This is a genomic window from Ensifer adhaerens, assembly GCF_002940685.1.
Classification (GTDB): domain Bacteria; phylum Pseudomonadota; class Alphaproteobacteria; order Rhizobiales; family Rhizobiaceae; genus Ensifer; species Ensifer adhaerens_E.
Genome location: NZ_PNFP01000007.1, coordinates 285,483 through 341,655 on the forward strand (window position 1 = coordinate 285,483; position 56,173 = coordinate 341,655).

General features: G+C 62.5%; 54 protein-coding genes (2 of these 54 only partly in view). 34 read left to right on the forward strand and 20 right to left on the reverse strand.

Features of this window, described 5'->3' with window-relative positions:
- On the reverse strand, positions 1-172 hold the 5' end (the start) of the coding sequence (locus tag C1A35_RS16150) for a response regulator transcription factor (RefSeq protein WP_104665302.1). Its footprint begins 503 nt before the window's first position; only the first 172 of its 675 coding nucleotides appear in the window; its start codon is at positions 170-172; its stop codon lies off the left edge, out of view.
- A gap of 272 nt (positions 173-444) precedes the next feature.
- Between C1A35_RS16150 and C1A35_RS16155 the strand changes: the two genes are divergently transcribed.
- From C1A35_RS16155 to C1A35_RS16170, 4 genes are all read left to right on the forward strand, one after another.
- On the forward strand, positions 445-2,157 hold the full coding sequence (locus C1A35_RS16155; RefSeq protein WP_104665303.1) for a phosphoethanolamine transferase: 1,713 nt from the start codon (positions 445-447) through the stop codon (positions 2,155-2,157).
- Positions 2,158-2,325: 168 nt separating this feature from the next.
- A complete protein-coding gene (locus tag C1A35_RS16160; RefSeq protein ID WP_104665304.1) occupies positions 2,326-2,697 on the forward strand; it encodes a hypothetical protein in 372 nt (123 codons plus the stop codon).
- A 202-nt stretch (positions 2,698-2,899) separates the two neighbouring features.
- Positions 2,900-3,571, forward strand: coding sequence for a metallophosphoesterase family protein (locus C1A35_RS16165; protein ID WP_104665305.1), 672 nt, complete (start codon positions 2,900-2,902; stop codon positions 3,569-3,571).
- Positions 3,572-3,684: 113 nt separating this feature from the next.
- Positions 3,685-4,359, forward strand: coding sequence for an HAD family hydrolase (locus C1A35_RS16170; protein WP_104665306.1), 675 nt, complete (start codon positions 3,685-3,687; stop codon positions 4,357-4,359).
- A gap of 59 nt (positions 4,360-4,418) precedes the next feature.
- On the opposite strand, the gene C1A35_RS16175 is transcribed toward C1A35_RS16170, so the two are convergent.
- Entirely contained in the window at positions 4,419-6,008 is a 1,590-nt protein-coding gene (locus C1A35_RS16175; protein ID WP_104665307.1) for an ABC transporter substrate-binding protein, read from the reverse strand.
- A gap of 166 nt (positions 6,009-6,174) precedes the next feature.
- Positions 6,175-6,861, reverse strand: coding sequence for a GntR family transcriptional regulator (locus tag C1A35_RS16180; RefSeq protein ID WP_234822880.1), 687 nt, complete (start codon positions 6,859-6,861; stop codon positions 6,175-6,177).
- Positions 6,862-7,101: 240 nt separating this feature from the next.
- Here C1A35_RS16180 and C1A35_RS16185 point away from each other — a divergent pair, with 240 nt between their 5' ends.
- The 4 genes from C1A35_RS16185 to C1A35_RS16200 all read left to right on the forward strand — a co-directional run bounded on the left by C1A35_RS16185 (position 7,102) and on the right by C1A35_RS16200 (position 11,995).
- Positions 7,102-8,133 carry an amino acid ABC transporter substrate-binding protein gene (locus C1A35_RS16185; RefSeq protein WP_104665309.1) on the forward strand — a complete coding sequence of 344 codons (1,032 nt, stop codon included), beginning with the start codon at positions 7,102-7,104 and terminating at the stop codon, positions 8,131-8,133.
- Positions 8,134-8,304: 171 nt separating this feature from the next.
- Positions 8,305-9,453 (forward strand): amino acid ABC transporter permease, encoded by a 1,149-nt coding sequence (locus C1A35_RS16190; RefSeq protein WP_104665310.1) that lies wholly within the window; start codon positions 8,305-8,307, stop codon positions 9,451-9,453.
- A 3-nt stretch (positions 9,454-9,456) separates the two neighbouring features.
- Positions 9,457-10,563, forward strand: a complete 1,107-nt coding sequence (locus tag C1A35_RS16195) for an amino acid ABC transporter permease (RefSeq protein WP_104665311.1) — start codon at positions 9,457-9,459, stop codon at positions 10,561-10,563.
- On the forward strand, positions 10,556-11,995 hold the full coding sequence (locus tag C1A35_RS16200; RefSeq protein ID WP_104665312.1) for an amidohydrolase family protein: 1,440 nt from the start codon (positions 10,556-10,558) through the stop codon (positions 11,993-11,995). The genes C1A35_RS16195 and C1A35_RS16200 overlap by 8 nt, the downstream gene beginning before the upstream one ends.
- A gap of 16 nt (positions 11,996-12,011) precedes the next feature.
- Here C1A35_RS16200 and C1A35_RS16205 read toward each other — a convergent pair whose 3' ends face one another.
- Both C1A35_RS16205 and C1A35_RS16210 read right to left on the reverse strand, forming a co-directional pair.
- On the reverse strand, positions 12,012-12,599 hold the full coding sequence (locus tag C1A35_RS16205) for a YqaA family protein (RefSeq protein WP_104665313.1): 588 nt from the start codon (positions 12,597-12,599) through the stop codon (positions 12,012-12,014).
- A 123-nt stretch (positions 12,600-12,722) separates the two neighbouring features.
- Positions 12,723-13,628 carry an AraC family transcriptional regulator gene (locus C1A35_RS16210; RefSeq protein WP_104665314.1) on the reverse strand — a complete coding sequence of 302 codons (906 nt, stop codon included), beginning with the start codon at positions 13,626-13,628 and terminating at the stop codon, positions 12,723-12,725.
- Positions 13,629-13,725: 97 nt separating this feature from the next.
- Here C1A35_RS16210 and C1A35_RS16215 point away from each other — a divergent pair, with 97 nt between their 5' ends.
- Positions 13,726-14,469 (forward strand): SDR family oxidoreductase, encoded by a 744-nt coding sequence (locus C1A35_RS16215; protein WP_104665315.1) that lies wholly within the window; start codon positions 13,726-13,728, stop codon positions 14,467-14,469.
- A gap of 29 nt (positions 14,470-14,498) precedes the next feature.
- On the opposite strand, the gene C1A35_RS16220 is transcribed toward C1A35_RS16215, so the two are convergent.
- From C1A35_RS16220 to C1A35_RS16230, 3 genes are all read right to left on the reverse strand, one after another.
- On the reverse strand, positions 14,499-15,308 hold the full coding sequence (locus C1A35_RS16220; RefSeq protein ID WP_104665316.1) for a phosphate/phosphite/phosphonate ABC transporter substrate-binding protein: 810 nt from the start codon (positions 15,306-15,308) through the stop codon (positions 14,499-14,501).
- 127 nt (positions 15,309-15,435) lie between these two features.
- On the reverse strand, positions 15,436-17,715 hold the full coding sequence (locus C1A35_RS16225) for a methyl-accepting chemotaxis protein (protein ID WP_104665317.1): 2,280 nt from the start codon (positions 17,713-17,715) through the stop codon (positions 15,436-15,438).
- 163 nt (positions 17,716-17,878) lie between these two features.
- Positions 17,879-18,526, reverse strand: coding sequence for a TetR/AcrR family transcriptional regulator (locus tag C1A35_RS16230; RefSeq protein ID WP_104665318.1), 648 nt, complete (start codon positions 18,524-18,526; stop codon positions 17,879-17,881).
- A gap of 133 nt (positions 18,527-18,659) precedes the next feature.
- On the opposite strand from C1A35_RS16230, the gene ligD reads away from it, so the two are divergent.
- The 6 genes from ligD (at position 18,660) to C1A35_RS16260 (ending at position 24,928) form a co-directional block, all read left to right on the forward strand.
- Entirely contained in the window at positions 18,660-21,140 is a 2,481-nt protein-coding gene (gene ligD / locus C1A35_RS16235; protein WP_104665319.1) for a DNA ligase D, read from the forward strand.
- A gap of 26 nt (positions 21,141-21,166) precedes the next feature.
- A complete protein-coding gene (ku, locus tag C1A35_RS16240; RefSeq protein ID WP_104665320.1) occupies positions 21,167-22,051 on the forward strand; it encodes a non-homologous end joining protein Ku in 885 nt (294 codons plus the stop codon).
- The gene (locus C1A35_RS16245; protein ID WP_104665321.1) at positions 22,051-23,136 is read left to right on the forward strand and encodes a tetratricopeptide repeat protein; all 1,086 of its coding nucleotides are present in this window, start codon (positions 22,051-22,053) and stop codon (positions 23,134-23,136) included. The genes ku and C1A35_RS16245 overlap by 1 nt, the downstream gene beginning before the upstream one ends.
- Before the next feature lies 1 nt (position 23,137).
- Positions 23,138-23,779: an alpha/beta hydrolase family protein gene (locus C1A35_RS16250; protein ID WP_104665322.1), complete on the forward strand. Its 642-nt coding sequence runs from the start codon at positions 23,138-23,140 to the stop codon at positions 23,777-23,779.
- 13 nt (positions 23,780-23,792) lie between these two features.
- Entirely contained in the window at positions 23,793-24,566 is a 774-nt protein-coding gene (xth, locus tag C1A35_RS16255; RefSeq protein ID WP_104665323.1) for an exodeoxyribonuclease III, read from the forward strand.
- Between the two features lie 155 nt (positions 24,567-24,721).
- Complete coding sequence (locus C1A35_RS16260) at positions 24,722-24,928, forward strand: TOBE domain-containing protein (protein WP_104665324.1); 207 nt, start codon at positions 24,722-24,724, stop codon at positions 24,926-24,928.
- A gap of 58 nt (positions 24,929-24,986) precedes the next feature.
- Here the strand turns inward: C1A35_RS16260 and tsaA are convergent, their stop codons facing one another.
- From tsaA to C1A35_RS16280, 4 genes are read right to left on the reverse strand one after another with little or no spacing between them, the layout of a single operon-like run.
- Positions 24,987-25,508 carry a tRNA (N6-threonylcarbamoyladenosine(37)-N6)-methyltransferase TrmO gene (gene tsaA / locus C1A35_RS16265; RefSeq protein WP_104665325.1) on the reverse strand — a complete coding sequence of 174 codons (522 nt, stop codon included), beginning with the start codon at positions 25,506-25,508 and terminating at the stop codon, positions 24,987-24,989.
- A gap of 12 nt (positions 25,509-25,520) precedes the next feature.
- Entirely contained in the window at positions 25,521-26,306 is a 786-nt protein-coding gene (locus tag C1A35_RS16270; protein WP_104665326.1) for an ABC transporter ATP-binding protein, read from the reverse strand.
- Complete coding sequence (locus C1A35_RS16275; RefSeq protein WP_104665381.1) at positions 26,303-27,307, reverse strand: FecCD family ABC transporter permease; 1,005 nt, start codon at positions 27,305-27,307, stop codon at positions 26,303-26,305. The genes C1A35_RS16270 and C1A35_RS16275 overlap by 4 nt, the downstream gene beginning before the upstream one ends.
- Positions 27,308-27,333: 26 nt before the next feature.
- Entirely contained in the window at positions 27,334-28,371 is a 1,038-nt protein-coding gene (locus tag C1A35_RS16280) for an iron ABC transporter substrate-binding protein (protein WP_104665327.1), read from the reverse strand.
- 228 nt (positions 28,372-28,599) lie between these two features.
- Between C1A35_RS16280 and C1A35_RS16285 the strand changes: the two genes are divergently transcribed.
- From C1A35_RS16285 to C1A35_RS16325, 10 genes are all read left to right on the forward strand, one after another.
- A complete protein-coding gene (locus tag C1A35_RS16285; protein WP_104665382.1) occupies positions 28,600-30,369 on the forward strand; it encodes a cytochrome c biogenesis protein DipZ in 1,770 nt (589 codons plus the stop codon).
- Between the two features lie 10 nt (positions 30,370-30,379).
- Positions 30,380-31,111, forward strand: a complete 732-nt coding sequence (gene msrA / locus C1A35_RS16290) for a peptide-methionine (S)-S-oxide reductase MsrA (RefSeq protein WP_104665328.1) — start codon at positions 30,380-30,382, stop codon at positions 31,109-31,111.
- A 213-nt stretch (positions 31,112-31,324) separates the two neighbouring features.
- Positions 31,325-31,555 (forward strand): hypothetical protein, encoded by a 231-nt coding sequence (locus tag C1A35_RS16295; RefSeq protein WP_104665329.1) that lies wholly within the window; start codon positions 31,325-31,327, stop codon positions 31,553-31,555.
- Between the two features lie 235 nt (positions 31,556-31,790).
- Positions 31,791-32,660 (forward strand): DUF6625 family protein, encoded by an 870-nt coding sequence (locus C1A35_RS35975; RefSeq protein WP_158665086.1) that lies wholly within the window; start codon positions 31,791-31,793, stop codon positions 32,658-32,660.
- A gap of 363 nt (positions 32,661-33,023) precedes the next feature.
- Complete coding sequence (locus tag C1A35_RS16300) at positions 33,024-33,824, forward strand: SDR family NAD(P)-dependent oxidoreductase (RefSeq protein WP_104665330.1); 801 nt, start codon at positions 33,024-33,026, stop codon at positions 33,822-33,824.
- Positions 33,825-33,909: 85 nt separating this feature from the next.
- Positions 33,910-35,256 carry an epoxide hydrolase family protein gene (locus C1A35_RS16305; protein WP_440271536.1) on the forward strand — a complete coding sequence of 449 codons (1,347 nt, stop codon included), beginning with the start codon at positions 33,910-33,912 and terminating at the stop codon, positions 35,254-35,256.
- A 53-nt stretch (positions 35,257-35,309) separates the two neighbouring features.
- A complete protein-coding gene (locus C1A35_RS16310) occupies positions 35,310-35,948 on the forward strand; it encodes a VOC family protein (protein WP_104665332.1) in 639 nt (212 codons plus the stop codon).
- A gap of 75 nt (positions 35,949-36,023) precedes the next feature.
- The gene (locus C1A35_RS16315) at positions 36,024-36,965 is read left to right on the forward strand and encodes a GlxA family transcriptional regulator (protein WP_104665333.1); all 942 of its coding nucleotides are present in this window, start codon (positions 36,024-36,026) and stop codon (positions 36,963-36,965) included.
- Positions 36,966-37,113: 148 nt separating this feature from the next.
- Positions 37,114-38,166: an alpha/beta fold hydrolase gene (locus tag C1A35_RS16320; protein ID WP_104665334.1), complete on the forward strand. Its 1,053-nt coding sequence runs from the start codon at positions 37,114-37,116 to the stop codon at positions 38,164-38,166.
- A 308-nt stretch (positions 38,167-38,474) separates the two neighbouring features.
- On the forward strand, positions 38,475-38,891 hold the full coding sequence (locus tag C1A35_RS16325) for an organic hydroperoxide resistance protein (RefSeq protein ID WP_104665335.1): 417 nt from the start codon (positions 38,475-38,477) through the stop codon (positions 38,889-38,891).
- Between the two features lie 197 nt (positions 38,892-39,088).
- Here the strand turns inward: C1A35_RS16325 and C1A35_RS16330 are convergent, their stop codons facing one another.
- The 4 genes from C1A35_RS16330 to C1A35_RS16345 all read right to left on the reverse strand — a co-directional run bounded on the left by C1A35_RS16330 (position 39,089) and on the right by C1A35_RS16345 (position 42,460).
- Positions 39,089-40,417, reverse strand: a complete 1,329-nt coding sequence (locus C1A35_RS16330; protein WP_104665336.1) for a sensor histidine kinase — start codon at positions 40,415-40,417, stop codon at positions 39,089-39,091.
- Positions 40,414-41,154 carry a response regulator gene (locus C1A35_RS16335; protein WP_104665337.1) on the reverse strand — a complete coding sequence of 247 codons (741 nt, stop codon included), beginning with the start codon at positions 41,152-41,154 and terminating at the stop codon, positions 40,414-40,416. Before C1A35_RS16335 ends, C1A35_RS16330 begins: the two co-directional genes overlap by 4 nt.
- Before the next feature lie 238 nt (positions 41,155-41,392).
- Entirely contained in the window at positions 41,393-41,632 is a 240-nt protein-coding gene (locus tag C1A35_RS16340; RefSeq protein WP_104665338.1) for a tautomerase family protein, read from the reverse strand.
- A gap of 114 nt (positions 41,633-41,746) precedes the next feature.
- Complete coding sequence (locus tag C1A35_RS16345) at positions 41,747-42,460, reverse strand: SDR family NAD(P)-dependent oxidoreductase (protein WP_104665339.1); 714 nt, start codon at positions 42,458-42,460, stop codon at positions 41,747-41,749.
- 583 nt (positions 42,461-43,043) lie between these two features.
- Here C1A35_RS16345 and C1A35_RS16350 point away from each other — a divergent pair.
- Together C1A35_RS16350 and C1A35_RS35980 are read left to right on the forward strand one after the other, a co-directional pair.
- A complete protein-coding gene (locus C1A35_RS16350) occupies positions 43,044-43,724 on the forward strand; it encodes a hypothetical protein (protein ID WP_158665087.1) in 681 nt (226 codons plus the stop codon).
- Between the two features lie 58 nt (positions 43,725-43,782).
- Positions 43,783-44,067 carry a hypothetical protein gene (locus C1A35_RS35980; RefSeq protein ID WP_158665088.1) on the forward strand — a complete coding sequence of 95 codons (285 nt, stop codon included), beginning with the start codon at positions 43,783-43,785 and terminating at the stop codon, positions 44,065-44,067.
- A 71-nt stretch (positions 44,068-44,138) separates the two neighbouring features.
- Here C1A35_RS35980 and C1A35_RS35985 read toward each other — a convergent pair whose 3' ends face one another.
- Positions 44,139-44,945, reverse strand: coding sequence for a hypothetical protein (locus tag C1A35_RS35985; protein ID WP_158665089.1), 807 nt, complete (start codon positions 44,943-44,945; stop codon positions 44,139-44,141).
- 514 nt (positions 44,946-45,459) lie between these two features.
- On the opposite strand from C1A35_RS35985, the gene C1A35_RS16355 reads away from it, so the two are divergent.
- The 4 genes from C1A35_RS16355 to C1A35_RS36725 all read left to right on the forward strand — a co-directional run bounded on the left by C1A35_RS16355 (position 45,460) and on the right by C1A35_RS36725 (position 50,873).
- A complete protein-coding gene (locus tag C1A35_RS16355) occupies positions 45,460-47,382 on the forward strand; it encodes a type I secretion system permease/ATPase (protein WP_234822881.1) in 1,923 nt (640 codons plus the stop codon).
- A gap of 20 nt (positions 47,383-47,402) precedes the next feature.
- The gene (locus tag C1A35_RS16360; protein WP_234822882.1) at positions 47,403-48,734 is read left to right on the forward strand and encodes an HlyD family type I secretion periplasmic adaptor subunit; all 1,332 of its coding nucleotides are present in this window, start codon (positions 47,403-47,405) and stop codon (positions 48,732-48,734) included.
- Between the two features lie 32 nt (positions 48,735-48,766).
- Positions 48,767-49,870, forward strand: coding sequence for a hypothetical protein (locus C1A35_RS16365; RefSeq protein ID WP_104665342.1), 1,104 nt, complete (start codon positions 48,767-48,769; stop codon positions 49,868-49,870).
- Positions 49,871-50,054: 184 nt separating this feature from the next.
- Positions 50,055-50,873 carry a response regulator transcription factor gene (locus C1A35_RS36725; RefSeq protein WP_234822883.1) on the forward strand — a complete coding sequence of 273 codons (819 nt, stop codon included), beginning with the start codon at positions 50,055-50,057 and terminating at the stop codon, positions 50,871-50,873.
- 219 nt (positions 50,874-51,092) lie between these two features.
- On the opposite strand, the gene C1A35_RS16375 is transcribed toward C1A35_RS36725, so the two are convergent.
- A complete protein-coding gene (locus C1A35_RS16375; protein WP_104665343.1) occupies positions 51,093-51,689 on the reverse strand; it encodes a TetR/AcrR family transcriptional regulator in 597 nt (198 codons plus the stop codon).
- Between the two features lie 96 nt (positions 51,690-51,785).
- Here C1A35_RS16375 and C1A35_RS16380 point away from each other — a divergent pair, with 96 nt between their 5' ends.
- The 3 genes from C1A35_RS16380 (at position 51,786) to C1A35_RS16390 (ending at position 54,685) form a co-directional block, all read left to right on the forward strand.
- Positions 51,786-52,841, forward strand: coding sequence for a sugar phosphate isomerase/epimerase family protein (locus tag C1A35_RS16380; protein WP_104665344.1), 1,056 nt, complete (start codon positions 51,786-51,788; stop codon positions 52,839-52,841).
- Positions 52,842-52,949: 108 nt separating this feature from the next.
- Entirely contained in the window at positions 52,950-53,744 is a 795-nt protein-coding gene (locus C1A35_RS16385) for an alpha/beta fold hydrolase (RefSeq protein ID WP_104665385.1), read from the forward strand.
- Positions 53,744-54,685 carry an alpha/beta hydrolase fold domain-containing protein gene (locus tag C1A35_RS16390; protein WP_104665345.1) on the forward strand — a complete coding sequence of 314 codons (942 nt, stop codon included), beginning with the start codon at positions 53,744-53,746 and terminating at the stop codon, positions 54,683-54,685. The genes C1A35_RS16385 and C1A35_RS16390 overlap by 1 nt, the downstream gene beginning before the upstream one ends.
- A gap of 107 nt (positions 54,686-54,792) precedes the next feature.
- Here C1A35_RS16390 and C1A35_RS35990 read toward each other — a convergent pair whose 3' ends face one another.
- Positions 54,793-55,008 (reverse strand): hypothetical protein, encoded by a 216-nt coding sequence (locus C1A35_RS35990; protein WP_158665090.1) that lies wholly within the window; start codon positions 55,006-55,008, stop codon positions 54,793-54,795.
- Positions 55,009-55,536: 528 nt separating this feature from the next.
- Positions 55,537-56,173, reverse strand: the 3' portion of a protein-coding gene (locus C1A35_RS16400; RefSeq protein WP_104665346.1) for a polysaccharide deacetylase family protein. It continues 233 nt past the right edge of the window; only the last 637 of its 870 coding nucleotides appear in the window; its start codon lies beyond the right edge, outside the window — the gene reads right to left on this strand; the stop codon is at positions 55,537-55,539.

Genomic DNA, 56,173 nt, shown 5'->3' on the forward strand with positions numbered 1-56,173 from the left:
CGCCATCGGGCAGTCCGAGATCGAGCAGCACCAGGTCGTGCTCGCGGGCCGCGATTGCCGTCTCGGCATCGGCCACGCTCGAAACCGCATCGAGGCGCCAGCCTGCATCCCGCATGGTTTCGCCGACCAGTTCAACCAGTCTCGGACTGTCTTCGACCAGGAGCAGGCGCATTGATTCGTCTCGAGAGTGCAGGGCCGCCGCCGACCATATGGGCTTTCGCGGAGGCTGCCAACTGCCAGCAGCGATACCTACCAGCGCGCGTATCGGCGGGACAATGAGCAATCTTGACGGGGTTTGGACAGCTTGTCCGTCGTATCTCGATTGCCGAGGGAGAGGGTGTGTCTGAACAGGCGGCCCGCAACACGGCCTCCAACTCGACTGAATGCCCGCGCCTGCAGCGCCCCTCCCAGGCGCTCGTGCAGTCGCCGTAGGAGACGACAGTTTTGACATTTTCAGGTCTTCGCCGCGCGGAAATCGGCAGTCTTGCGCTGAGCGCTCTCGTCAGTGCCTATCTGCTTGTCGTCACCAACAAGTCCTTCTGGACGCACACGGTCGCCTATTTCGACGATTCCGTCGTGGCGCTCCTGTCCTTCAGCGCGGCACTGTGCCTGCTGACCTTCGCCGGGCTGACGACCGCCTCCGTCAAATATGTGATGAAGCCGGTGATGATCTTCCTGATCATGGTGTCGGCCTCCGCCTCCTATTTCATCGATACCTTCGGTGTCATCATCGACAAGGACATGATCGGCAATGCCGCGGTTACGACGCAGGCCGAAGCCAGCCATCTGCTGACCGGCAGTCTGGCGATGCATCTCTTGCTTTACGGGGTGCTCCCGTCGCTGCTGGTGATCTGGTTCAAGGTCCGTTATCGGCGCTTTTTCGCCAATGCCGCGGTCAACCTGGCGGTGATCATTCCCTGCTTTCTCGTCAGCGGGGGGCTGGTCTACGCGAACTTTGCAAACATCGCCTACGTTATCCGCGAACACAGGGACCTGATGAAGCGCTTCAATCCGACGGGGCCGGTCTCCGCGGCGGTTCGCTACGCGTCCTCGACCTTCAAGGGGCGCAACATCGTCGTGCAGCCGCTCGGTACCGATGCCCGTCAGGGCTCGCGCATCGCGTCTGCCAGCAAGCCCGTGGTCGTCGTCGTGGTCGCGGGCGAGACCGCGCGGGCGATGAATTTCTCCCTGAACGGCTACGGGCGTGAAACCAATCCGGAGCTGAAGTCGCTCGATGTCGTCAATTACACCGACACCACCAGCTGCGGCACGGCAACGGCGACGTCGCTTCCATGCATGTTCTCCGTCTACCCGCGTAAAGAATACAGCGACTGGAAGGCGCGCTCCACGGAGAACCTGATGAACGTGCTGACGCGCGCCGGCGTTGCGACCACCTGGTGGGACAACAACACCGGCAGCAAGGGCATTGCCGATCTCATCAACTTTGCCAGCATGACTGACCAGAAGAACAGCCCGCTTTGCAAGAACGGGGAGTGCCTGGATGAAATCTTCCTCGGCGAGCTCGACAGGAAGCTCTCGACGACGAAGAGGAACAGCGTGATCGTCCTGCACCAGCTCGGCAGCCACGGGCCGTCCTACTACCTTCGCTATCCCGAGAAGTTCCGGCGTTTCACGCCCGATTGCCGGACGCCCGAACTGATGAAGTGTTCGGTCGAAGAAATCACCAACGCCTATGACAACACGATCCTCTACACCGATTACGTGTTGGCGAGCGTCGCCCGGTTGCTGGAGAAACATCAGGACCAGATCGCGGGTGCGATGATCTACATGTCAGATCACGGCGAGTCGCTCGGCGAAAACGGCATCTACCTGCACGGCGCGCCCTATTCCATCGCCCCGCGCGAGCAGACGCAGGTGCCGTTCATCGCCTGGTTCTCGAAGCCTTACCGGGTGGCAATGGGCGTCGACACGGCGTGCCTGGCCAAGGATACCGCGCAGCCCAAGTCCCACGACAACCTGTTTCACACCGTGCTCGGCATGATGAATGTCGAGACCAAGGTCTACAAGCCGGACCTTGACGCTTTTGCAAGCTGCACGAAGAAACAACCGGCAGGCGGGGCGTTCCAGGCGGCGGATACGGCAAAGGACTTGCCCGCAAACCCCCAGCGTTCCATCGGCTCACAGGGGGCCCTATAGACACGATTGCGCCGCGAAAGCGCGACCGCCCGTAAATTTGCAAACGGCCGGAACAAAACCCGGCCTCGATGCTTCCTTGAAGAGACGCCCGCGTTCGTCCCGGCCACGGGCGAGGCCGCCGAGGCGACCTCGATCTGCCGGGTAGCCCCCGAAGGAAGGAGAGCTTCGATGCGCATCGTCGGCTTGCAGGTTACCGCCGAGAAGGCCGGTCGCTCCGGGTTCACTGTCGAGTTCGTCGGCGACTGTGGCCAGGTGGTGACGGTGATGTGTCCCCAGGACGGGGCCGGATCCCTCAACCGGCTCAACGCGATCGAAAAAGCCAAGGAAATTCTGCAGGCGGCCATCGCGACCGACGAAACGGTAGCGGCGGCTGCCGGCGACGCAGGAGCGCGTCGCGGCACGTTGCCGAACGCGCGCCAGGCTCATGACCGCGACGCCATGGAGGAACAGCTCGACGAGGGGCTCGAAGATACCTTTCCGGCAAGCGACCCGGTGTCGATCGCCAGCTCGACCATCGCCAAGGGCAATTCGCGGCGCTGAAATCAGGACCACGTCAGCGATTGAACATTTCCCGCGACGCATTCTCGTGGCTGTCGGCATTCTCCATCGTCGCGCGCGTCCGCGCCGCCATCGGCGCATCTTGCATCCTTTCGGCAAAAGGCATGTTATAGCACCTTGATCCGGCGATGTTTTCGACCTGAAGCGGTCGGCGCCGGGCTGTCGGACTTTGGAGAATGAATGCATGGCCGCTCGGCATCTGACTTTCGCCGTCGGCGATATTCACGGCTGCCTCGATCAGCTGCGCGCGCTGTTGGCTGAAATCGAGGACTATGCGCCGACGGGGCGGGTGATCTTCCTGGGCGACCTGATCGACCGGGGGCTCGAGAGCCGCGCCGTCATGGAACTGATCATGGCCGGCCCGACCCGACCCGGCTGGACGTGGCTGACGCTCAAGGGCAACCACGAGCAGATGCTCTGGGGGGCGAGCAGTGGCGAAAGTGACGTCGAGTGGTGGCTCGTCAATGGCGGCCAGGAGACATTGATCTCCTATGGCGGCACGGTTCCCGGGCGGCATCTGAAATGGATCAGGGAACTGCCCACGATCCTGGTCGAGCGGTTTCGCATTTTCGTGCATGCCGGTGTTGACGATACCCTGCCACTGGAGCAGCAGGACGAGGGGATCTTTCTCTGGATCCGGCCGCCTGAAGACTATTCGGGCGATTACTGGGGCCGGCATCTTTGTCACGGGCACACCCCGAGCACCGCCAATCCGCGCACGGTCGGGAACCGCACCAATGTCGATTCCGGAGCTGTGTTCAGCGGCATCCTGTCCTGCGCCATCTTCGACGACGACCAGCCGGGCGGGCCGATCGACTTCCTGACAACGAGCAAGGCTGCCTGGCGCATCGAGTGATACGCGGCAGCGGTGGAGTAAATGGCATTGTGCGGCCGGCTGTCCGGTAGTAGGTGTGACTTCTCCGCTGGGCGAAGCCTTTGCCGCCCGTTTCATCACCTCAGGGGATTGCCTTGGACGCCGCGCCTTCATCCGTTTTCACGAAGAATTTTGCTGCCCTCCTGTTCGACATGGACGGCACGTTGTTGAACTCCATGGCCGTGGTCGAACGTGTGTGGGGCGCCTGGGCGGAGCGCAATGGTCTCGATCCGGTCGAGTTTATCAAGACCGTACATGGCGTGCGCGCCGTCGATACCATCCGCAATCTCGAGCTGCCGGACGTCGATCCGGAGAAGGAAGCCTACGACCTGGCGCTCGCAGAGATCGCCGATGTCGAGGGCATCGTCGAAATCCCCGGCGCGGTCGCCTTCCTGAATTCCCTGCCGCCGGAACGATGGGCGATCGTCACGTCCGCGCCGCTTGATCTGGCGGTGCGCCGTCTCGCCGCCGCCGGCATTCCGACGCCGCGGCTGATGATCACCGGCGAGGATGTTTCCGTCGGCAAACCCGATCCGCAGGGCTACCGGCTCGCGGCCGAGCGGCTTGGCGTGCGTGCGGAGGATTGCCTGGTCTTCGAAGACGCACCGGCCGGTATTCTTGCCGGGATTGCGGCTGGCGCCGATGTCGTCGTCGTCACCGGCGCGCATGCGGCTGCGGAGGGCACGCCGCACATGACCCTTGCCCGCTACCACGACATCGCGGCGGAGCGTGCCAGTGACGGCACGGTGTCGCTGCGCCGGACCGCTTGAAACGCGCGCGATGAGAAGAGGAGGCCGCTTGTCGGCCTCCCGTCATCCGCGTCGCTGCCTTACGCGTTGAGCCAGCATTTCGTCAGGGCGTGACCGTTCATCAGTTCGCCGTTCGGATCGTCGATCCAGCCGCCGACCTTGTCGTTCGTGGCGTCGATATAGTTGTTGAACATCGGCACGATGACGCCGCCCTCGTCGCGGAGAATCATCGCTGCCTGGCGGTAGAGTGCCTTGCGCTTGGCGTTGTCGAGCTCCCCCCGCGCGGCAAAGATCAGCTTGTCGAAGTCCTCGCGGAAGAAGCGGGTGTCGTTCCATTCGGCCTTAGAAAGATAGGCGATTGAATAGACCTGGTCCTGCGTCGGCCGCCCGGTCCAGTAGGACATGCTGAAGGGCTGCTTGTTCCAGACGTCCGACCAGTAGCCGTCACCCGGCTCGCGCTTCAGGTCGATGGTGATCCCGCATTTGGCGGCGCTCATCTGGAAGAGCTGCGCCGCATCGACAGCGCCGGGGAAGGCGACATCGGAGGTCCGAAGCAGAACTGAGCTGCTGTGCCCGGATTTCTTGTAGTGGAACTTTGCCTTGTCCGGATCGAAGACGCGCTGTTCGATATCGTTGTCGAACAGCGGATAGCCCTTGATCATTGGCGTGTCGTTGCCGACGGTGCCGTAGCCGGCAAGCACCTTTGCCACCATCTCCTCGCGGTCGACGGCATATTTCAGCGCCAGACGCAGGTCGTTGTTGTCGAAGGGCGCCGTGTTGCAATGGGCGATGAAGACATAGTGACCCTTGCCCGGCACATTGCGGATGACGACGCCGGGAAGGCGACTGATCAGGGCGACGATCTTGGGCTCGATGCGGTTGATCATGTGGATCTGGCCGCTCTGGAGGGCCGCTGTCCGAGCGGTCGAATCGTTGATGACAGCGATTTCGATCTGATCGGCATGGCCGCGCTCGGCCGAGCCCCAATAGCCCTCGTGCCGCTCGGCGATATGTTTGACGCCCGGTTCGTTGGAAACGACCTTGTAGGGGCCGGTGCCGATGCCCGCTGTCGGGTCGTCCTTCCCGCCGTTCGGCTGGATCATCAGGTGGTAATCGCTGACGATATAGGGCAGGTCGGCATTGGGCGCGCGCAGCGTGATGACCACGCTGTCGCCATCGACCTTGATCGTCTCGAAGTCCTGAACGAAGGGCAGAGCCGCAGACTTGGAGTCCGCGTCGCCATGACGCTCGAACGTCGCCACCACGTCGGCCGGGGTCAATTCCTTGCCATTGTGAAAGGTGACGTCCTTGCGGATCTTGAAGCGCCAGGTCTTGGCGTCCGGCGCTGCCTCATAGGCTTCGGCGAGCCGGTACTCGATCTCGCCGGTCGGCGATACCTCGACAAGCTGCTCGCCCCAGCAGCGCCCGAGCGTATAGGGAACCTGGCTCGCCCAGGTCGCCGGGTCCAGGCTGTTCGTCGATTCTCCGCCGACGAGGCCGGCTTTGAGTGTCCCGCCCTTGATCGGTCCTGCCGCGCGGGCCGCCTGGCCGAGCAGCAGGTTTGCCGAGGCGGCGGTAATGCCGAGTGCGGCGGCGCGTCCGAGAAACTCCCGTCGCGACAGCCGGCCCGCGGCAACCTGCTTGCTCATGAATTCCAGTTCAATTGGCATGTCTTACTCCCTCCCTTGCAAGACCCACCCGGCATGACCGGTATCGTTGCAGATATTGGAGGCAGATGCCGCGCATGGATTCTTGTGGCGCGACAGTTGGTGCCGCAGATCGGCGAAAGAAAGTCGTATCTTCGACCGCTCGCTGCAGCGAAGGTGGAGTGCGCCGTCAGCCCTTGCGGGCGTAGCGCTGCAGGATCGCGGAGATATCCGGCTCTTCCTTGCCGGTATCGAGTTCGGCGCGAAGCTCTACCGCGTCGAGGTGCTCGAGCATGATGCGCTCCGCCGTTGCGGTGTCGCGCGATTGCAGGGCGCGGATGATCTGGACATGCTCGTCGACCGCACATTCCGGCGAATGCAGCCGCGCGAACCGGGCGAGGATCAGCGAACAGCGGGAGACGATCTCCCGGACGAAACGCGTCAGCGCCTGGGAGCCCGTAAGCTCCGCGAGCAGGATGTGAAACTCGCCGGCGAGCCGGATCGAAAGCGGCCCATGGTCGGACAGCGCCGTCTCCTCCTGCCGCACATGTTGCTGCAGACGCTTGACGCCGGCGGCGTCGAGATCGGCGACGAGCCGCCGGATCACCTCGGCTTCGAGCATGCGTCTTAGCGCAAAGATGTCGCGCGCCTCCTCCAAGGTCGGCTCGGCCACGCAGGCACCCTTGTTGGCGCGCAGATCGACGATGCCTTCCGCGTTGAGCCGGACCAGGGCCGCCCGAACGCTGGTGCGGCTGACCTTGAAATGATCGGCGATCGTGTCTTCGGAAAGTTTCGTTCCGGGCCTCAGGGCCTGCTCCAGGATCGCCTGGCGCAGGAGCTTGTAGACCACTTCGCTGCGGCTAGATTTCTCAGACAAGGTTGCCTCCCCCAACGGGCCGATCGGGGACCGGCCGAACATGTCCCTTGTCTTCGATAGCGCCCGTCCAAATGGTCGTCAACATTGTATACAATAATGTTGATGTTTGTATTCTGGTGTCGTATGCAATTGCAGGCGCCGACAAACAAGGCCGGCGCCGGCCGGTTCGGGAGGAGGCGCGCGGAGAGGACCGCGCGACCTGAGAAGGCCAGAAAGGGAACAGCCAATGGGAGGGAATTCATGAACAGCAGGATTCTGCAGCTCTGTGCGACAGTTGCCGGCATCGCCGTCGGCCTGGTGGCCGCGACCACTGCCAACGCCGCGACGACGCTCGAAACCGTCAAGGCCCGCGGCAAGCTGATCTGCGGCGTCTCGATGAGCACGCCGGGCTTTGCGACGGCCGATGCCAAGGGTCACATGGAGGGCTTCGACGTCGACGTCTGCCGCGCCGTGGCGGCTGCCGTATTCGGCGATCCGGAAAAGGTCGATTTCGTCCTGACCAATATCAACACGCGCTTCCAGGCGCTTCAGTCCGGCGAGATCGACATGCTGTCGCGCCAGACGACCATGACCTTTTCGCGCGAAACGTCGCTCGGGCTCGATTTCGGTCCGACCGTGTTCTACGACGGCCAGGGTCTGATGGTGCCGAAGTCGCTCGGCGTCAACAGCGCCAAGGAACTGACCGACGCGGCGATCTGCACGCTGCCGGGCACCACGACCGCGCAGAACCTCAGCGATTTCTTCCGCTCGATCGGCGGCAAGTTCGAGCTGGTTGTCTTTGAAAACCCGGACGAGAACCGCAACGCCTTCTTCTCCGGCCGCTGCGAGGCGATCTCGTCCGACCGTTCGGACCTCGCCTCGATCCGCGCCGTTGCCAACAACCCGGATGATTACGTCGTCCTGCCGGAAACCATCTCCAAGGAGCCGCTGGCGCCGGCCGTTCGCCAGAACGACTCCAACTGGCGTGACATCGTCTCCTGGTCGGCCTGGATGCTGATGGCCGCCGAAGAGCGTGGGATCACGCAAGCCAATGTCGACGAGATGGCCAAGAGCGAGGATCCGGAGATCCAGCGCATGCTCGGCGTCAGCGAAGAACTCGGCAAGATGCTGAACCTCGACAACAAGTGGGGCTACAACGTCATCAAGGGCGTCGGCAACTACGGCGAAGTGTTCGAGCGCAACCTCGGCACCAAGACGGCGCTTGGCCTGACGCGTGGCCCGAACACGCGCTGGAGCGAAGGTGGCCTGCTCTACGCACCGCCGTTCCGTTGAGAATTGACGGACCCGCGTTTGACGCGGGTCCACGTCTCCACATGGTGCCCCAATCGGCCTGTGGGGAGTGCGCGCGGCGTGCCGCCCGTACTATAAACGATGGAAGTCGATCAGGTTATGATCTTGGGTCGCGCCGGCCCGAGAACATTGTGCTCCAAGGGACGGGTGCCGATGCCCCTGTTTTATGACGCGCGCATTCGCGCCTATCTCTATCAAGTGATCGCCGTCGGCGTCGTGCTGCTCATCGCCTGGGTGATGTTCAGCACCGCAAGCGCCAATCTTGCCAAGCAGGATATTGCGACCGGTTTCGGCTTCCTGGCGCGCCAGGCCGGGTTTGTCATTACCGAATCTGCCATCACCTATGAGCCCACCGATACGATCGGCCGCGCGATCCTCGTCGGCATCACCAACACGGTCAAGGTTTCGCTGCTCGCCGCCCTGTTCGGCACCGTTCTCGGTCTCTTGGTCGGCATCGGGCGGCTGTCGCACAATCCGGTGCTGTCGCGGCTGATGCTTGCCTATGTGGAAGCGCTGCGCAACGTGCCGCTGCTGCTTTACCTCTTGCTCTGGTATTCGCTGATCATCTCCGTCTTTCCGCCGGTCAAGCAGGCGATCGAGATGCTTCCCGGCGTCTTTCTGTCGAACAGCGGTCTGGTCACGCCGGCGCTCCACTGGCAGAGCGGTTTTGCCGCGCTGGTCACGGCCTTTGTTGTCGGCGTCGCTGCTGCCTTCGCCACCGCGCGCGTTCTCGGTCGCCGCCGCATCGTTACCGGCAAGGAGCGGCCGATTGCCCTGTTCGCGGCAATCGCGTTTCTGCTGCCGCTCGTGGCAACCATCCTCTTCGCCAACATCTCTGTCACCTGGGATGTGCCGGAACTCGGCCGCTTCCGCCTAAGTGGCGGCTATCATCTGCGCCCTGAATTCGTGGCGCTTCTGCTCGGCCTGACGCTCAGCGTGTCGGCCAATGTCGCGGAAATCGTTCGCGCCGGCATCCAGGCGGTCAGCAAGGGGCAGTGGGAAGCGGCGACGGCGCTTGGCCTGTCGCGGGCACGCACGCTGAAGCTCGTGATCCTGCCGCAGGCGCTGCGCATCATCATTCCGCCGCTCACCAACACCTATCTGACCGTGTTCAAGAACAGCTCTCTCGCGATCGCCATCGGCTATCCGGATCTGGTGATGGTTTCAAACACGATTATGAACCAGACGGGCCAGGCGATTGAAGCCATTGCCATTTTCATGGGGGTCTATCTCGGCCTGTCGATCCTGATCTCGCTGGTGATGAACTGGTACAATGCGCGGGTCGCGCTGAGGGAGCGCTGAGCCATGACACAGGTCGACACCCTCGTGAGCAGCGCGGCGCTTGCGCCGAGCCGCGAAGTGCCGCCGGCGGCGCGCAGCCGCTGGTTCAGCGCCTATTTCGGCACGCCTGGCAATGCACTGATCACCATCCTGTGCCTCGGCACGGTCTTCGCGCTCGCCAAGCTCGCGATCGGCTGGCTCTTCGTCGACGCCACCTTTGTCGGCACGCCGGCGGAATGCAAGGCGACGAGCGGCGCTTGCTGGCCGTTCCTGTCGGCGAAGATGCGCTACATCTTCTTCGGCTTTTATCCCTTTGAAGAGCAATGGCGACCGCTGACGGCGATGCTCCTGTTTCTCGGCGCCTGCCTCGTCTCGATGGTGCCGAAGGTCTGGGGGCGGGGACTGCTGCTCGCGTGGGTCGCCGTCGTCCTGCCGGTGCTCTATGTGCTGATGGCGGGCGGCTACTTCGGCCTCACGGTCGTGCCGACGACGCAATGGGGCGGGCTGCCGCTTTCGTTCATGCTCTCCTTCATCGGGCTTGCCTGCGCGCTGCCGCTCGGCATTGCGCTGGCGCTCGCCCGCGCATCGAACCTTCCGGCAATCCGCGTCCTCGGCGTCGGCTTCATCGAGATCGTGCGCGGGGTGCCGCTGATCAGCATCCTGTTCATGGCGACGGTCATGCTGCCCCTGTTCATGCCCAATGGCATCACCATCGACAAGCTGGTGCGGGCACAGGTGGCGATCATTCTCTTTGCCGCCGCCTATATCGCCGAGATCGTGCGCGGCGGCCTGCAGGCGATACCCAAGGGGCAGGTGGAGGCCGGCCAATCACTGGGGCTGCACTATTGGCAGATCATGCGCAAGATCGTGCTGCCGCAGGCGTTGAAGAAGGTCATTCCGCCCTTGGTCAGCCTGTTCATCGGCTTCTTCCAGGATACGACGCTAGTGACGATCGTCGGTCTGCTCGACTTCCTCGACACCGTCCGCACCGCCATGCGCGACCCGCAATGGCAGGGCATCGCGGTGCTGGAGGGCTATGTCTTCGCCGCTGTCGTATACTTCGTTTTCAGCGCCCTTATGGGAGCTTACAGCCGTTTCCTCGAGCAATATTTCAGGACCACGCATGACTAAAGAGATCCACGTCATCCGCAAAGCGCATACGCTCGTCGCCTTCGACCGCGAGCTTAATGGCCATGTCTATCTCAACGACGCGGACGTCGCCTATGACGAGAAGGGCTTCGTGCATGTCGGAGGCCACTATGACGGTCCGTTCGCCAGCGAGAGTTCCGGCCGCGACCGGATGATCCTGCCGGGCTTCGTCAACGTGCATTGCCATTCCGGCGAGGAGCCGATCTCCAAGGGCATCTTCGAGGACATGGGGACGGCAGCGCTCTGGGGCAATGCGCTCTACGAATACTCCAATCTTCTGGAAATCGATGACGACGCGATCGAAGCGTCGCTGACGGTCATGGTCGGCGACCTGATGCGCAGCGGCGTCACCACGCTGCTCGATATTGCCGGTCCGCATGCGAGTTGGCTGCCGACGCTTGCCAAGAGTGGTGCGCGCGCCTTCGTCGCGCCGGGTTTCCGCGAAGCGCAATGGCACGTCGAAGACAGCCATCGTCTCGACTTCCGTTGGGACAGGGCGCGGGGACGCGAAGCCTTTGCGCGAGCGCTTGAGGTCGTCGATACTGCCAATGCACACCCATCGGGCCGCCTTGGCGGCGTCGTCGCACCGTCGCAGATCGAGACCTGCTCGCCGGAACTGTTGCAGGATGCGGTGGCGGCAGCCCGTCAGCGCGGCATGCCGATCACCATTCACGCCGCCCAGACCATGACCGAGCACGAAGAACTCTTGCGCCGGCACGGGCTGACGGCCGTCCAATATCTCGAAAAGCTGGGTCTGCTCGGCAAGGACCTGATCCTTGGCCATTGCATCTTCGTCGACAGCCATTCCTGGACGCGGCAGCGCACGGAGATCGACTTGCGTCTGCTCGCCGATCGCCAGACGACGGTCGCCCATTGCCCGGTCACCTTCTCGCGTAGCGGCATGGCGCTGGAATCGGTCGGCCGCTACCGCCGCGCGGGCGTCAACGTCGCGCTCGGCACCGACAGCTATCCGTTCAACATGCTCGAGGAAATGCGTCAGGCGATGATCTGCGCGCGGCTGTCGGGCAAGTCCGTCTTCGACGTATCCACCGGCGACATCCTTGAGGCGGCTACGACCGCCGGCGCCCGGGCACTCGGCCGTGATGACATCGGCCAGATCGCCGTCGGCGCGAAGGCGGACTTCCTGGTGGTCGATCTCAGGCACAACGCCATGCAGCCGGTCTACGACCCCTTGCGCAACCTGCTGCATTGCGCGGCCGAGCGGGCGATCGAGCGTGTCCACGTGGACGGCACTTGCGTCGTCAGTGATGGCCGCCCGACCTTGATCGATTATGACGGCGCGCTCGCAAAGCTCCAGGAAGCGCAGGACTACGCTTGCCGCAAGGCGGCCGAGAATGACACGAAGGGTCGCGCAATGGGGACACTTGCGCCGCTCTCACTGCCGCGCAGGTAAGTCCGGGCGCGGCCCGTCAGGACAGAAAGCGGTGTGCGGCGAAGAGGCAGATCAGGACTGTCGCCGCCGCGCCCGCCAGCGCGCCAAGACGCCTTTCGAGGAAATCCCGGATCTCTTCGCCGAAATGGCGCAGCAGCCAGGCGAGCAGGAAGAAGCGCGCGCCGCGGGCAATGATTGCCGAGACGATGAATAGGCCGAGATGGATGTTGGCGGCGCCCGAAAGGATGGTCACGACCTTGATCGGCGGCAGATGCGCCAGGCCCGAGGTGACGAGCAGCAATGCCAGCATCTCGCTGTCGACCGAGGCTTTCAGGTGTTCGAAGGTATCGAGCTTGCCGTAGAATTCGAGCAGCGGCCTGGCGATGGTGTCGAAGGCGTAATGGCCGAGATACCAGCCGGCGATGCCGCCAAGTACCGAACAGACCGTCGCCACCAGCGCATAGCGCCGGGCTCGCTCCGGGCGCGCCAGCGCCATCGGGATCAAGAGAAGATCCGCCGGCACCGGAAAGATCGAGCTTTCGACAAAGGCGATGATGCCAAGCCAGACAATGGCGGTCTCCCGCGTCGCGAGCGACATTGTCCAATCATAAAGACGTCGAAGCATGAATTAGGATTCGCTGTTGGCCGTTGATTTTCCCTATTGGCGACCGAACGGGGTGTAAATGTGACGGGCTCCAGCCGATCCCGGGATGGAGACAGGAACCTGTCGCCCGCGTGGCCAACGCTCCTACCAGGCGGTTGCCGCCCGCGCATAGCGCCCGGGCGACTGCCCGACATGGCGGCTGAAGGCCGTGCTGAAGGTGCTGGCTGATCCGTAGCCGACACGCTCGGCGACGGCGGCAAGGTCCAGCTCGCGTTGCCTAAGCAGGTCCTTGGCGATCGCCATGCGCCAGACGAGCAGATATTCCATCGGCGGCACGCCGACGGCGCGGGTGAAGCGCTCGAAGAAGACAGACCTGGAAAGCGCCGCCTCGCGCGCCAGTTCCGCCACGGTCCAGGCATGGGCCGGAGTGCTGTGGATCTGGCGAATGGCCGCCGCCAACCGCGCATCGGCGAGCCCGCGCAACAGGCCGGGTGTCGCACTTTCGCCTTGGATGGTGCGAAGCGCCTCGACGAGCATCACTTCCACAAGCCGCGCCAGAACCAGGTCGCGGCCGGGGCGCTCGTCGCGCGCCTCGTCTCCCACCATGCGCACGAGCGTCGAAAGCCGGTCGATCCCGCGCAAGTGCATCAAGGCCGGCAGCAGCGAAACCAAGAGCCAGGCATCGGGCGAGTCGAGAACGAAATAGCCGCCGAGCAGACGCACGTCCGGTTCGCCGTCCTGCCTGCCATGACGGACGTCGCCAACCGGCGACGGAACTGCCTTGGGATCGACGAAGGTTGGCTGCACCGGGTCGAAGCCCGAGATGGTGAAGCCGGGCGTGCTCGGCAACAACACGAAGTCGCCCGCCTGCAGCGTCACCGGCGCCTCGCCATCGACCGCCAGCCGGCACGCCCCCTCGGTGACGGTGCAAAAGCTCGGATGGCCGAACTCGGAATACCGCACCGCCCAGCGACCGGCGCCGCTGATGCCCTTGGTGAACACCGTGCGCGGGCGCAGAAGCTGGATAAGTTGCGAGAGCGGATCGGTCATTTCAGGACGATAGCAAATCAAATCAGGACTTCAAGCCGTAGAACGTCCGGCGTCGTCACCGTATTTCGTTTTCATCGCAACCACGAAGGATACCGCTATGAAAACTGTACTGATCACTGGCTGCTCTTCCGGCTACGGGCTGGAGACGGCGCGGCGCTTTCATGCCGAAGGCTGGAACGTGATCGCCACGATGCGCTCGCCCCGACACGATATCCTGCCGAAATCGGGGCGGTTTCGTCTGCTGGCGCTCGATGTCACCGATCCCGACAGCATCTCAGCCGTGATCGAGGAAAGCGGTCCGATCGACGCGCTCGTCAACAATGCCGGCATCGGCGTGGTCGGTGCCTTCGAGGCGACGCCGATGTCCCATATCCGCAAGGTTTTCGACACCAACACTTTCGGCGTGATGGCGATGACCCAGGCAGTGATACCGCAGTTCCGTACCCGCAAGGCGGGCGTCATCGTCAACGTCACCTCCAGCGTGACGCTTGCCGCCATGCCGCTGGCCGCGGCCTACACCGCCAGCAAGACGGCGATCACCGGCTTCACCGGTTCGCTTGCCCACGAGCTTGCCGCCTTCGATATCCGCGTCAAACTGGTCGAGCCGGGTTACGCGCCAACCACCCGCTTTGCCCACAACACCACGGTGCGGGTCGAGGACCTGATCCCCGAGGCCTACGCCGAATTCGCAGCGCCGATCTTCGCCCAATTTGCAGCTCCCCCTCTGGTGACGAAGGAGGCCGACGTCGCGGAGGCTGTTTGGCAGGCAACGAACGATTTGTCAGGCCAGCTCCATTTCCCGGCCGGCGCCGATGCGGTGGCGCTGGCCCAGGCACGCTGAAGATCCTGAGGCCTATCGCAGGTGCGCGCTCATGCGATCTCGGGGTAGCCGAGACGATGTGCGAAGCGCGCCAACTCGGCCACAGGCTCGTAATCCGCATCCGACAGAACCGCGAAGTCTTTTAGGCAAAGCACATCGCGGGCCTCAGCCAAATTGGGCTCCGTGATCGCCCGTCCGAGTGAGCCGCGCAGCAGCAAAAGCTCGTCGTCCGAGGCGTCGCCGCGGGTGATGAGCGGCAGGCCCGGCGTGCTCGCCGTGGCGGCCAGGACCCGCAGACCGGCCACGCGCTCCGGATCAAAACGTTGCGTGTTGCCGTAGGTCACGCAGTCGATCGCGGCCACGTCGGCAGTGCCCGATGCAACCGCGTCAATGCTTGCCAGATGACTTCCGGTTTCGGCAACAGAGGAGAAGAACAGGCCATTGCGGCTGTGGGGTGCGATTGCCGCGCGCAACAGATTGGTTCCGGAATTGCTGATCGGATCGTTGATGGTAACCCGCGTCCCCCTGAGATCTTCGAGGGAACGGATCGGGGCGTTTGCTCGCACGATGATGAAGCTGCACATGTAGGGCCCGTCGCAGCTCGGGTGCCCGTAGACCGGCGTAGCGACAAGGCGAACCTTGCCGCGCAGATGCCGGACATAGGGGTAACCGCAGGTTTGTGCGAGGAGCAGCGTCGGATGAAGCCAGGCCTCATCATGACGAAGGCGGCCATCCAACCGGTCGGGCACATCCGCCAGACCCTCGTGCCGCAGGTCGTCGCGCAGGAATTCCCAGAGCGCCGCCGTTGCGGCCGCGAGCGGCGGCGGGCTGACATACATCGCAAGGCTGGCTATCCGCATGGTTCCCCGCGCTCCATGAGCACTCCCGCCATGGCGTAAAATGCGTTCGGCGAAGCGTCAAGGCCATGGTCCTCGCGTCAAGGCGGTGGCACCTATGCGTCTGGACGGCGGCCGCCAGGGGGCGAGGTCAGGCCGTGCGGCGAAGGTCAGCCAGCTCTTCCGCGCGTGTTTCCGATCGACGTCCGCCGGATGTGGTGCGGAAGCGCGCGACCAGATCGAACAGGCCGGATGCCTGGCCGGAGAGCCTGTGGGTCATGGCGGTGCTGTCCTCGACCATTGCATTGTTCTGCTGGGTCACCGCGTCCAGCGACAGCATGGTCTGGTTGATGTGCTGCAAGTCGGTTGCCTGGTCGCGGGCGTCACCGGCGATCTGCAGGGTCTGCTCGTTGATCGCATGGATCTGACCGGAGATTTCGTCGAGTGCGTCGCCGGCGGCGCGTACCAGCGAAACGCCCTTTGCCACTTCGTCGGCCGAAGTCGTGATGATCGCCTTGATTTCCCGGGCGGCGTGCGCCGATTTCTGCGCCAGCTCCCGCACCTCGTGGGCAACGACCGCAAAGCCCTTGCCCGCTTCGCCGGCGCGCGCCGCCTCGACCCCTGCGTTCAGGGCCAGGAGGTTGGTCTGGAACGCGATGTCGTTGATCGTGCCGATGATCTGGGAGATGGCGACCGATCCCTTCTCGATCTGGGCCATGGCGCCGACGGCGTTCATCACCACCTCGCCCGAGCGGTCGGAGCTCGCCTTGGCGGCAGCCGCGATCGTGGTTGCCGATGTGGCGTGTTCGGCCGTGCGGCCGATCGTGGCGGTGATTGCGCTGAGGGCTGCGGTCGCTTCTTCCAAGGTTGCTGCCTGATGTTCGGTGCGTTTGGCAAGTTGACCGATGGCGTCGCGCATCTCGCCGGTCTCTCCGTCGATATCGGCGCTTCTCGCCTTCACGTCGCCAAGCGTCAATGCAAGGCTCTCCAGGGATTGGTTGAAGTCCGAGCGCAGGCGATCGAACCCGGCGCCGAAGGGCCGGTCGATGCGGGCGGTCAGGTCGCCCTGGGATAGACGTTCCAGTCCTGCGGCCAGCATTTCCACGGCCTCGTTGATCTGGTGTGATACTTCCGCCTGGGTCGCCTCGCGGCCCTGCCGCTCCTCTTCGATCATGGTCCGTGTCTGCGCCGCCTCTGCCTCAAGGCGGGCACGGTCGTGAAGAGCGTCGCGGAAGACGAGGACGGAGCGGGCCATGTCGCCGATCTCGTCCTTGCGGGTGCCGCCGACGCCGCTGATCGTCGTGTCGCCATCGGCAAGCCGGCTCATGTCGCGGACGAGACCGGTGATCGGGCGGGTCAGCCGGCGCGAATACCAGATGGAAATTGCCAGCGCGGCCGCCAGGACGGCGAGCGCAGCCGCAAGCGTCCAGTTGCGCAAGGCGGTGACGGCAGCGAATGCCTCTCGCGAGGTCATGACGGCGGCCATGGTCCAGCGGGTGCCGAAAGCATCGAGGCTGGTCGCCGCGAGCTGCGCTTCCTCGCCGCGGAAATCGGCAAGCCTGCTGCTGACGATGCCGCCCTCCGCCGGCTGATCGGCCACGATCCGGGCCTTGAGCATATCGTTGCCAGCCGTGGCGGCGCTGTCGGCGAGGAAGAACCCGTTCCCGTCGAGCAGGATCGTTTCGCCGGTTTCGCCAAGGCCGGTGCGGTTGCCGACGATTTCGCCGATCCGGGCGTCCGGCATCTCCAGGATCAGCGTGCCGATCTTGCCGTCGATCGATTCCAGCGGAATGGCGATGAAAGCCGCGGCGCTGCCGGCGAGCGGTCCATAGGTCTCGTAGGACGCAAAGGCCAATCTGCTCTTGTCCGTTCCCTCGGCCGTTTCCCGGAAGACGCGACCGAGACCCGTGCCCTTCCAGGTCGCTTCCTTGAGGTTGACGCCAAAGTTGCCCTTCTTGTTGAGGGAGTAGACGACGTTGCCGCTGAGGTTGGCAAGCAGCACGTCGCGATAGCCATGGGCTTCCGCGAAGCGGCGGAAAAACGGGTGATAACGCGCATGCAACGTGTCGTAGTCGTCGACGCCGGCGCTGCTGTAGAGCGCGTGCTTGTCTTCGGCGTTGGGGTTCTCCGCGAGATAGCGGCGCTGCAGTTCGGTCTCGGCCTTGTCGCCGAGCCTGGCTGTGGCGCCATTCAGGTCGCTGAGTGCCTTGGCGACGGACTTCTGCGCCTGCAGATTGCGCAGGTCGTTCTCCACGGTGGCGAGGTAATGGCGAAGCTCGTTGCGGCGGGCATCGGCGAGCGCCTCGAGCTTCTCGATCGCCGCGCGCGATGACAGGTCGCCACTGACCGTCAGGCTGGCAAGGCTGGTGGCGGCAATGGAAAAGGCAGCAAGAGCCGCCGCTGCGAGGGGAAGCTTCGCGGACAAACGCATAACAAGCACCGGGCTTAAGGGGAGGGAGGCCATGCCGAAGGCTGGTCGCGACGCCTCATGCGCCCGGCGGAAGGGCTTCCGCGCGGAGAGTTATACCGTCTCACGTTACAGCTTGATGACAGTTGGATGGCATCGTCAAAGTTTGTCGCGGAGGGCGGTGGCCCTATCTCGGCAAGGCGCCCGTCAGGAAAATGTCGGCGCAGCTTTCTGCTCGTGCCGTGATCGTCGCCTCGTCGATGGTGCCAAGGCAACCCATCATGACGGCGCGTTGCGGCTCCATCGCCATCATGCCGCGCAGCATGCCTGCGGTCAGACGCGGGTCGGCCACCGCGAGCCGGCCGTGGGCCACCTGGGTCCTCAGCCATCGCTCCAAGGTGGCACTTGTCCGCTGGATCGCCTGCTCCCAGAAGGTGGCAGCAACTTCGGGGAAGCGTTCTGCCTCGGCGAGCACCAGGCGGATGATCGCGATCGTGTCGCGCGAGAGCACGAGATGTCCGTAGGCGGCAAGCAGGTGCACCAGGCCACCCCTTACGCCCAGATCTTCCAGGTTTTCTTCATCGGCTTCCAGCACGAACTCGGCAATCCTGAGGGAGATGACGCGCTCGAACAGATTGGCCTTGGTCGGAAACAGCCGATAGAGCGTCTTGGTGGAAACGCCGGCATTCTGAGCGATGATATTGATGTTCGCCGCCTCGTAGCCGAAATCGCAGAATTGCCGTTCCGCGGCCAGGACGATCACCTGGCGCGTCTCGTCGTCCGGCCGGACCTGGGGACGGCCGCGGGAGCGTGGCGTCTTCTGCTTTTCGATCATGACGGCTTTCCAAATTCATCGAATTTTTAGGTGAGCCGAGTTGAGAAAGCAATTGTTTTCCGAAATTTCTGCGCCGCGTGTCCTGGCCGTGGCGCATATTGCGACCTTTGCGAACACGTTTTAGCTTTGCTGTATGGCGGCATCGAAACTCAAGGACTATCGCGCGAAACGGGATTTTTCCAGGACGCCGGAGCCTGCCGGGAGAACCGGTGGGGAGGGCAATCGTTTTGTCGTGCACAAGCATCACGCCACCGCCGATCACTATGATCTCAGGCTGCAGGTCGGCGACGTGCTGAAGAGCTGGGCGATCCCCAGGGGGCCATCACTCAATCCCGCCGACAAGCGGCTGGCGGTCGAGACCGAGGACCATCCGCTCGACTATATCGACTTCGAAGGCGTCATTCCCGAGGGCGAGTACGGCGGCGGGCCGATGATCGTCTGGGACGCCGGCGTCTGGGCGCCGATGGACGATATCGAGAAGAGCCTCAGGACCGGCGCCTTCAAGTTTCGTCTTGCCGGCGAGAAGCTCAATGGCGGCTGGATGCTGACTCGGCTGAAACCGAAACCGGGCGACGACGACAAGCGCAACTGGCTGCTGTTCAAGGAGCATGATCTCGCGGCCGACCCTGATGCCGACATACTGACGTTACGCCCGGAAAGCGTGAAAAGCGGCCGGCGGATCGAGGAACTGGTCGAGCTGCCGAAGAAGTCGACGAAGCGCGCCGTTCTCAAGCCCGGCGCATTGCCGGGCGCGGTGAAGGGCCCGAAGCCGCAACGGATCGAACCGCAGCTTGCCAGCCCGACGCCGAAGCCACCGGGCGGCCCGCCGGACAGGCCGGACAGGCCGGACAAGACGGACTGGCTGCACGAGATCAAATTCGACGGCTACCGCACGATGGCGGACATTTCGGACGGCAGTATCAGGCTCATCACCCGCAGCGGGCTGGACTGGACGAAACGCTATGGCGATCTGCCCGATGCCTTCCGCGAGCTGCCCTGCCGCGAGGCGATCATCGATGGGGAAATCGTCGTTCTCGACGACAAGGGCATCAGCCGTTTCGCGCTCTTGCAGGATGCGCTTTCGACGGGTGTGGACAGCAAGCTCGTCTTCTATGCCTTCGATATGCTCTACCTCGATGGCTGGAACCTGACCGAGGTCCCGCTGGAAAAGCGCAAGGCGCTGCTGGTGCAGCTGCTTGAAGGGCAGGTGTCCAGCCGCTCGGCCATCCAGTATAGCGACCATGTCGTAGGGGACGGGCGCGGGCTTTACGAGCATGCCTCGGAACTGGGGCTGGAAGGGATCGTCTCCAAACGCACCTCGGCGCCCTATCGCAGCGGCCGCACTCAGACCTGGACCAAGACGAAAGCGCTCAACAGCGATGATTTCGTGATCGCCGGCTATACCGTCTCCGAGGCCGCCGAAGGCCTTGCGGCGCTGGCGCTCGGGGAATGGGTGGACGGCGAGCTGCACTACCGCGGCAAGGTCGGAACCGGGTTCGATGCGGAGACGGCCAAACAGTTGCTCGTCCGGCTGGAAGCGTTGCGCGGTGGCGCGACGGCACTCGATGGCGCACCCAAGGAAATCCTCTGGGTGCGGCCGGTCCTGAGCGCCCGCATCCACTACTCCAACCGCACGACCGACAATGTCCTGCGTCATGCGGTCTTCAAGGGGCTTCGCGACGTCGAACTTTCTGCCCCGGCGGCTTCGCCGCGCAAGCGGCTGATCACGGACGCCGACCTTGCGACGATCCAGGTCACCAATGCCGACCGCCGGGTGTTCGGCAAATCCGGGCCGACCAAACTCGACATTGCCGTCTATTACGCGCTCGTCGGCGATTTCATGCTGCCGCACATCCTTGGTCGACCGGTGTCGCTCTTCCGCTGTCCCACGGGAAAGCGCACGGATTGCTTCTTCCAGCGCCACCCCTTCACCGGCATGCCGCCCTCCATCGTCAGCTTCAACGCGACCAATTCCGAGGGCGAGAGCAAGTCTTTCCTCTCGATCGAGGGCACGAAGGGCTATCTGGCGCTTGCCCAGTTCGGCGTGATCGAGCTTCACAGCTGGGGCTCGCGGCGCGCGCGGCTGGAGAAGCCCGATCGCATCGTCTTCGATCTCGATCCCGGCGAGGGCATCGCATGGCGCGACGTGGTCGAGGCCGCCGTCCATATCCGCGGCGAGCTGGAGGGGCTCGGCCTAGTTCCCTTCGTCAAGACATCGGGCGGCAGTGGCATCCATGTCGTCGTGCCCGTGACGCCGAAGCTCGACTGGAAGAAGACGCACCAGGCGACGAGCGCCATTGCGTCGCGACTGACGGCGACCGCGCCCGAGACCTTCACCACGACGATGGGCAAGGAGAACCGCGTGAAGCGGATCTTCATCGACTTCCACCGCAATGCCCGCAGCCATACGGCGGCCGCGCCCTATTCGCTGCGGGCACGCACCAACCTGCCGGCTTCGGCGCCGCTCCATTGGGCGGATCTGGAGACTATCGACGCTCCGGAGGATTTGAACTATTCTTCGCTGCCTGGACTTCTGGATACTTTCGGCGATCCCTGGGCGGATATCGACGACTTTGCCAAGGATCTGCCGCTTCTGTCCGAAACGAGGACGTAATGCGTTTGGCCGCGTAGGAGACATCAATGGCGCCCAGGGCAAGTTGGAAAGGTTATCTCAAACTCAGTCTCGTCAGTTGCCCCGTCAGGCTCTATCCGGCGACCAGTTCGAGCGAGCGCATCAGCTTCAATCAACTGCACAAGGATACCCATAACCGGATCAACATGAAGCCGGTCGACCCGGAGCTCGGCCTCGTCGAGCGCTCCGACCTGGTCAAGGGTTACGAATACGAAGACAAGAAATATATCATCATCGAAGACGCCGACCTCGAAAGCGTCCGGATCGAGTCCAACCACACGATGAACATCGAGGCCTTCGTCGACGAAGGCTCGGTCGACGTGATCTACCAGGACGCGCCTTATTATCTCGCGCCCGATGGCGCGATGGCCGAGGAAACCTTCGTCGTCCTGCGCGAAGCATTGAAGAAGAGCGGCAAGCTGGCGATTGCGCGCCTCGTGCTTTCAAGCCGCGAGCGGGTGGTGACCATCGGCGCGCGCGAAACAGGTATGTTCGTGTGCACTCTGAGAAATCCGAGCGAAGTGCGTGGAACAGCTGAATATTTCGGGAACATCCCCGTCGGTCATCCCGACCCGGAAATGCTGCAGCTTGCCGAAGCGCTGATCCAGCAGAAGATGACGGTGTTCGATCCGAAGAACTACGAGGATCGCTACGAGATCGCGTTGATGAAGATGATCCGTGAGAAGCTCAAGGGCCACAAGCCGATCATCGCGGCCGCCCCCGAGCGCGGTAATGTCATCAATCTCATGGATGCGTTGAAGGCGAGCCTGTCGCAGTCGAAGCCGCCGGCAAAGAGCAAGACCAAGGCCGAACCGGCCGCCAAGGAAGCAGGCAAGGCGGCGGCGCCTGCCAAGCGGGCAGCGGCAAAACCGGTCGCGAAGAAGAAAGCCTGATGGCTGTTGCCGGCCAGACATTCGGTATTGTCGGGGCGATCTCGGCCTTTCCGCGCCGGCTTGTGGCGCGGGAGGTCGAGCGCCAGCACGGGCATTTGCGCCGCGGCGTCACGCGCCAGACGACGTATCTGGTGTTCGGCCGGAGCCTGCTCGCCAAGTCGAGCGAAGCGGAGATCGAGGCTCGTTTCGATGCCGAGCATGCGGCCGGACGATGGCTTGTCAGCGAAAACGGATTCCTCCGGCTTCTCGGGCTTCTGTCCGTACCGGCGGCATCGGCGCTCACGCGCCAGTCATTGATCGACCAGGCCCGGCTTTCCCCGCGGGTCTTCGATCTGCTCTCCCTGTTCGACGCGTTCGAACACGACAGCGAGCCCTATTCCTTCCGCGACCTCATCCTTGCGCGGAAATATGCGGAGCTGATCGGAAGCGGCGCGACCTGGGGCGCGATCGCCCGGTCTGTGCACCGGTCAGGCCAGGTCGCCTCGTTGACGGCGCTTTCGCTGCACCACGGCGGGACCGATACGATCTATGCCCGCAGCGCCGAGGGCTTGAGCGAACTGAACGGACAGCTGCTCTTCGACCTCGGCACGCCTGACGATGCCGCCTTGGAAGATCTCTTCGATCTGGCGGAGGGGGCGGAAGCGAACGGCGACTACGAGCAGGCGGCCGCCTTCTATCAACGCTATCTTGCCATGGACCGGACGGATTCGGTTGCGGCCTTCAACCGCGCCAATTGCCTGAAGGCGGCGGGACACGCGCTGGATGCGGCGCATGACTACGCCCGCGCGATCAAGCTCGATCCCTCCTTCGTCGAGGCCTGGTTCAACCTCGCCGGGCTGATGAGCGAGCGGGGGCGAACCGACGCCGCGCGCAGGCATCTCAAGAAGGCGATCGAGATCGACGGCGACTATGCCGACGCGATCTTCAATCTGGCGAAACTCGAATTCGATGCGGGTGACCTCGGTGAAGCGCGGCGCTGGTGGAGCCGTTATCTCGAACTCGACAGCGATAGCGAATGGGCGCGGACGGCGGAACGCGGCGTGCAATATGTCGATTTGCACAGCCGTCCGAGAACAGCGGGCTGATATGGGCGACACATTCCTTCTTGACGGACCTGACGATGCGGATGTCACCATCCTCCTTGCCCATGGGGCCGGCGCGCCGATGGATTCCACCTCGATGAACGCGACCGCCAAGGCGCTGGCGAGTGCGGGCTTTCGTGTCGCCCGCTTCGAGTTCGGCTACATGGCGGCGCGGCGAACATCTGACGGGCGCAAGCCGCCGCCGCGCGCCGAAACGCTCAATCCGGAATACATCGCCGCCATCGAAGCGCTCGGGGCCAAGGGGCCGCTTATCATCGGCGGCAAGTCGATGGGCGGGCGGGTTGCGAGCATGGTCGCCGACCAGCTGCACGCAGCCGGCAAGATTGTCGGGTTGCTCTGCCTCGGATATCCCTTCCATCCGCCGGCAAAGCCCGAGCAGCTGCGCACGAAGCATCTCGCCGACCTCAAGACGCCGACCCTGATCTGCCAGGGAACGAGAGACGAGTTCGGCACGCGCGAAGAGGTTCCGAACTATACGCTTTCCGATGCGATCGAGGTCCTTTGGCTCGAGGACGGCGACCATGACCTGAAACCGCGCAAGAGCCTTTCCGGGTTCTCGACCGCGGATCACCTTCGCACCGTCGCCGATGCGGTTGCATCCTGGGCCGCCCGGCTGACGCGCTGATCTGTTTGCCGGGATGAAGATCGCCACCTTCAACATCAACGGCATCAGCAAGCGGCTCGAAAACCTGATCGCCTGGCTTAAGGAAACCAAGCCCGACATCGTCTGTCTGCAGGAACTGAAGGCGGCCGATCGCCAGTTTCCGCGTTCGGCGATCGAGGCGGCCGGGTATGGCGCGGTCTGGCAGGGGCAATCGGCCTGGAACGGTGTTGCGATCCTTGCCCGAGACAGCGAGCCGGTGCTGACCCGCGTCGGGCTCGACGGCGATCCCTTGGACAGTCAGGCGCGTTACATCGAGGCGGCCATCAGCGGAATCCTGGTCGCTTGCCTTTACGCCCCCAACGGCAATCCGCAGCCGGGGCCGAAGTTCGAGTACAAGCTTGCCTGGCACGCGCGCATGGCCAGACATGCTGCCGATCTTTACGCGCTCGATCTGCCTGTCGTGCTTGCCGGCGACTTCAACATCGTGCCGGAACCGCGCGACATCTACCCGACGAGCTCATACGACGACAACGCGCTGGTGCAGCCGGAAAGCCGCGCGGCATTCCGCGAACTTCTCGACCAGGGTTGGCTCGATGCGCTGCGCAAGGTCCATCCGAAGGACCAGCTTTTCACGTTCTGGGACTATCGCCGGAACCGCTGGGAGCGCGACGCGGGGCTGCGGCTCGATCATCTGCTGCTCAGCCGCAAGCTTTCCCGCAAGCTCACGGGTGCCGGTATAGACCGTGGCGTTCGTGGCATGGAGGGGGCGAGCGACCATGCGCCGGTGTGGGTCACGCTTCGCGATTGACCTCGCTATATTGCGGCGTGACCCAACGCGCAGCGGTGATACTGTTTCGCATCGTACGCCGCTACTCGCAGCCTTTGTCCGGGGTAAACCCGGTCCGGCTGTGGATCGGCGGCCAAACGCCGACGTCCCAGCCAGTGAACACGAAGGAAAACCGCATGAAAATCAGCGCACGCAACCGCCTCCAGGGCAAGATTGTCGAAGTGATCAAGGGCGCGACCACCGCCCATGTGCGTATCGACGTCGGCGGCTCGATCGTGACCGCAGCCATCACCAACGAGTCGGTCGACGAACTTGGCTTGAAGGTCGGCGGCGAGGCCTATGCGGTCATCAAGGCCTCGGACGTCATGGTCGGGATCGACTGATACGTTGAGGCTGGGGCGCACGGATCGTCTGTTGCGCCCTGCCAACTTTGAAATCGGGTCACGCCTTCTGGCAATGGTGCACGGGGCCGTCACCGGTTTCGAAATCGCCGCGCTGCGGTGGCGCGATCGGCTTGAACAGGGTGCGGTCGGGCTTCAGATCGATCAGCGGCGTGCCGTCGAGGCAATCGAGACCGCGCACGAGCAGGGTCGAACCTTCCACGGCTTCGCGCTTGACGATCGAAGTGCCGATCGGATTGGGCCGCACCGGCGAGCGCAGCGAGAACGTCCCATGCACCTCGCCGTTGCTGGCGGGGCTTTGCAGCACGAGGTCGCGCCTGGACTGATCGAGCCAATAGAGGATTTCTAGCCGCTCGAACGCCTCCACGCCTTTCAGCGCCAGAACCCAGGGCTCGAAGATCTCGATGCGGCAGAGCGGGCCATCGTGCCGGCCCTGGCGCGGCGTTTCCATGCGCGAAGTCCAGGGCGTTGCGATGCGGCCGATGAAGACGAGGCCGGCGTCGGTGGGCGCTGGCGGATCCACGGCCACCTCGTTCTCACGGATTTCGTTCTGGCGAACCATGGTCAGTTCCTTTCATGGCAGAGGGGCGGCGAAGCGTGGCGCGCAGAGACGGGCCTTGCTGCCGTCGATCGAGCCGATCACCACGTCGATGTCGTAGAGTTGCTTGAGGGCGGCGGCCGTCAACACCTCGCGCGGTGAGCCAAGTGCGATGAGCTTCGAGGCGTGGAGGAGCGCAACGCGGTCTGCAACGAGAAAGGCGTGATCCGGATTGTGCGTCGAGAGCACGACCGAAAGCCGGCGCTCTGCCAGCGACCGGATATGCGAGAGCACGCGCATCTGGTTGCCATAGTCGAGATTGGCGGTCGGCTCGTCCATGACGAGAATGGAGGGTTCCTGTGTGAGTGCACGGGCGATCAGCGCCATCTGGCGCTCGCCGCCACTGATCTCGGTATAGGGGCGCGTGGCGAGATGGGCCATGCCAAGGCCGGCAAGCGCCTCCATGGCGATCCGACGATCGCGGGCGCCAGGCGAGGAGAACGGCGCGAGGTGAGGCGCGCGTCCCATCAGCACGACCTCCAGCACCGTGAACGGGAAAAGTGCGGCATGCGCCTGCGGGACATAGGCGATCCGTTTGGCGCGCTGACGCCGCGACCAGGCTGAAAGCGGTTTGCAATCGAGGAGAATGTCGCCGGCCTTGACCGGCAGGAGACCGAGAACGGTCTTGAAAAGCGTCGTCTTGCCGGCGCCGTTGGGGCCGAGCAGAGCCAGAACCTCTCCGGTTGCAAGCGACAGGGAAATGTCGGCGCCCACCGTGCGTTCGCCATAGCCAAAGGCGAGCCCCCTGATCTCCAGCGTCATTGCCACGCCCTCCGCCCGGAGGCGAGCAGCCACAGGAAGAACGGCGCGCCGACGGCTGCCGTCAGGATGCCGAGCGGCACTTCGATCAGCGCTATGCTGCGCGCCAGCATGTCGACAACGAGCAGATAGGCGGAACCCGATATCATCGACGCCGGCAGCAGACGGCGGAAGTCGGGACCGACCAGCATGCGCGCGATATGCGGGATGACGAGCCCGATCCAGCCGATGACGCCGCTGACGGAGACGGCGGCCGCGGTGATCAGCGTTGCCGCGGCGACCAGCACGGCGCGCGTCAAACGCGTGTCGACGCCCAAGGTCTGGGCTTCCTCGTCGCCGAGCGTCATCAGGTTCATGCGCCAGCGAAAGAGCACCAAAGGCACCAGCCCGACCAGAAGCGCCGGCAGGATCGAGACGACGTCGAGACGGGTGATCGCGGTCAGGCTGCCGAGCAACCAATAGGTGATCGCCGGTAGCTGGTCGTAGGGATCGGCGAGGATCTTGATCAGCGATATGCCGGCACCGACGAGTGCACCGACGGCGATCCCGGCCAGAACCAGCGTCAGCGCCGGATCGCGTCCGCGGATTGCCATGCCCACCGCATAGGCCGCCGCGACCGCGAGCAACCCGCCGGCAAAGCTCACGGCCTGGATTGCGATGACCGGCAACGAGAGAAAGATGCCGATGACGGCGCCGAGGCTGGCGCCGCCGGAAACGCCGAGTATATCCGGTGAAACGAGGGGATTGCGGAAGAGCCCCTGATAGGTGGCGCCGGCTGCTGCAAGGGCTGCGCCGATCAGGATCGCGCCTGCCACGCGCGGCAGCCGTACGTTCCAGAGCACGGTCGACAGCACCGGATCAGTTGCCTGCCCGGAAGCTGCCGAGCGCAGCGCTGCGACAATCTCCGATGGGCCGGCATATTTGCCGACCGCCATCGACACCAGCGCCAGCAGGAAGAGCGCGCCTGCGAGCAGCCAGAGGCCGCCTTTGCGCTCGGCGACCATCACTTCCGACGCTTCCTGCCTGCGGTTCATTTCGAAGCCGGCACCGCCCCCTTCAGGAGCGTGGCCACTTGTTCGTCCGTCGGGTCGACCTGGTAGAACAGCTTGTAGAAATCGCGGGTCTCCTTCGCGAGATCGCCGTTGAAGCTTTCGGGATAAAACAGCTTCTGCAGCCATGCGACGCCGATCAGGCGGTTGATGGCGGGCGGCGAGTCGAACCAGCCGTAGGGAAGCGACGGAGCGGTGAACACCCGGCCGTCCGTGACGGCCTTCACGTCGGCCCAGAGCGGGTCCTTCTTGGCCGAGGCAGCGAACTTGCCGCTTGCGGCGATGATGACGTCCGGGTTCCAGGAGAGGACCTGTTCGTGCGACACCTGGGTCAGACTGCCCTTGCCGGCGGCAGCCGCGACGTTCTCGGCGCCGACGGCTTCGAGAATCTCGACATTGATGGAGCCGGCAAGGCCCGTTTCCAGCCCTTCCGGGCCACGACCATAATAGACGCGCGGCCGCTGGTCGGCGGGGATCTTGGCGAGGCTGTCGTTCAGATCCTTGATCCGCCGGTCGGCGTAGGTCGCGAGTTCTTCCGCACGTTCGGTGACGCCAAGCAGCGCGCCGACGTCGCGCAGCGTCTTGCCGCTGTCGGCAAAACGGCCGTCGATCAGCACGTAGGGAATGCCTGTTTGCGCCTGCACCTTGTCGGCAAGCGAGCGGTAGGTATCGTTGACGGTGCCGACGTCGAGAATGATGTCCGGTTTGGCGGCAAGCACCGCCTCGACATTGGCGCTGCCGCCCTTGCCTGTGAGTTGGCCGTAGGTCGGCAGGTCGTGAACGGACGGCAGCAGATATGCCTTTTGCTCATCCGTCGTCTCGCGCACCCAGCCGGCGAGCTTGTCCGGCGCGAGAACATAGGTCAGCACCGAGGCCGGCGGCCCGGCAGCAAGCACGCGGGAGATGGTATCGGGCACCTCGACTTTTCGCCCGGCGGCATCGGTGATCGTACGCGCCTCGGCTGTGCCTGAGGCAAGGCCGAGCATGGCGGAGAGGATTATCGCAAGAGATTTCAACATGGAGGCCACGATAGCGAGAGGGATCGGTCGGGCCGCACTATGGCACAGCGTTATATCTCATGGAATATATTGATTACGCGATTTGCGATGGTCAGGGGGCACCCTGATGCACTGAGATACAAATCCGCCCTTGTCGGAAACATCGGCGATACGTCGCGATGGTCCTCTGCCGCACATATCAAGCGATCGCTGTGCACCACGCAATCGATCCAGTGCGGAGAGACGATGATGATCCTCTTTGTTGTAGCCTATCTTGCAGGCGTGCTGACGATCGTCAGCCCCTGTATCCTGCCGGTGCTGCCATTCGTGTTTGCCCGCGCCGACCAACCGTTTTCCACCAGCATTCTCCCAATGCTGCTCGCCAAGATAGTCACCTTCGCGGGCATCGCCTCGCTTGCAGCACTCGGCGGCAACTGGGCGGTGCAGGCGAACGAATACGGTCGCTACGCCGCGATCGCGCTGCTCGCAGTCTTCGGCATGACGCTGCTGTCGACACGAGCGGCCGCCTTCGTGACCGGGCCGCTCGTCGAACTCGGCAACCGACTGTCGCGAAAGGCCGCGACCGGGGAGAAGGGCAGCGTCGGCGGCGCCATCCTTCTTGGCGTTGCGACCGGGTTGCTCTGGGCGCCCTGCGCCGGACCGGTGCTCGGCCTCGTCTTGACCGGCGCGGCGCTGAATGGCGCGAATGTGCAGACGACGCTTTTGCTTGCCGCCTATGCGGCGGGTGCCGCGACCTCGCTGGCGCTTGCCGTCCTTGCCGGCGCCCGGGTGTTTGCTGCCATGAAGCGCTCGCTCGGTATTGGCGACCGCATCCGCCAGGGTCTCGGCGTCGCGGTGCTCGCCGGGGTGGGAGCCATCGCGCTCGGCCTCGACACCGGTCTGCTGGCGCAGCTTTCCTATGCGAGCACGTCGGGCTTCGAGCAGTCGATCCTCAATCGCCTGCGCAGCGATGCCTCGCCCGTGGATGTCGCCAGCACCCGCATGACCCTGGCAGCAAAGGATGCGCGACAGGCGGCCTATCGCAGCGACCTTCCGGTCGAAGGTCCGTTTCCGTCGCTTGACGGTGCCGTGCAGTGGCTGAATTCGAAGCCGCTGACGCCGGCCGAGCTTCGCGGCAAGGTCGTGCTCGTCGATTTCTGGACTTATTCCTGCATCAACTGCATCCGCACTATTCCTTATGTCCGGGCCTGGGCGGAGAAGTACCGGGACCAGGGCCTGGTCGTCATCGGCGTGCATGCGCCGGAATTTGCCTTCGAAAAGCAGATCGGCAATGTCGAAAAGGCGGTGCGCGATTTCAAGATCACCTATCCGGTGGCGATCGACAACAACTTCGCCATCTGGCGCGCCTTCTCCAACAGTTACTGGCCGGCTCACTACTTCATCGATGCCGAAGGGCAGATCCGCTACACCCACTTCGGCGAAGGCGACTATGAAGGTTCCGAGCGGGTGATCCAGGATCTGCTGGCGGAAGCCGCCGGCAGGAAGAAGGCCGAAGGCGACTTGGTCAAGCCGAATGCGAAGGGCGCCGAGGTCTCGCCGGATCTGGCACGCCTCGGCTCCAGCGAGACCTATGTCGGCTACGAGCGGGCGGCGCACTTCGTGTCGCCGGAGGGCGTTTCGGCCGATACCACCGCGCGGTACACGGTCGACGAGCCGGGTCTCAACGAATGGGGTCTCAAGGGCAACTGGACCATTGGAGCCGAGCAGGCGCGTGTCAACGAGACCGGCGGCGGCATCACCTACCGGTTCCGCGCCCGCGACCTGCACCTGGTGCTCGGGCCCGGCGCCGGCGGCAAGCCGATCCCATTTCAGGTGACGATAGACGGGGCCGCGCCCGGAGCGGACCACGGCGCAGATATCGACGCGACGGGCAAAGGCGCCGTCACGGAGACCCGCCTTTATCAACTCGTGCGCCAGTCGGGTGCGGCAAGGGAACGGACCTTCGAGATCCGCTTTCTCGAACCCGGTGCAGAAGCCTTCGTTTTCACTTTTGGATGAGAGTTCAGAGATGGCCGACAAACAACAACATGGGCGCCGCGTCCCTGTTTTTGCCCGAGGCGTGTTCGTTACGCTGGCACTGGTTGGTGGCGGGCTGACGCTCGCCCTTGACGAACCGGCGGCACAGGAGGCCAAGCCCGTTCCCAGGGTGCTTCACGATATCGCTTCAACGGAAACAAGCCAGACGGCGGTGCTGGCGGGCGGTTGCTTCTGGGGCGTGCAGGCGGTGTTTCAGCATGTGGTCGGCGTCGCCGGCGTCAGGGCAGGCTATGCCGGCGGCAGCGCGGAGAGGGCGACCTACGAGCAGACGGAAACCGGCACCACCGGGCACGCCGAAGCGGTTGAGATTACCTACGATCCCCGGCAGGTCAGCTATGGGCGACTGCTCGAGATCTATTTCTCGGTTGCGCATGACCCGACACAGGTCGGCGGGCAGGGGCCGGACAGGGGCCCGCAGTACCGATCGGCGATCTTTCCGCGCGATGAAAAGCAGGCAAAGGTTGCTTCCGGCTACATCGCGCAACTGAACGCGGCAGGCGTCTTTTCCCGGCCGATTGCGACGACGATCGAACAGGCCAAGGGGTTCTATCAGGCGGAGGCCTATCACCAGGACTACGTCTACAACAATCCGGGCCAGCCCTATGTTGTCATTTACGAGCAACCGAAGATTGGTGCCCTGCGTCACCTGTTCCCGAGCCTCTATCGCGAGAAACCCGTGCTTGTGGCCGACAGCGCGTCGTAGCTGGTCGATTAGGTCAGGAATTGCAGCAACGAGCCGACCGGTTTGGAGCTACTTCGCAGCAGCGCGTGCCGGTTCCGCCAATACACAAGGACACAGTATCGCGGCCGATCGGACATATCCGCGATACGCCCAGAGGACACTCTGGCGATGGGTAAGGCTTGTGCCCGCGAGACGGGCGAGCCGCTGCGGTCATGATAAACGGAAGGAGCCATCATGCGTATCGTCGCAACAGTTTTCGCCATAGCCGTCCTTGCCGCGGCGCCGTGCGCCTGGGACAGCAGCCCGGGCGAGCCCTCGCTCCTTGCTGTGCTCGTCGCCGGTTCGGCGACCGCAAGGGTGGTGCCCGGGCCGCAAGTGACCGCCAACCAAGGCGGAGGATCGCTGCAGGAGGCGCCGCAAGCGGAACTGGCTGATCCCTTTATGCCGACGATCTCAATGCCATGATTGGCCAGACGGCGGACATTGACCTGCAGGAAGTGGCGCGAGACGCCTAATATTTCGAGCATCCTATCCCGTGGGTTGATGTCCTCGAGCCCCGGCCGGTCTGCCGCCAAACGAGATTGATAAGCGTTGCATAATTTAACCAGTGCCTATTTGATGTTGATCATGCCGGAGATCATCTTGGTTCATAGCCAAAGTTGTAATAAGTGACGGGATATCTTTAGGCGAGGCACTTTTCATGAAGAGATTATTACTTATCTCACCTTGGTTTGGGAAATGGCCAGCGTGGATTAACTTCTTCATTGAGTCATGTAAGCACAACAGTGAAATTGACTGGCTGATACCCACGGATCAACCGGAACCTGAAAACACGGCTCCAAATGTCAAGTTCGTACATTGTGCATTCGATGCATATAAGGAGAGAATATCAAACGATATAGGCGTCGATCTTCATCATATTCCCCCATATAAGTTGTGCGATCTAAAGCCATTTCTGGGATTGAGTTTTGCAGAATATCTGGAGGGTTACAAATCTTTTGGATATTGCGACCTTGATGTCATTTGGGGGGATATCAGATCGATCTACACCGATGAAATTCTTGATAATTACGATGCCGTTTCATCGCATTCAGATATAATGGCCGGGCATCTTTCGATCTTTAAAAATACTAAAAAAATGCGCACATTGGGTAGGCGTATTCCGGAATGGCGCTTACGCATAGCGTCGGTTGAGCATCTTTCTTTGGATGAACGCGCTCTGACAAGTATTATGAGGCCAAGGCGAAAGCATTTTATCAAAAAGTTGATGGCGCCAAAATCATTGATGGTCGAGCGTTATACAACGCCAGGCGGTGGTGAACGGCTTTGGCCAGATGGCTCAGCTAGTCCTGATGAATGGACTTGGAAAAATGGACAGCTAACAAATGAGCGCTACTCGTCTGGGATACTATATCTTCATTTCATGTTTTGGCATTCAAACCGCTGGCGGCGGCCACACACGGGGGAAGCTCCGTGGCCAAGGTTGGACAGTATTGTTCAATGCGATTGGCGGGAAGCTGCGCAAGATGGGTTTTCAATTTCCCCGGCCGGCATTCGTTTGTTGCCCTAAGTGTTGCAAAGCCTGAATTCTGAACGAGCCAATACGACAGCGTGCAAGACAGGAAGACGGGGCCGATTTTTCGGCCCCTTTTCTTTTGCGGGGCAGCCACATGGCCGAGGGGGAGATTTCGTATCGGCCCGCAATCAGGCTCGGCCATTCGAACATTGAGATACAGAACCGGCGGCTGCCGAACATATGGCCGATACACGGCGCACGCATGGTCGCGGCGAGATTTGGTCTTGCAACAGGTTGGTACGGCTCCAAGGCCCGATAAGAGACGAGAATGGCTCAAAACGCCGGAATTACGACATTTGAGCCATTGCCTTTCCACCGTACCATCTGGGCTCCAAACCCAAGGCAAAGGAGCTTGAAATGAGCAGGAATTCCAAAGGCACGGCACTCATCACCGGCGCGTCCTCCGGTATCGGTGCGATCTATGCCGACCGCCTGGCGCGCCGCGGCTACGATCTGATCCTCGTTGCCCGCAACCGCGAGCGATTGAACGGTCTTGCAAGCCGCCTGACGGACGAGACGGGGCGCGCCGTCGAAGTCGTCGCAGCGGACCTCGGCAACAGGGACGATGTCAGGCGGGTCGAGAAGATCCTGCAGGCTGATGCGAGCATAACGGTGCTGATCAACAATGCGGGAGTCGGTGCCACCGCGCCGCTACTCGCCTCCGACGTCGACAAGATGGAAGAGATGATCACGCTGAACGTTAACGCCCTGACGCGGCTGACCTATGCGGTCGCACCCGGATTTGCCGCGCGCAGCGCCGGTACGATCATCAACATCGCCTCCATCGTCGGCGTCGCGCCCGAACTCCTGAACGGCGTCTACGGCGGGACCAAAGCTTTCGTGCTGGCCTTCACCCTGTCGCTGCAGAAGGAGCTTGCTGACAAGAACATCCGCATCCAGGCCGTGCTGCCCGGTGCGACGGCGACCGATTTCTGGGAGATCGCGGGCACGCCGATCGAGCATGTCCCAAGCGAGATCGTCATGCGGGCCGAGGATATGGTGGATGCGGCACTTGCCGGTCTCGACCAGGGCGAAGTGATCACGATCCCCGCGCTGACGGATGCCGCCGACTGGGCAGGCTATGAGGCCGCCCGCCAGAAACTCATGCCGAACCTTTCCAGAAGCGCACCCGCCGCTCGCTACAACATCGGGGGGTAGCTCCCGACCTGTTTCCGGGCTCCTCCCATCCCGGATTTACGCGGCGATGCCTTGAGGCATCGCCGTCCCTCGAACCAGGAGAATGATGATGTCCAGACGCTACTTGCCAACTGCCAGGAGCAGTCGCTTGGCCGCCCTCGCGCTGTCCGGAGCGATCGCGATCCTGCTTCCTTCGCTCGCCGCCCATGCCGCAGGGGCCTCCTCGGCGGGCAGCGCCCAGATCACGGCTGCGGCAAGGCCTGCTGCCGACGAATCCATCCGTCCGTTCCAGTACCATGCAAGCGATGCGGCCCTTGCCGATCTCAAGCAGCGCATAGCGGCGACCAAATGGCCGGACCGGGAACTGGTGGGCGACGGCACCCAGGGCGTCCAGCTCGCCACCATGCAGAAGCTTGCCGACTATTGGGCGACCACATATGACTGGCACCGGCTGGAAAAGAAGCTCAACGACCTGCCGCAGTTCGTGACCAACATCGACGGCGTCGACATCCACTTTATCCACGTGCGCTCCAAGCACAAGAACGCGATGCCGCTGATCGTCACCCACGGCTGGCCGGGCTCGATCATCGAGCAGTTGAAGATCATCGATCCTCTGAGCAATCCGACGGCGTATGGCGGCACCGAAGCCGATGCTTTCGACGTGGTCATTCCGTCGCTGCCCGGCTACGGCTTCTCCGGCAAGCCGACGGAGCGCGGCTGGGATCCGGTGAGGATCGCACGGGCGTGGGCGGTGCTGATGCAGCGTCTCGGCTACGCACATTACGTCGCGCAGGGTGGCGACTGGGGTGATGCGGTCACCGAGCAGATGGCGCTGCAGCAGCCGGCCGGCTTGCTCGGCATCCACACCAATATGCCGGCGACCGTTCCGGCCGAGATCCAGAAGAGCCTGGATGCCGGCCAGCCGGCGCCAGCGAACCTCTCGGCCGACGAGCGCCGCGCCTATGAGCAGCTCGATTTCTTCTACCGGAATGGTCTCTCCTATGCGCAGGAGATGAGCAAACGTCCGCAAACGCTTTACAGTATTGAGGATTCGCCGATCGGGCTTGCGAGTTGGATGCTCGACCACGACGCCCGCAGCTACGAGCTGATTGCCCGCGTCTTCGACGGCCAGAAGGAAGGTCTAAGCCGCGATGACGTGCTCGACAACATCACGCTTTACTGGCTGACCAACACAGCCGTGTCGTCGGCGCGGCTCTATTGGGAGAACAAGCTCGCCTTCTTCCAGCCGAAGGGCGTGCAGATCCCGGTGGCCGTCAGCGCATTTCCGGACGAGCTTTATCAAGCGCCGAAGTCCTGGGCGGAGAAGGCGTTCCCCAAGCTCATCCATTATAATCGTCTCACCAAGGGCGGGCATTTTGCAGCCTGGGAGCAGCCGGAAGCCCTGGTCGATGAACTGAGAGCTTCCTTCAAGTCACTGCGTCAACCGAGCTGAGAGCAAGGGGCGTGCGGAAGTGCGCCCCACCGTTGCAACAAAGGAGAAGTGTCATGACAGGTGCAGCTAGCGAGAACAGGGCGCCATCGGTCGATCTGAAATTCGAGGTCGCCCTCATTCCGGTTTCGGATGTCGATCGCGCCAAGGACTTTTATGGCCGCCTCGGTTGGCGGCTCGATGCCGACTTTCCCGTCGGCGATACATTTCGCGTGGTGCAGTTCACCCCTCCCGGCTCGCCGGCGTCGATCCACTTTGGCACGGGATTGACCTCGGCCACTCCCGGTTCGGCAAGCGGGCTTTACCTCGTGGTCTCGGATATAGAAGCCGCGCGTGCGGAGCTGGTTGAACGCGGCGCTAAGGTCAGCGAAATCTTCCACCGTGAAGGCCCCGGAAAGCCGCCGGTAAGCGGCCGCGATCCGGCGCGCCGCAGCTACCGCTCCTACGCCACCTTCAGCGACCCCGATGGAAACGGCTGGCTGCTGCAGGAAGTGACCGAGCGCCTGCCTGGAAGGGTTGACGGTGACGTCACGGGCTTTACTTCGGTCGCCGATCTTGCCGCGGCTCTGCGTCGCGCTGCCGCCGCGCATGGCGAACACGAGAAGCGCAGCGGTGGTGAACACGACCACAATTGGCCGGATTGGTATGCGGCCTACATGGTGGCAGAACACGCGGGCAAGCCGCTTCCCGAGTAAGCCATTGCCCCGACCGCCCGTGTTTCTCCCATGGCGTAAATATGGTACAAACGACCATTCCAGACAGGGGGTGACATGCACAGGATCGGCTACGTCGTCTTTCCGCGGTTTCAGCTCATGGGGTTCGCGGCGGTCACTGCCTTCGAGATCGCCAATCTGACGCTCGGGGAGCAGGCTTACGAAATCGAATTGCTGTCGGAGGCCGGCGGCGAGATCAAGTCGTCCGCCGGTTTCGGCGTGCTGACGAAGGCCTTCGACGATGCGGTCTATGAAACCGTCATGTTTGGCGCGGGGACCGAGATCGAACCGGTTTCTCCCGGGCTGGTCGCCTTCGCGCGCCACGCGCTCAAGGCATCGCGGCGGGTGGCCGCGCCTTGCACCGGTGCCTTCATCCTGGCGGAATCCGGGCTGCTCGACGGCCGTCGCGCCACGACCCACTGGGTGTTTGCGCGTCAGCTGCGGGATCGTTTTCCGGAGGTGCGGGTCGAGGAGGATCGCATCTTCATCGTCGATGGCAGCGTGTGGACTTCCGCCGGCATGACGGCCAGCATCGACCTGGCGCTGGCAATGATCGAGAAGGACCATGGCGAGGATGTCGCGCGGCAAGTGGCGCGCAAGCTCGTCGTCTATCACCGGCGGGCCGGCGGCCAGTCGCAGTTCTCCGCGTTGCTCGAGCTCGATCCAAAGTCGGACCGCATCCAGAAATCGGTCAATTACGCCAAGGCCAACCTGCGCAATGTCCTGTCGGTCGAGGAGCTTGCGGACGCCGCGGGCCTGAGCGCGCGCCAATTCAGCCGCGCCTTCCGCTCCGAGACCGGCCAGTCGCCGGCCAAGGCTGTCGAGCATCTGCGCGTGGAAGCCGCGCGGCTCTTGATGGAGCAGGGACGTCACTCCATGGACGTGATTGCCGAGCAGACCGGTTTCGCCGACAGCGATCGCATGCGCCGGGCCTTCTTGCGCACGCTCGGGCAACCGCCCCAGACGATCCGACGCAATGCGCGCGAAGGCGTTGCCTGACGGCGAGACCGCCTCTGGATCAATTGTATCACCGTGTGTCCGACGCCTGCCGATTCTACATGCGCTTTCAATTGGGGCGGCCAAGCACACGCGCGGGATACACCGGCACTCCATTCCTGATGGCAGTTCAGGTCACCGGAGGTTCCCAATGTCGGACGAAGTCAACCACCCACGCCGTCGTTTCATCGGCGCCATCGCGCTCTCGCTCGCTGTGACGCAGTTCGCTTCCGCCGGCGCCGCCGGAGCGCAAGCGGCAACCGGCGCGGCTCCGCGCCTGCCGGCCGTAACCCCCGGGACGAACAAATCCTTCGCGACCCTCAAGCAGATCGATGCCGGCGTGTTGAACGTCGGCTATGCCGAGCTTGGCGCCAGTGACGCTCCGGTCGTCATTCTCCTGCACGGCTGGCCCTATGACATTCACACCTATGTGGATGTGGCGCCGCTTCTGGCAAATGCCGGCTACCGCGTCATCGTTCCCTATCTGCGCGGCTACGGCACGACCCGGTTCCTCTCTGCGGACACACCCAGGAACGGCCAGCAGGCGGCGATCGCCACGGACATCGTCGCCCTCATGGATGCGCTCGAGATCGAAAAGGCGGTCATCGGCGGTTGCGATTGGGGTGCGCGAACAGCAAATATCATCGCCGCGCTCTGGCCCGAACGTTGCAAGGCGCTGGTCTCTGTCAGCGGCTACCTGATCGGCAGCCAGGACGTGAACAGGAAGCCGCTGTCGCCGCAGGCCGAGCTTGCCTGGTGGTACCAGTTCTACTTCGCCACCGAGCGGGGCTATGAGGGTTACAAGCAGAACCACAAGGAATTCGCCCGTCTGATCTGGAAGCTAGCTTCGCCCAGGTGGAACTTCGACGACGCCACCTTCGACAGGAGTGCCGAAGCGCTGGAAAACCCCGATCATGTCGATATCTCGATCCATAATTACCGCTGGCGCCTCAGCCTTGCCGAGGGTGAAGCGAAGTATGACGATCTCGAAAAGCGGCTGGCACAGTTCCCTGCGATCACCGTCCCGACGATCACGCTGGAGGGCGACGCCAATGGCGCTCCGCATCCGGACCCATCGGCCTATGCCAAGCGCTTCTCCGGCAGATATGAGCATCGGCTGATCAGCGGCGGCATCGGTCACAACCTGCCGCAGGAGGCGCCGCTTGCCTTCGCCGAGGCGATCGTCGCCGTCGACCGTTTCTAGTTCTTCTCCCGCCGATTGCGTGGAGGCGCGGGGTTCCGGTTCGCCGGCCCCGCGCATTTTTTTGCGCGTTGACCAGTGACGGGAGTTGTCGGACGCGGCGCAGCGCATGCCGGTGAGGCGCCATGAACGACAAGCCGCTTCCGGATGGGCTTCGTATCAGCATGTATCTGCGCCGGCACCCGGCGGGTTTCCATACAATTCCAGGCTTTCGGTGAAACATCCCAGACACCTGCGGGACGCCAGATGCGTCTCGACGGTCGCAGGGCAATCGGGCCCGGACGGCAAAACCTGCCGAAAGGAAGAACACCATGAGCGAAGCTGAAAAGGTAATCTACACCGGCAAGACCCACACGACCGGCGGCCGCGACGGCGCTGCCCGGAGCGACGACGGACGCCTCGACACCAAGCTTTCCACGCCCGGCAGTTCCCGGCCGGGGACGAACCCGGAGCAGCTCTTTGCAGCCGGCTGGTCGGCGTGTTTCATCGGTGCGATCGGCCTTGCGGCCGGCCAGTCGAAGATCGCACTTCCCGCCGACGTTGCCGTCGATGCCGAAGTGGACCTTTTGAACCGCGACGGCGGCTACTTCCTCAGGGCCAGGCTGAACGTCAGTCTGCCGGGGATCGACGCCGACGTCGCGCGCCGCCTGGTCGATGCCGCGCACCAGACCTGCCCCTATTCCAAGGCCACCCGTGGGAACATCGACGTGACGATCAATCTCGTCTGATCAGCACCAGCTCTTGTCACCTCCGGAGCGGCGACCATCAGGGTCGCCGCTCTTTTGCATCGGCCATGGGCGTGGCCGAGCGCGGCCCGGGCCCGGTAAGCCTTGCCTTCTCGGGGAATTTTCTCAACATAAACATTAGGAAAATAATATATGCGATTGTTTTATCGCGACTTATCTGGCGCTTTCTGAGCTCCCCTCTACTGAGGGCGGATCACCAACTCGCCCAAGAGGCCGCCGCCGTCACGATTACGCAAGGTCAGAGACGCGTTGATGGAGACTGCCAACTGCTGGGCGATGGCGAGACCAAGCCCGGTCCCGCCGGTTTCCCGATTGCGGGAGTCTTCCAATCGCACGAAGGGCTTCAACACGGCGCCCAGTTGATCGTCCGGAATGCCCGGCCCGCGGTCGAGCACGCTGATGATCACACTATCGTCGGCAAGCCGCCGCGCCTCGATCTCGGCGCTGCCGGCAAACTTGAGCGCGTTGTCGACAAGATTGGTGAGAATGCGCCGGAGCGCCTGCGGACGGGTCGTGATCGTGCCGCCATCGACGTCACGGGCGCTGACGGATTTGCCGGTGTCCTGATAATCGTAGACGAGGCTTTCGATGAACGAGGCGAGATCGACGCGCGTCGGCTTCTCGACATTGCCATGGGCGCTGCGGGCATAGGCGACGCCTTCCTTGACCAGGCTCTCGATCTGGCCCAGATCCTGGATCAGCTTTTCCCGGTCGGCGAAATCCTCGGCCATTTCCGCGCGCAGCTTCATGCGGGTGATCGGCGTCTGCAGGTCGTGGGAAATGGCCGCCAGAATCTGGACGCGCTCTTCGAGATACTGGGCGATGCGGTCGCGCATGGCGTTGAACGCGGTTGCCGCATAGGCGACCTCCGTCGGGCCGGTTTCGCTGAGCCTCGGCGTGTTGCGGTTCGGGTCGAGCGTGTCGGCCGCCGCGGCAAGATTGACGAGCGGCCGGACGGCCTGGCGCATCGCGAACCAACTGCAGAAAAGCAGGAGCGCGAGTTGGGCCAGGAGCACGTAAGGCAGCCAGTCGGCGAGCGGCATCACCCCCTTGGGATAGACGTCGATCGTCAGCGGCGAGCCGTCGCTCAACGTCAGATGCGCCTGCACATGGCGTCGATCGCCAGGGATCGTTTCGACGGTCACCGGGTAGTTCGGGCCGGTCGCACGCTGGATGTTGGCCGAAAGCTCCGCAGTGGCCGGATCGACCGACGGGTTGCCGGAAACGCCCGGGCCGAGAATGAAGCCGTAGTTGTCTCGGCCGAGGCGATTGAGCCAGGAGGGGCGCTCGGCTACGGGCAGGCGGTCGAGTATCGCGATCGAGGTTGCAATGTCGTTTTCCAGCGTGTTGAACATGACGGACTTGGCTGACATGTAGCGTTCGAAGAACAGAACGGTGAACGACATCACATGTGCGATGGTGAGGCCGGCAAGCAGGATAACAAAGAGCCGCGCCCTGAGCGTGCGCGGCCATAGTCGAAAGCCTTCTTCGGCGGTGTTCGTCGTCATTCGCGCGCCTCCATGATCTCGATCGGTACCGAGAAGACATAGCCTTCGCTGCGCACCGTCTTGATGTAGGTCGGTTCGCGGGCATCGTCGCCGAGCCGCTGTCGAACACGGCTGACGAGCAGGTCGATCGACCGGTCGAACAGTTCGGCCTCGCGGCCCTGGGTGAGATTGAGCAACTGGTCGCGGTTGAGCACGCGCTGGGGGTGGTCGATGAACACCTTCAGCAGCCGATATTCTGCGCCGCTTAACGCAATCACGGTGCCATCGGCGTCGATCAGGTGCCGCGCCGTCGTGTCGAGTTTCCATCGGCCGAAGCGCAGCAACTGCCCGGCCTCCGAAATCTGCAGGTTGGGTGGCAGCATGCGGGCGCGCCGAAGCACGGCCTTGATACGGGCAAGCAGTTCGCGCGCGGAAAATGGCTTGGAGAGATAGTCGTCCGCGCCCATTTCAAGCCCGAGAATGCGGTCCATCTCGTCCGAGCGCGCCGTCAGCATGATGATCGGGATTGCCTTGTGCCTGCCGGCGCGCAGTTCGCGGCTGAGCACCAGCCCGTCGTCGCCCGGCATCATCACGTCGAGCACGATCAGGTCGACTGTATCGCCCTCGAGGAAGCTGCGCATCTGCCGCCCGTCGGCGACCGCGGTTGTGCGCAAGCCGTTTTTCTTGAGGTAGCTCGACACGAGTTCCCGGATCTCACGGTCGTCGTCGACGATCAGCACATGGTCGATATGATCCATCGGGCAAACTCCTCAAGCCGGTTCGGTCTTCGCATCTTGCCGGCAACGTTCGGTCAGGGCTTCGCGACACTTGCCCTGTCTGGTTGACGCTCGGGATATGTCGTCGGTGTGTTCGCCACATCCAGACTTGCATGTAACTGTAATGCAAGCGCCTGCGGATACATTTCGACACAATTTCACAAAGGAAACCCGCCGCTTGGTGGCAAGCGACGGGTCGCGGGAACTGTGGCTGATGGCGTCAGGCTTTAGCTTTTGCAGCAAGCTGTGCGCGATACTGGGCGGTGGGCAGGCCGCCCCAGCCCCAATTGTCGAGGTCGACCTCCTCAATGACCACATAGGTCGATTCCAGCGGCTTGTTGAGCACGTCGAGCAGCACCTGGCTGACGCCCCTGATGATCTCGGCCTTTTCCTCTGCCGTCACCGCATGGCGCTCCGGCGTGGTGCCCTCGCGGGTCACCTGAACTGTCACGATCGGCATTGCCGTCTCCTTTCCGGGTTTCAATGGCACCGTCAGGTGCCGTGCTTGATCGCCAATCTCCTGGCAGAGAGCCGACACGGGGTTCACCTGTCGTCGGCGCCTCCGCCCTTGTGCCTACCAGCGTCCGGCGTTCTGGCCGCCGTCGACATGCAGGATCTCGCCTGTCACGAAGCCGGCACTTTCGAGGTAGAGGACCGCGTCGACGATATCGCGGATCTCACCCATGCGGCCGACGGGGTGAAGCGTCGAGAGCGCCGCATGGGTTTCCGGTGCGTGCATCGGCGTCTTGATGATGCCGGGCGAGACCGCGTTGACGCGAACGCCCGATGTCGCGAACTCGATGGCGAGCGCCTGGGTAACCGAGTTCAGGCCGCCCTTCGTGATCGAGGCGAGCGCCGCGGGCACGCCGGCAATCGGCTGATTGACGAGGCTGGTGGTGATGCTGACGATGTGGCCGGAGCCCTGCTTCAGCATCTCGCGTGCGGCGCGCTGGGTGATGTGGAAGAAGCCGGCGACATTGACGCTCATGTTCTGGTCATAATCTTCCTGGGTGAATTCGGTGAACGGCTTGGCGGTGAAGATCCCGGCATTGTTGACCAGCGTGTCGATACGGCCGAACCGTTCGAGGCCCAGGCGCACGACTCGCTCGGCAGTCTCGGGATTGCCGATGTCGCCGGCGACAGCGAGAATGCCGGCGTCCGCGCTCTCCTGAATGGAGCGAGATGTGGCGATGACGCGATAGTTGCGATCGCGGTAAGCGCCTACCAGGGCGGCGCCGATACCCTGCGATGCACCGGTGATGATCGCGACCTTCTGTTCGTTGCTCATGGATGTGATCCTTTTTCGATTGCAACGGGCGTTTCGCGGCCCGTCCTCCGCCCTCGGCGTTGGTGCAATCAGATTTAGACCCATCCGATGTGTGGGAGAATTGACGACGTTCGGCGGTCAATCAACCGAAAATCGGCATAATCTAGTCGAGCGCCGAATTCCCTCGCCAAGCGCGCGAACTCGGCGTGCAGCCGAGGCACAGGCGCCCGCCGAAGTGTCCCAGTCCAAATCTGCCACCACCAAACTCGACAAGCTCGATCTACTCAGCTGGACAAGCTGAAGTGAAACGGTGCCTGCCGCGAGAAATGATGGTGACATCGCTGCCACCCTGATCTCCAGCGCCCGAAGAGACGGCGGGGTAAGAGTGAAAGGAGTCTGTTGCCCCTCCTCGGGCAGGGGCCCAGAGACGGCGCCTACAGCCACGCTGCCGAGGTGCTTGAGGGCTTCTTGTGCATTCCTTCGCCCCCGACGAGCAAACGCTCCCACATACATTGGTGTTAATCATTTCTGGCGGCGGCGGCGTGAGGAGCCTGATCTCGGACTCGCCCTGGCTAGCACTGACGTCTGTCTTCTTGGCTCTTCCTTGACGTCCTTCGCCCGAGTTGGCGTCTATCCCAGTCGTTCGAAAGGTGGGATTCTCAATCGCAGGTGCAAGCTCTCGCTGTTCACAAGGAGATGCATGATGGGCAGGGATGAAATCGACCTGGATCAGGACTCGGAACTCAGAGACGATGTCGACATCAAGGTAGACGTTGGCTCGCCGTCGGTTGCCGTCGAGCTCGATGCCGAGGTCGATCAGAATGGCGAAATTGACCAGGAGACCGACATCGATAGCGACCGGGACGACACTGGCAGCCGCGACGTCGACGTGACTGCTGATCAGCGGCCCGAGGTCGATCAGCGGATCGAAGTGGATGTCGAAGTAAGCGAGGACGACGGTATTGTCGTCGTCGAAATCGATGCGGAAGTGGAAGACGATGTCGAGATCGAAAGCGATGTCGATGCGGATATCGACGCTGACGACGAAGATAGTCTCGACGTCGAAATCGATCAGGACACCGAAAACGACGGAAACATCGATGTCGACGTGGAAGTCCGTGATGACCTCGACGCCGAAGTCGACGTGGACGTCGCTTCCCTCCTGGAAGCCCTGGCAAACGGGGCGTTCGAGCTGGATGATGACGGCGATATCGAAGTCGCCCTGTATGAAGAAGCTGTCGCCGACGGTGATATCGACGTGGCCGTCGAAATAGACGACGCGTGAGTTCGCCTGCCCGGCTAGTCCCGCAGATACACGATCCGGTCCAGTTGCGGACCCGGAGATGAGGCGTAACGGCTTCACCGCAGAACCGGGAGGCTGTGTTTTCAGCGAACGCCAAACGGGCGTTCCTGTCGCCGATCTGTGCCAAAGCATCGCGTCATCGATCGCGTATCTACTCGTGGAAGGCCAGATTTGGCCATCAAGGACGCCAGCGACGGCCATCGTGTTCGGCCGCTGGAAACAAGAACGCCGATTTGAGAAAACAATGTTCGTCAAAGAAATTCTGAAATATTTTCTTGGTATGGGGACGTTACATATTTCAACAATTATGTTGGTGTATGTTTAGACCGGTTCTATTTTCTGAACCAGAAAACTTAAACCAACGAATTAACCTAATAAGATACATCGCGGTCCGAATTAAGAAGAAAATCCTTCCGCAACTATCCCTTTAGTCAACCCGAATTGGCAACTGTTTTCCGACGCCGGAAACAGTGATGCTTTGTCGCAATCGATCGCTGGACGAAGGATCCGTGAGGATCGTTGATCGTCATGGTCGATCATCCAACTAGCCATCGATGCGCTGAGGAAGCAACCGGAGGAGTGCACGAAATGCCCGACGTTAAAGACAATGACTTCGACATAGATATCGACGCCGACATCGATCAGGACCTCGATCAGGATCAGGACCAGGACGTAGATACCGATACCGACCAGGACTCCGACGTTGATATCGACAACGACAATAACAACGACACCGATCAGGATGCAGACACCGACAATGACGCCGACGCCGATGCCGACGCCGACGATCGTAGTGACGCGGATGCCGACGCAGATGCCGACGGCGACGCCTGGAATGACAACGACACCGATCAGGACAACGATAACGACGTGACCGTCGATCAGGATCAGGATGTCGACGTAGATGTCGACCAGGATCAATACGCCGAACAGCACGCGGACATCGATATCGACTTCGATTTCGATGTGGCCTGAACGATCTCCCCGAAAGTAGGCGCCCGGATAAGTCCGAGCGCCGCCTTTGCCAATCGCGGCGGGACGTTGGTGCGCCGTGGCTCGCTCGCGAGGCTTTCGCCCCATGGCTTTTTCCCGAATTATGTCCCGCGTAGGAACGGAAATAGAGCGAGCACTGCGCCGCCTTTGCCTCTTGGTCGCGACGGGATGTCGGGCCACCGTGGCTTGCGCGCGAAGCTGTCGCCTCATGCTCTCCCGAATGAGGTCTCGCGCGGGAGCGGAAATCGTGCAGGCATTGTACGGCCTTTACCTCTTAATCGCTGAGGGAGGCCGGTCCACCGTGGCTTTCTCGCGAACCTGTCTCCTTATGCTCTCCCGAATGAGGTCTCGCACGGGAACGGAGATAGAGCGTGCATGGCGCCGCCTTTGCCTCTTGGCCGCGGCGGGCCGTCGGGCCACCGTGGCTTTCTCGCGAAGCTGTGTCCTCATGCTCTCCCGAATGGGGTCGCGCGCGGGAACGGAGATAGCGCGAGCATGGCGCCACCTTGGCCACTTGGTCGCGGCGGGCGGGCGGTCCACCGTGGCTTTCTCGCAAAGCTGTCTCCTCATGCTCACCCGAATGAGGTCTCGCACGGGAAAGGAGATAAAGCGAGCATGGCGCCACCTTGGCCTCTTGGCCGCGGCGGGCCGTCGGTCCACTGTGGCTTTCTCGCGAAGCTGTCTTCTCGTGCTCACCCGAATGAGGTCCCGTGCGGGAACGGAAATGGAGCAGGCATGGCGCCGCCTTTACGTCCTGATCGCAGTGGGACGTTCGTCCGCCGCAGCTCGTTCGCGCGGTGGCAGCCCCATGGCCTCCTCCCGAACTGGCTCCCGCGCAGGAACGGAAATCGAGCAGGCATTCATGCTTTGCCGGGCGTCGCTCGTCGTGGTCTTCGTGCTCAGTTTCTTCGTAAATCTCTTGGCCCTGACGGTTCCGCTCTATCTTCTGCATGTTTATGACCATGTCCTTGCGAGCCGCAGCATCGACACGCTTGTGATGTTGACCCTGATCGTGGTTGTGGCGCTGGCCGTCCATGCCACGCTCGAAGCCTTGCGGCGGGCCATGCTTGCCCGCATCGGTGTCTGGCTCGACGATCGCCTTCAACATTCTGTTCTGATTTCAGCGGTCCAGTCGGCCCTGCGCAGCGATGCTGCCGCGGCCGCGCAGGCCTGGCGTGATCTCAGCGGCCTTCGGTCCTTCTTCGGCAGTAGCGCCTGCACGGCACTGTTCGACCTCCCCTGGACGCCGATATTCATTCTCGCGATGATCCTCGTGCATCCGCTGCTCGGCGCGATAAGCCTTTTGGCGTCGGTAGTCCTGTTCGGGTTGGCCATGCTCAACGAGATCGTGACGCGCAAGCCGTTTGCTCGCGCCAGCGCCGCTTGGGCCGCAAGTCAGCACCGGTATGAATCGCTCCTGCGCAACGTCGAGGCCATCAGCGCGATGGGCATGCTGCCGGGTGTGGCTCGCCTGGTGAACGATGACCAGGTGGTCGCGAAGGAGGCTCAACTCTCCGCCGCCGCGCGAGCATCCGCAATCCAGGCGCTCGCGCGCTTTATCCGCCTTCTCGCTCAGGTGATCGTCATGGCCTGCGCGGCCTGGCTCGTGATCCTGCACGACATCAGCCCGGCGGCGATCTTCGCCGCCACCATCCTGCTCGGGCGCTCCCTCGGCCCGGTGGAGAGCGCAATCGGCACTTGGCGGGCAGTCAGCGGTGCGCGCCTGGGCTATGGTCGCCTCCGCAAGATCATGGCGTCGGCGCCTCAAGCTCGAAGAGCCATGAAACTGCCGCGCCCAAATGGCCAGCTCTCCGTCGAACAGGTGACGTTCATGCCACCCGGCGCCGACACGCCGACCCTCCGCCGGCTGTCCTTCGCCATCAACCCAGGGGAAGTCCTCGGCGTGATAGGGCCGTCGGGGGCCGGCAAGTCGACGCTCGGTCGTCTCATCGCCGGCACCATCGCCCCGACAGCCGGCCATGTGCGCCTCGACGCCGCCGACATCGGAATATGGCTTGGGTCCGGTGGCCACCGGCACTTCGGTTACCTTCCACAGGACATCGAACTCTTCGGCGGCACGGTTCGGGACAACATCGCCCGCCTGCAGGAGGCTGAGCCGGATGATGTGATCGGCGCGGCCGCGATGGTCGGGCTGCATGAAATGATCATGCGGCTACCCATGGGATACGAGACCGACATCGGTGAGGGGGGCATGCGGCTCTCCGGCGGACAGCGGCAACGGCTGGGGTTGGCGCGGGCCTTGTTCGGCCATCCGCGTCTCATCGTCCTGGACGAGCCGAATGCCAGTCTCGACACCGAAGGTGAAACGGCCTTGCGGCAAGCGATCCAGGAGATGCGCCAGCGGGGTGCGACGATCGTCATCATCGCACAGCGCCTCGGCATCCTGAACATGGCCGACAAGATACTTGTGCTCGACAACGGCGCAATGGATGCGTTCGGGAGTCGCAAGGACGTCGCCGGCAAGATCAAGGCCGGGCGCACCAGCCTTCCGGTCAAACCCCAGCAAATCGTCGTTGCTGACCGGGGTCAAAGCCGGCCGGACGGCCGTGGCGCCTCGAAACCGTCCCCGCTCTGGACGCGGGGAGGCTTCATAGCCGGGGAAGGACACGGGAGGACTGCGTCGTGAGAGGGGCCAGACGCATTGCCATGCCGGATCTTGCGACTATTCCAACGCCGTCGGGCACGCCGTTCCAATCCCTGCGGCTGCTCGCGGTCGGAGCGTTCGGGCTCGTTGGTGTGTTCGTGATCGGTTTCGGTACTTGGGCAAGCATCGCTCCGCTCGAAAGCGCCGCTATTGCCGCCGGCGCCATCGAGGCAGAATCGAGCCGTAAGACCGTTCAGCATCTGGAGGGCGGAATTATCAGGCATATTCTTGTGCACGACGGTGACGAAGTTGCCGCGGGACAACCCCTTCTCCGGATGGACGATACCAGGGCCCGCGCGACCGTCCAGGTGCTTCAGGCGCAGCTTCGAGAGGCCCAAGCCATGGAGGCGCGCCTGCTGTCCGAGCGTATCAAGGGCGAGAGGATCGAGTTTCCGGGGGCACTCCTGAAGTCGGCCGCGCGGGGCGACGCTGCCTTGGCGGAGATTCTCGCGGGGCAGGTGAAGATCTTCGATACACGCCGTGAGCTTCAATCATTGCGAATCGAGGTCATTCAACAGCGCAAGGCGCAGACACAACAGGAAATCGCTGCGCTGCGTTTTCAGGTGGATGCAGCAACCAAACGGGCGGCTATCATCCGCAAGGAGCTGGCGACCGTTGTTCCGATGGTTGCCAAGGGGCTGCAGACGCGCGTTCGCCTCCTGCAGCTCGAGCGCGAGCAGGCGGAGATCGACGGACGGCTTGGTGACGCGCTTGCTCAAGTTTCGCGTGCCGAGCAAGCAATCGGCGAATCGCAGGCGATGATCCTCAAGCTCGAAAGCGACCAGCAAACCGAGATCGCCCAAAGTCTGCGCGACACCCAGTCACGGGCTTTTGAGCTCCTGGAGCGCATGGAGGCGGCGAGCGACGTCCTCGCGCGCACGGTGGTGCGTGCGCCCCAGGCCGGTACGATCACAGATTTGAGAATCCACACGCTCGGAGGCGTGGTGACGGCCGGCGAACCCTTGATGGATCTCGTTCCACGCCAGGATCGGCTGATCGTGCGGGCTCAAGTCAAGCCAGAAGACATCGACCTGGTTCGTCCCGGCCTTGAGGCCCGCGTGCGTCTTCTGGCGTACAAGCATCGCAGGGTTCCGCCGGTCGAAGGTGTCCTCACCTATGTCTCCGCCGACCGTCTGGTCGATAGGCAGACGGAACGAGCCTACTACATAGCCCGTGTCCGGATAGATGACGCGTCCCTGCGCGCGCTACCGGACGTGGAGATCATGGCTGGTATGCCGGCTGAGGTGCTGATCAAGACCGGGCAGTTCACCGTTGCCCACTACGTCTTGCGCCCTCTTCTGGAGAGCTTCAACCGCGCATTCCGAGAGGACTGAGCAACTCATAGGGGGCCTGCGGGAGACGTTTCATGGGGGCGGATCTGCATCTGAAAACCGAGGGGCCGGATATTCTTGCAGATGGGGGTACGCGTCACCTGCTGCTACCCATCGAAGACAATGTGGAAGAAATGTTCGGAGAAGCGTTCGCGCCCACCGGCGGCGCGGGCCCGGCGAGCGCGGCTGCTTTTCCAGGCACCCCTTCGGGGGCACCTGTCGATGCCGACCTGCAGCTTGTTCAGGATCCCTTTGCGGAAACGGAGATGATTGCGGTCAAGGGACCGGTGACACCGAGCGACACGGTCCGTGTTCCGGAAGTGCCCGTGGGTGAGGCGAACACGCTTCATTCGCTTAGCCTTCCGCTTGCCGCAACGTCCTTGGAGCCGAAATCCAACGGGGTTGCTCGTGGAGCAGAAAGCGACGGGCACCGCGAAGGCGTGTCGATGGCGCAACCCGGGAGGGGCGGCGAAGCGAGCCAAACGGAAAGCCACGCCGACCCACCGGATGCCGACAATGCCAATCCACCGGATGCCGAAAACGATGTCGATCACGGTCATGAGGTCAGAGCGCTGCAGACCGCCATTGCGGAACAGGACGCGCGGATCATCGTCAACGGCTATCCGGGTGAGGTGGTTGCACGTCTGCATATCGAGCAGGACGTCATGCTGGATCAAGACGTGGACATAGCCCTGACCTCCATCGACGGCGGCGGGCATTTTGCCATTCTGGTCGATCAGGACATGTACATCGACCAGGAGGTCGACATTGATCTCGAAATCTTCGATGCGGATGGGGTGCTCTACATCGATCTCTTTTTGCGCGACACGATCGAGATCGAGCAGGATACCTCAATAGGCTTTCAACTCGGCGAAGGGCGGCCTGGCGGCACTGTCGAGGTGGATCAGGACATCGAGCTTGAACAAGATGTCGACATCGATATCGACATCGAGGACGAACTGGAAGAGCGCTACGTCCTCAACGTCGAAATCGGGGTTGCCCAGGAAGTCGACGTCGTTCAACAAGCCAACGTAGACATCGTAATTTCAGATGACGAGATCGACGTGGCTGTTGACGCTGTGCAGACTGCGGCCGTCGATCAGCAAACTATCGCGCTAGTGGATTTCGCCATAGCATAACAGTAGAACGCAGAGTAGGTCAGCCGCTGCGGGCAGCCCTTTCGGCGATTGATTTTGTTAGTTATAAGAATTTCCTAATATCATTGAATGCTAGGATAGCTTTGGCGGTTTTATTTGGTATAGTGTATTTGGGACAGGGTTTGGCTGCGGGCGTGTTTGAGTAACGACTGGAGAGGGGGTAGATATGCCTCTTTCGACAGCAGATCAGCAGTATGGGTTCAATTGTGAGCGTTCTTCCATTGTTATCGTCGATCGCTTTTTACTATTGCGAAGTTGCCTTGCTCGCGTCCTTCGACACGAGTTTCAAGGTTTCGGCGTCCTGGACATAGCAACAACGCACGAGCTCGAGTACATACTTGGGCCGATCGGGCTCGTTGTTCTCAATATAGAGAGTGACGCCTCGACGGTAGAGCTTGTGCGGGAAAAGTTGGCTTCTCTTCGGCGATCGCTGGCCGACGTCCCCGTCGTCCTGATTACCCAATGGGATACGTCGACGATATCGGATTCAATGGTTTCCGAGGTCGCCCGATCTGGCGTGCGGGGCTACGTTGCGGCCAATGCGCCTATTGAACTTGTCCTGTCTTGCCTTAGGCTCGTCATGGGCGGCGGTGTCCACTTTCCGCAATCGACGACTGGAGGCGGAGAGGGCTATATGACTGCGTCCGTGTTGCCCGACAATAGCGGTGCACTGCAATTGCCGGCGGGTGACGAGACTGGTGAGTTGGTCTCCAGTACCGACAAATCACGTGTTGCATTTACGGAACGCGAGCGACAGGTGCTGGCAAGCTTGCAGCGCGGCCTGCCAAACAAAGTCATCGCCAAACAGCTGAGTCTGTCGGAGAACACGATAAAGGTCCACATCTCGAACATCATGCGCAAGCTAAATGCGACAAATCGCACCGAAGTCGCCCTCGCCGCGCAAGGCAACATGATGGATGATTTTCGCTCCGCACTCTCGGATACTCGCCCCGCCATGAGTCTTGTCCGCCCCCCGATGAACTGAGGCATTCTTGACCCCAAGGTTTATCTCGTTTGAGGTTCCCTCGCCATCGCCGGCGGGGGAGGGTATGCGGCTGGCACGCACGGCGTTGCCACCCACATCAACAAGGTCTTCTCCGAGCAAGCGCTCTGGGAAACCATCCCCCTGCATCCATGCCAACCGGCAAGGTCATCTACTACAGGCACCCGGACGGCGTGCCGCCGGGCCGCGACCGCGGTGCGTTCAACGCGCGCTGACCATTGAATCGAAACCGACGAGAAAAGCGTCCACCATGGCATGAAGGCGGTGCGGTTGAACTCCATCGCGTGCTTGGACGGAAAGGCCGTGGAGCAAGGTTGCGCAGCAATCGCCTATGGCAACTTCATCGACATGTGCCGGGATTTCCCCCGACTGTTTCCCCGCGATCAGGCGATCGATGATCGATTGCGTTCGCGCCTTCCGATGCTCGGCCAGCCAGTCTCTGATCGCCCCGTTCTGCTGCGAACAATTCGTCGCCGCCGATACGACCATGCATCCCTTCAGTCCGTCGGTATAGAGCGCCACAGCCTCCCGGAACATGACTTCCAGGACTGAGCGGACGTCGCTGTTCTCGAGCATGGCTCGCTCGGCAAAGCCGCCCTCATTCGTCTCGTAGTGCTCGATAGCTTCCCGGAACAAGGCTTCCTTGGAGCCAAAAGCGGCATAAATCCGCGCGGAGGCGATGCCAAGGCTATCCACCAGATCGCTCATGGAAACACCTTCGAACCCACGCGCCCAAAACAGATCTCGGGCTCTCTTCAGCGCTACGTCCCTGTCAAACTCTCTGGGTCTGCCTGCCACGTCCCGCTCCTATGTTTGTCGATCAACAAATAATTCGCTTGACGCGGAGATGCAAGGCTGCCAATTCTTTGTCGATCAGCAAAGAAAGGCGATCCAGTGAAAACCATAAAAGGCCCAAGCCTCCATCTCGCTCAATTCAGCGATGCCAATCCGCCCTTCAACACGCTCAAATCGATTGCCGAATGGGCGAGCGATATGGGGTTCAAGGCCCTTCAAATACCCGCTTGGGACCAACGCCTGATCGACATCCGCAAGGCGGCAGAAAGTCAGACTTATTCCGACGAGATCAAAGGCACGCTTGCCGAACACGGCTTGCAGGTTAGCGAGTTGACGACGCATATCCTTGGACAGCTCGTCGCCGTCCACCCGGCCTACGATGCGATGTGTGACGCATTCGCCCCTGAAGAGCTTCGCGGAAACGCTGCCGCCAGGAGCGAATGGGCCCTGCAGCAAATCAAACTGGCCGCCAAGGCCTCAAGGCGGCTTGGACTGACCGAGATGGGAACCTTTTCGGGCTCGTTCCTGTGGCCCTACTTCTTCCCGTTTCCACAGCGTCCCGAGGGACTGGTCGATGCCGCCTTCGACGAGCTGGCCAACCGCTGGAAGCCCATTCTCGACACCTGCGAAGGGGAGGGGATCAACCTATGTTATGAACTCCACCCGAGCGAAGACCTGCATGACGGCGCCAGTTTCGAGATGTTTCTTGATCGCATCGGTGGCCATGAACGGGCCAAAATCCTCTTCGATCCCAGCCACTTCGTCCTGCAGCAGCTCAAATACCTCGACTTCATCGACATCTATCACGAGCGGATCGGCATGTTCCACGTCAAGGACGCCGAATTCAATCCGACCGGGCGCCAAGGCATCTATGGCGGCTACCAGTCCTGGGTGAACCGTGCGGCCCGATTCCGTTCGCTTGGCGATGGTCAGGTCGACTTCCGCTCGATCTTTTCGAAATTCGCCCAGTATGATTTCTCGGGCTGGGCGACGCTGGAATGGGAATGCTGCCTGAAGAACCAGGAAGACGGAGCGCGCGAAGGTGCCGCCTTCATTCGCGACCACGTCATCCGCGTCACGAACAAGATTTTCGACGATTTCGCCGGAACGCCGCTGAGCGCCGGCCAGATGAACAAGATCCTCGGCATCGCGTAATCTTTTAAGGAAATTATTGTGGCTAATATATTGGCAACGGACATTGGGTCCGAAGGCTTCGTGCATCGCTATGTCCGCGTCGACGGGCAGAAAATCCACTGCGTCATAATGGGCGAGGGCAAGCCGGTCCTGCTCATCCCCGGCTGGCCGCAGACCTGGTACGCCTGGCGCTATGTCATGGCCGCGCTGGCGCAAAACGGCTTTCAGGCCATTGCCGTCGATCCCATTGGCACTGGGTTTTCCACCAGACCGGAGAGCGGCTACGACACGGGCTCAGTCGCGCGCCTCCTGCACCAGCTTATGATTGAGCTCGGTCACGCACGCTACGGTGTTGCCGGACATGACGTCGGAATGTGGGTCGGATACGCGCTTGCGAGCGACTATCCGGACGCGGTGGAACGCATTGCGCTGACCGAGGCTGTCATTCCCGGTCTCGCGCCTGCGCCGCAGATCTTCGTACCCCCTTCGGACAACATCTTCCTCTGGCATTTCATGTTCAATCAGGTCCTGGATCTGCCGGAATTCCTGACATCGGGACGGGAGAAAGAGTATCTCGGCTTCATGTTCGACAAATGGTCTCACCGCAGGGACCAGGTAGCCGCGGATGTCTATGCCGCTGCCTACGGGACGCCAGGGGGGATCCGCGCCGGTTTTTCCTACTACCGGGCGATCCCTGAAACCATCCGGCAAAATCAGGAACGGGCGAGCCGACCGCTGGCGATGCCGGTCCTGGCGATAGGCGCGGAGCACGCGACGGTGGACGCGCCGATGCAAACGATGCGCCCGCATGCGAGCAACCTGCGCGGCGAGATTGTCCGCGATTGTGGCCATTTCATCATGGAAGAATGCCCGGACGAGTTCATCGCGCAGGTCGTTCCCTTCTTCCTGGAGAGGGCAGCCTGATGCCTGTCGATGCGAACATTGCCGCGTTTCTGGCGCGGCTGCCGGCCACGCAACCCGGCACTCTTGGTGAAATGCGCGCAGAAACGGATCGGGCTCTGATCGCGATGCAGGGCCCGTCGGAGCCTGTCGACCACATCGACGATCTCGTTGTGGCCGGCGACGATCTGGACGTTTCAATCCCTGTGCGGGCCTACTGGCCCGCGGGAGCGAACAGGGAAAGCAATCCTCCGGCTATGGTTTTCGCCCATGCCGGGGGATGGTGCCTGGTCTCGCTCGACGCATATGACAATCCGTGTCGCGCGCTCGCCAATGCGACCGGCTGCGTTATCTTTTCCGTCGGCTATCGCCTTGCGCCCGAACATCCCTATCCGGCACCTCTCGACGATGTCTATTGCGTCTTGCGCTGGGTCGCCGATCACGCGGAACGATTGGGAGTAGACGGAGATAGGATTGTCATTGCCGGCGACAGCGCCGGCGGAAACCTGGCGGCTGCAAGCGCGATGCTCGCACGGGACCGCGGCGGACCGCCTATCGCGCAACAACTGCTCTTGTATCCGCCGGTCGATACCGATTTGGAAACCGCCTCCTATCAGGAGTTTGCTGGCGGCTATTATCTGTCGCGCGACGCGATGAAGTTTTGCTGGGGGGCCTATCTCGGTGACCGAGTGGCGGCGCCCCCAGTCTATGCCGCCCCGCTGCGCGGCGATCTCTCCGGTTTGCCGCCCGCGACAATCATGGTGAGCGAGTACGATCCCTTGCGCAGCGAAGGCGAAGCCTACGCGCGCAAACTTCAGGAATGCGGTGTTCCAACCACGCTCATCGTTCTCGAAGGGATGATTCATGCCTGCATCCATATGCTCGGCATCACGCCGGCGGCGGGAGCGATCTTTGCCAATGCGGGGAGACAGCTGCGTTCGAAGTTCGTAGCATCTTCAGGTTAGGTGGTATGACGATGCCAGGCTTGGCAACCGCAGAACTCGCTGCAAAGCCGGAAACCCGGCTTTGCGCTTGGCGGAAGAACTCATGGAACGAAGAGGAACGGATCGGCTCACGCGACGATATCACCGACATTGACTGGTTGCTGGCGCAGTCGTGGGCGAAAAGACTGCTCGACGCGAGCAGAGCTTGAAACAAGTTCGTTAGAACTCGGCCAAAGTAACGCGCGCAGTCGCCCGAGCCGTTTGACTGCGTGCTCGATGCTGGCATGATCGGCGTCTGTGGCCGTATTCAGCGGGAAGGCGAGGTTGTGCAACTCGTCGCTCATCGGCTGACTGACCTATCTGCCGAACTCGCGAGTGTCGGCGGTCGAGATGCCGACTTTCCGCTTCCGCACGGAATAGGGGACGAGTTTCATCGTGGCGCGCCGGCACCCGATCCGCGGGGGCTGCCGAAGGCACCGCGGGCGCGCGATATTGTCGATCCCTACCTGCATCTCGATCAGATCAAGGTGAAGACACGGGATTTTCGGTGAGATGATGACAAGTCTTGAGGACCGCCTTGGGGCGTCCCCGTGGGGCGTCACTTGACAGCCATTTGTTCGGCGGGTGTCGCGTCGCGCTTGTGGCTGTCGGCCGCCTGGCACAGGCTGCGATGGCAGTTCAAAACTTTACAGTAGACCCCGTAGAACAGCGGCAAAGCACCGACTGCGGACAGAAGCAAGCATTCGGCGAGGGATCAAACGCACAAGGGATTGACGAACGGCCCGTTACAGATGATCGCATAATGTATCGAATGGAATGGCAGACCTTACGGGGACTACCTGTTCAGTCGCTCACCGCCTTGCTCGAGGGTCCTAAACGCCTTCAGCTCTAGCTTCGTAATGCGAGAGGATTTCAGCGCCAGTTGCTATCCAAACGTCGTCGCGAACGGCGATTTCGGCAAGGAAGTCTTTCAGGATGCGCCAGCGCATCGGTCGGCCCGAGACCTGGGGGTGCAGGACGAGAGTGGTCACACCGCCCCAGTCATGCGTGCCGGCGAATTCTTCGCGCCATAGAGGCAGGATGGCGTCACGGCCGAAAAGTGGGCGCGAATCCAATCGACCGGTCATGCCGAAATTCCAGTCGTCGAACGCGTAGTTGACGGGGATCTCGACCGGACCGGGCCTGCCATCGGCAAGGCGATGGCGATAGGGGCGGATATCGTCGCGAAATGAGCTCGAATAACGCAGGCCGCGTACGGAAAGATAGGCGAGCAGTTCCGGGAAGTTCTCGCCGGACGGCGCGCGGTAGCCGATGGGCGTCACACCGAGCCGAGACTTCAGCGCTTCGAGGCCACGGTCGATCTCCTCTTTTGCTTCGTCAAGCTTGTTGCGATCCGGGCATTTGTGCAGGTAGCCGTGATGGGCGATCTCGTGACCGGCAGTGACAATCGGTTCGCACGCGGCGGTGTGGGCCTCGGCAGTCCAACCTGGAATGAAGAAGGTCGCCTTG

Bases quoted from the DNA above. Each gene is read 5' to 3' on its own strand.
- C1A35_RS16210 (WP_104665314.1), bottom strand. From the start codon at position 13,628: ATGACCGATCCGCTCTCGCAACTTATCCAGCTTCTGCGCCCGCGCACG.
- C1A35_RS16345 (WP_104665339.1), bottom strand. From the start codon at position 42,460: ATGAGCAACGAACAGAAGGTCGCGATCATCACCGGTGCATCGCAGGGT.
- xth (WP_104665323.1), top strand. From the start codon at position 23,793: ATGAAGATCGCCACCTTCAACATCAACGGCATCAGCAAGCGGCTCGAA.
- tsaA (WP_104665325.1), bottom strand. From the start codon at position 25,508: ATGGTTCGCCAGAACGAAATCCGTGAGAACGAGGTGGCCGTGGATCCG.
- C1A35_RS16295 (WP_104665329.1), top strand. From the start codon at position 31,325: ATGCGTATCGTCGCAACAGTTTTCGCCATAGCCGTCCTTGCCGCGGCG.
- C1A35_RS16230 (WP_104665318.1), bottom strand. From the start codon at position 18,526: ATGATCGAAAAGCAGAAGACGCCACGCTCCCGCGGCCGTCCCCAGGTC.
- C1A35_RS16270 (WP_104665326.1), bottom strand. From the start codon at position 26,306: ATGACGCTGGAGATCAGGGGGCTCGCCTTTGGCTATGGCGAACGCACG.
- C1A35_RS16385 (WP_104665385.1), top strand. From the start codon at position 52,950: ATGGGCGAGGGCAAGCCGGTCCTGCTCATCCCCGGCTGGCCGCAGACC.
- C1A35_RS16215 (WP_104665315.1), top strand. From the start codon at position 13,726: ATGAAAACTGTACTGATCACTGGCTGCTCTTCCGGCTACGGGCTGGAG.
- C1A35_RS16355 (WP_234822881.1), top strand. From the start codon at position 45,460: ATGGAGCAGGCATGGCGCCGCCTTTACGTCCTGATCGCAGTGGGACGT.
- C1A35_RS16175 (WP_104665307.1), bottom strand. From the start codon at position 6,008: ATGCCAATTGAACTGGAATTCATGAGCAAGCAGGTTGCCGCGGGCCGG.
- C1A35_RS16260 (WP_104665324.1), top strand. From the start codon at position 24,722: ATGAAAATCAGCGCACGCAACCGCCTCCAGGGCAAGATTGTCGAAGTG.
- C1A35_RS16300 (WP_104665330.1), top strand. From the start codon at position 33,024: ATGAGCAGGAATTCCAAAGGCACGGCACTCATCACCGGCGCGTCCTCC.
- msrA (WP_104665328.1), top strand. From the start codon at position 30,380: ATGGCCGACAAACAACAACATGGGCGCCGCGTCCCTGTTTTTGCCCGA.
- C1A35_RS16165 (WP_104665305.1), top strand. From the start codon at position 2,900: ATGGCCGCTCGGCATCTGACTTTCGCCGTCGGCGATATTCACGGCTGC.
- C1A35_RS16205 (WP_104665313.1), bottom strand. From the start codon at position 12,599: ATGCTTCGACGTCTTTATGATTGGACAATGTCGCTCGCGACGCGGGAG.
- C1A35_RS35990 (WP_158665090.1), bottom strand. From the start codon at position 55,008: ATGAGCGACGAGTTGCACAACCTCGCCTTCCCGCTGAATACGGCCACA.
- C1A35_RS16250 (WP_104665322.1), top strand. From the start codon at position 23,138: ATGGGCGACACATTCCTTCTTGACGGACCTGACGATGCGGATGTCACC.
- C1A35_RS16280 (WP_104665327.1), bottom strand. From the start codon at position 28,371: ATGTTGAAATCTCTTGCGATAATCCTCTCCGCCATGCTCGGCCTTGCC.
- C1A35_RS16360 (WP_234822882.1), top strand. From the start codon at position 47,403: ATGCCGGATCTTGCGACTATTCCAACGCCGTCGGGCACGCCGTTCCAA.
- C1A35_RS16190 (WP_104665310.1), top strand. From the start codon at position 8,305: ATGCCCCTGTTTTATGACGCGCGCATTCGCGCCTATCTCTATCAAGTG.
- C1A35_RS16185 (WP_104665309.1), top strand. From the start codon at position 7,102: ATGAACAGCAGGATTCTGCAGCTCTGTGCGACAGTTGCCGGCATCGCC.
- C1A35_RS16305 (WP_440271536.1), top strand. From the start codon at position 33,910: ATGATGTCCAGACGCTACTTGCCAACTGCCAGGAGCAGTCGCTTGGCC.
- C1A35_RS16335 (WP_104665337.1), bottom strand. From the start codon at position 41,154: ATGGATCATATCGACCATGTGCTGATCGTCGACGACGACCGTGAGATC.
- C1A35_RS36725 (WP_234822883.1), top strand. From the start codon at position 50,055: ATGCCTCTTTCGACAGCAGATCAGCAGTATGGGTTCAATTGTGAGCGT.
- C1A35_RS16310 (WP_104665332.1), top strand. From the start codon at position 35,310: ATGACAGGTGCAGCTAGCGAGAACAGGGCGCCATCGGTCGATCTGAAA.
- C1A35_RS16200 (WP_104665312.1), top strand. From the start codon at position 10,556: ATGACTAAAGAGATCCACGTCATCCGCAAAGCGCATACGCTCGTCGCC.
- C1A35_RS16330 (WP_104665336.1), bottom strand. From the start codon at position 40,417: ATGACGACGAACACCGCCGAAGAAGGCTTTCGACTATGGCCGCGCACG.
- C1A35_RS16390 (WP_104665345.1), top strand. From the start codon at position 53,744: ATGCCTGTCGATGCGAACATTGCCGCGTTTCTGGCGCGGCTGCCGGCC.
- C1A35_RS16195 (WP_104665311.1), top strand. From the start codon at position 9,457: ATGACACAGGTCGACACCCTCGTGAGCAGCGCGGCGCTTGCGCCGAGC.
- C1A35_RS16340 (WP_104665338.1), bottom strand. From the start codon at position 41,632: ATGCCGATCGTGACAGTTCAGGTGACCCGCGAGGGCACCACGCCGGAG.
- C1A35_RS16325 (WP_104665335.1), top strand. From the start codon at position 38,475: ATGAGCGAAGCTGAAAAGGTAATCTACACCGGCAAGACCCACACGACC.
- C1A35_RS16320 (WP_104665334.1), top strand. From the start codon at position 37,114: ATGTCGGACGAAGTCAACCACCCACGCCGTCGTTTCATCGGCGCCATC.
- C1A35_RS35980 (WP_158665088.1), top strand. From the start codon at position 43,783: ATGAGGCGTAACGGCTTCACCGCAGAACCGGGAGGCTGTGTTTTCAGC.
- C1A35_RS16365 (WP_104665342.1), top strand. From the start codon at position 48,767: ATGGGGGCGGATCTGCATCTGAAAACCGAGGGGCCGGATATTCTTGCA.
- C1A35_RS16285 (WP_104665382.1), top strand. From the start codon at position 28,600: ATGATCCTCTTTGTTGTAGCCTATCTTGCAGGCGTGCTGACGATCGTC.
- ligD (WP_104665319.1), top strand. From the start codon at position 18,660: ATGGCGGCATCGAAACTCAAGGACTATCGCGCGAAACGGGATTTTTCC.
- ku (WP_104665320.1), top strand. From the start codon at position 21,167: ATGGCGCCCAGGGCAAGTTGGAAAGGTTATCTCAAACTCAGTCTCGTC.
- C1A35_RS16275 (WP_104665381.1), bottom strand. From the start codon at position 27,307: ATGGTCGCCGAGCGCAAAGGCGGCCTCTGGCTGCTCGCAGGCGCGCTC.
- C1A35_RS16160 (WP_104665304.1), top strand. From the start codon at position 2,326: ATGCGCATCGTCGGCTTGCAGGTTACCGCCGAGAAGGCCGGTCGCTCC.
- C1A35_RS16315 (WP_104665333.1), top strand. From the start codon at position 36,024: ATGCACAGGATCGGCTACGTCGTCTTTCCGCGGTTTCAGCTCATGGGG.
- C1A35_RS16225 (WP_104665317.1), bottom strand. From the start codon at position 17,715: ATGCGTTTGTCCGCGAAGCTTCCCCTCGCAGCGGCGGCTCTTGCTGCC.
- C1A35_RS16220 (WP_104665316.1), bottom strand. From the start codon at position 15,308: ATGCGGATAGCCAGCCTTGCGATGTATGTCAGCCCGCCGCCGCTCGCG.
- C1A35_RS16245 (WP_104665321.1), top strand. From the start codon at position 22,051: ATGGCTGTTGCCGGCCAGACATTCGGTATTGTCGGGGCGATCTCGGCC.
- C1A35_RS35985 (WP_158665089.1), bottom strand. From the start codon at position 44,945: ATGAGGCGACAGCTTCGCGCGCAAGCCACGGTGGCCCGACATCCCGTC.
- C1A35_RS35975 (WP_158665086.1), top strand. From the start codon at position 31,791: ATGAAGAGATTATTACTTATCTCACCTTGGTTTGGGAAATGGCCAGCG.